Consider the following 57,671-nt stretch of genomic DNA (forward strand, 5'->3'; position numbering starts at 1 on the left):
ATAAAAATCATGCTATGTTTGTTCATGCTAGCCTCCAAATTGATTTAGTATTGAACAAACTAATTATGGCTTTGGCTCAAAAGTTAACCCACGAAAATGCGGAGGCTAGCATTTCACAGGGAGTCATTGTGTCTATACGCTCTTATATTATGAACTTTATTTGGCCTACTAAACTCACTAGTCCCCATGTTGATTTAGGTATTCCTATTTCAAATGGCGTCAATATTCTCTCAGAAGTAGGAACTACTGATCTAGTAGAAAATTCAAAAGAAAGGCAGTATAAAGTAACCTCTTCCAATTTAGGTTTGGCGGTTTACGAAACCAATGGAATCGTGTCGAGTGTCTGGTATGACGACCCATTAGGCAGAATTTGGTCAAAGGGGAAAGTTCTTAAGGTAAATCTTTATCTGTCTCGCTACGGCAAGCTAGAGGACTGGGAGCCACGTTTAAATAACGGATGGATGCAGTTTTATTTTAACGACACCATTGGGATTAACATGGCTTATGGTTTACACAAAGATGTCATCAGATTTAATAGGCAAAGCGTATAACAAACGTTTAAAGTCGCCAGCTGTCGCTGGCTGGGACACAAACACATGGGCTGCTTCGCATTATAGCCCATGTATTTGTGCCCCTTAAACGGAAGTTAGGTGCTACGGTGAAAAGCCATAAATCGTCATTCTTTTTAGTACCATTTTTATTGTTAGCAGCTCCTTTTGCTTTTGCTGCTAAGTTTTTCGAAAATCGAATCGAACTGTCACAGAGCGAAGTGGGGAATATCCTTGATAGAATGCTTAGAAATGAGCCTGATGAACATCTTTGGGATGACTTTTTAAGTGTTCCAATTAAAGATAGAACATTGGATATGATTCGTGAAAAAGTTGAGGTCTTGTGGGCTTACGATGTGTACCTAACCCAAAACGCAAGTGGTCAGTATATACTTAATCAGAAAGGCCTCGACGAATTAGCAAATATAATTAAGGAGCTACGTTTTGGTCGCACCTAACAAAAAAATTAAGTCGTGCACCAAGGCGCACTGGGACGCTAACACGCAGGGCCGCTTCGCTATTATGCCCTACGCGTTATCGCCCCTTATTCAAAAGTTAGATGCCTAGTGAACCCTGTACGTTTTTTTGCTAAAGAATTTACTAAGGTTAAATACAAATACCTGAATAAATCTATTATCGAAAATGTCGACACAGATTTGTTCAATGAAATACTTGAACAGTTTCTCGATAACGGTTGGGAAAAAATTTATGAGTACGACGCATTCGATGCATGGATAGATTTTGGTAAGGTAAAAATTGGAAAAGGTAAAACGGTTCTTTTCTTCGAGTGGGACAACTATATGGAAGGCGTTATCAAAGGGGATAAAAATGAAATTGAAAAAGTTGCTAAACAGTATTGTCTCCAATCGAGCAGCGTTCCTAGCTACATCAATGAAAGCACCTAACAAAAAAATTAAGTCACTCACTTCGTTCGCTGGGACGCATACACGCGGGGCGGCTTCGCCATTATGCCCCACATGCCTGCGCCCCTTATTTAGAAGTTAGCCATCAAATGGAGTTGTCGATAGAATGAATGAAAAAGTTCTAGCTTTGGGTCAAAAATGTTTACGATTAGTGACATCAAACAAAATCACATCGAGCTTTCTTGGTGGTAAGCCACTAGTTGGAGGCCAGTTTGACTGGCCACGGAAAAATGACAAACCTCTTGGCTTTATCGGACAACTAGACTTAAAAGAAATCAATCCAGAAAAGGAAATAGATTGGCTACCTCAAATAGGTAGGCTTTTATTTTTCTATGATCTCGCAGAGTGGCCTTGGGGGTTTGACCCCAAAGATACTGGTGGTTGGGCAACAGTTTACGAAAATGGTAATTCTGACTTATACCCGTATGTATTGCCATCAGATCTTGATATGGAACACTTATCACCGTCAATCAAATACGTTAAGTCTGAAAGCTTTATTAGCTATCCCGACGGTCAAAGAGTGGACTTTGAATCTATTGGAATTTCAGAGGATGATGACGAAGAGTATTACGACTTCATCGATGAACATTTTGGCGATGAACCTCGTCACCAAATTGGTGGTTTTCCAAGTCCCATTCAAGGAGACTCAATGGAAGAAGACTGTCAGTTAGCTAGCGGAGGTGTTTATTGTGGTAACTCTGATGGCTACAACTCCAAGGAAGCTGAAAAGCTAAGAAGTGAATTACTCGATTGGAAGTTGCTTTTACAATTTGATTCTGATGATGAAATAGAAGCAATGTGGGGAGATATGGGGATGCTGTATTTTTGGGTAAGAGAAAGCGAAGCTAAGAATTGTGATTTCTCCAAGCCATGGTTGATTTTACAGTGTAGCTAAAATGGCTAACAAGCTGTTTAACAAGGACAAAATACAGTTGGCTTTTGCTCCTTCGTCGCTAAATTTTAGCCAACACTATTTTGCCTGTTAACAGGGCGTTATAAACCTTAAAAGGACGTATCGTGCAAAAATTAATAAAACTAACAATTGTCATTTTGATCCTCAGCTTTTTAGGTGGATGCGCTTCGACTTTAAAGCCAACTGAGCTGCAATCAGTCAAAACTGTTGGCATCATCAATCAATTTCCTGACACACCTAACTTTGTAACTATCGGAACCACAATATTTAATAATGAGTATGCTCAAGTAAATGAACCAAGTTTTTCTAAGCTTTTAACTGATTCTGTTATCAACAGGCTAAAAAATAAAGGATTCCTAGCTCAACTGATTGACGAGGCTCAACGGAAAAAGTATGACATGATCATTGAGCTTATTCCCCGTGATGTTTACGCAACTCCCGGTACGTATGGCTATGGAGTCAATCAGCGGTCGGCTTTTGGAAATGCGATGCAAGCAAACACTTATGTAGCATTGAATATTGCGCCTTATATTCACGGTAAGAAAAAATGTAGTGCTTGTTATCTACAAAAATTGATGCCTATTAACATTGAAAAATTACCAGCAACTTGGGATGAGCTATCAGACACTGATAAACAACATGTTTCTGAGGTACTAAGCAAGAACATAGAATCATCTATAAACGAAATATTAATGCAAGCAGGTTTATAACAAGGCCATTAAGTAACGGACACATAACAGTTGGCTGTGCTCGTTCCTCGCAATTTTAGCCAACTGTTATTTAGCCGCTTATGGCGACGTTAGGTGCCATCTTGGAAACAAGTTTAGATATTCACAATTATCAGAGTTGGTATTTGGAAAACCTTCAATATCAAGACAGGCTCTTGACTCTTACGCTAGGTGAGAGCTCTGGGGTTTCTGAAAAGCATATGGAACCTAGGAAGTTTCTTGTCGTTTTTTCAGACACGATTCAATATCAAGTTTACGATGAATGTGATCATTCAAAAGATTTTCACGCTAACAGGGAAAGCGGCGTAGTTGGAGAATATCAAAGCTCCAGCCTTATAGAATATTTAAAGTCGGAAACAATAATCTATGACACTACGCCTGGTGAACTAAGACATTTTTCAGTTATGACTGGCAATGAGTTCATCCATGTAATAACAAGACAAGAGCCGGTAGTTTTGAATGTCACCTAACAAAAAAATCAAGTCACTCACTTCGTTCGCTGGGACGCAGACATGTGGGCTGCTTCGCCATTATGCCCCACATGTCTGCGCCCCTTATTTAAAAGTTAGCCGCTCCTAGGAATTTCATGGAAATAGAGAATTGGTTGTCGTTTTGTTCTATCGCTTCTCTAGCTACGGCTACGCCTGGACCAGCTGCACTTCTCGTTTCAAGCCATAGTCTTTCTTTTGGCTTTAAAGCCTCGCTAGCCACGATTTTAGGTAATATCACTGCTCTGTTCATTATGTCAGCTGTTTCAATTCTTGGCCTTACTGCATTGGTTATGTATTCAGCTTTTGGCTTTACATTGTTTAAAATTATGGGGGCTGCATACTTAATTTATATCGGGGTAAAACTCTGGAGATCAGGTGTAAAAACTATCAAGCCACAGGCAAGCGCAGAATTAAATAGCTCCGCAGTTAATCTTTACGGTCAGGGTTTGTTGATCGCTTTAACTAATCCTAAAGCTATTGTCTTTACAACCGCCTTGTTTCCTCAATTTATCTCCGTCGAACAAGCACTAATTCCCCAATTTTCATTATTGGTAAGTACATTTATGGCTTTGTCTTTCATCTGTCTATCGTCGTATTCTTTGCTAGCTCACAAAGCAAAAAGCAAAATTAAAAATCAGGTTTCAGGTAAGCTACTAAGTAAAGTATTCGGAGGCACATTTGTTGGTGCGGGTTGTTATTTGGTTTCGACAAGTGAGTGAGCCGAGGTATCAAGACGAGCGGCTAACAAAACGCTTAATTCGCTCACTGCGTTCGCTGGGACGCCTATACGCGGGGCGGCTTCGCCATTATGCCCCACGTATCAGCGCCCCTTAGCTTAAAGTTAAATGCCACAAGGAATCAGCATGTTTAAACTTTTATGGTCTTTCATTTTAATTATTCCTCTATCGTGCGTATCAGCACAAAGTAGTGAAACATCAGTCGATTTGCATGAAAACACTGTAGTTTATCGCGGTGAGTTATCACCGTCAGCAAACCAGAAACTTCTTTCCTTTCTGAAAAATGGTGAGAATAAAGTTGAATGGCTGTCTATAACTTCTAAAGGTGGCGAAATTAATCATGGTATGGAACTTGGTGATCTTGTTTATGACTATGATTTGAAGGTTGAGGTAAATGATTATTGTCTTTCATCATGCGCCAACTACGTTTTTTCTGCAGCAAACCACCACAGGATATCGAATCATGCAGTCATCGGTTTCCATGGCGGTACTACCGGAATGGAGAAAGAAATAACTTCGTTTATTAAGGGTCTACCTGAAGAGGAGCAGGAGTCAACGAAGCAGAACCTTGAAAAATATATGAAGTCAGCCATTGTTCGTGAGCGAAAGTTCTTCGAAAAAATTGGTGTGGACCAACAGATAACAACACTTGGACAATCTCCCAAATACGATGAGTTTGTTGAGAAAGAAGACTTTGTCGGCTGGTACTACTCGCTTGAAGGGCTTGCTGCACTTGGGGTATCTAACGTTGATGTTGTTAATCCTCCTTGGGTATATCAACACTTAAGTGAAAAAACTAAGTTTTTCGAAGTTAAAGTAGGCGGCATTTAACAATCACATTAAGTCGGTCGCAAGCTCCCAGGGGCAATAACACGTGGGCTCTGTCGCTTCGCTCGGATTTTAACCCACGTGTTACTGCCCTTTATGTGGGTGTTAGATGTTCTTCTGGGATGTTTTAGAATAAGGATATAGAGATGTACCAAAAGTTTTTTTGTTTATTGTTTTTATTGTCAAGCAACCTCTGCGCCGAAGACCTAGTTGTTGAAGTTCCTGCCAACCCAGAAAAAGGTTTTTTCTTTCCTTTCTTTTTGAAAGTGCCTGAATTAACTGAAACAAATTATTTGATCGTTGAAACGAACAACACCGGAAAAGTTTCGGACGACTTCGACATACACCTAAATAGTGCTCGTAAAGCTATTCTCGGAAATTCTATAGGTCCGTGGGTTTCTAAAAAACTAAAAGCGCCGATTCTTGTCCCTGCTTTTCCTCGGTCAGAAAAACATTGGGAAACATATACGCATGCATTTGATAGCGACACTATGCTAGTAGACTCGGGTAAACTGAAGAGAATTGACCTTCAATTGCTAGCGATGATCAACGAAGCAAAATCTATATTGAGAACCCATTCTGTAATCGTAAACGAAAGGATCGTTATGACTGGGTTTTCTGCATCAGGTACGTTTGCAAATAGATTTTCTCTTCTGCACCCCGAATCTCTTAAAGTTGTTGTAGCAGGCGGATTAAATGGAATTTTAATGCTACCTGTAAACTCTTTAAACGAAGTTAAACTCGACTATCCATTAGGACTCAATAACTTTGAGCAGGTTACTGGTAAAGCTTTTGCAAAAGAGAAATGGAAGGCGTTGCCCCAATTTTTGTTCATGGGCGAAAACGACACAAACGATTCAACGAAATTCGGTGATGCATATTCGGATGAAGAAAAAGCTACTATTTATTCATCGCTAGGAGAGAGCATGCAACCGAACCGTTGGGAGAATTGCCAAAATAAATATTTGAAACATGGTGCGAATGCAGTATTGAAAACCTACGAAAATATTGGTCACGGTACAGACCTAAGGATACACAATGATATTTTGGCGTTTATAAGTGAGAACATCTAACAAGCCACTCAAGGCACTCTCCTGGGACGCTAACACATGGGCTGCGTCACTTCGTTCCTAATTTTAGCCCATATGTTATCGCCCCTTAGTGGGAAGTTAGGGGCTTTTGCAGAATTCACAGGACGTTTATGAGACCACTATTCATCTTCGTATTTTTATTTGGCTTGGCTGGGTGTATGAACCCAGCTGCAACTGGACCGAAGTTCTCGGGTGTAATGTCATCCAATAAAGATGAGGCGCAAGTTTATTTTTATCGTCCGTTAGAACATGACGGAGGTACAGTTTGCTTAAAAGTTTTACTAAATGACATCGAAAAAGGCTGTCTAGGCACAAAGGGGTTTCTTGGCTTTTATGGTAAGCCGGGTAACTATCAAATTAAGATTAAACCCGATGCCTTTCCCGTCCATACGCTTTTAGAATTTGATGTAAATATCGCGCGTAACGATAAGCGTATGTTTAAAATCTCTATCGCAAACTCCATAGATGTGCCAGAAGTTAATTTGGTTACAAGATATACAGCAGGTGGAACCTGGTTTATAAAAGAAATGCCTTTTAGTTCTGCTCAACAGGAACTCTATAAATTAAATGAGTCAATTGGCCCCTAACAAACACATCATATTCATTCGCTTCTCTCATTGGGACGCATACTCGCTGGCTGGCGCTTCGCGCAAGTATAGCCAGCAAGCCTGCGCCCCATATGTGAAGCGTTATGCGCATATGAAAAATTTAGCTCTTTTTATTCTTATCTCTTTTTCTGCCTCAGCGGAAGAGGTCGAGTTCAGCTCTATTTTTGGTAATAACGACTACCTCAATAAGCAAATCGAATTGGTGGGTTTCTTGTCTGCTGCCCCGACTCAAGCCTCAATTAATTCAAACGAGACTTCTATGCTCCCAATCGCGTATTTTCACGCGTCAGAAGAAGCGCTTGCAAGCGGAGATAAAAAGGTACTATTTTTTGATTGGCCTTCTGAACTGTGTCATAAAAACAACTGCGCCAACTATTTGGACAAAACACTGAAAGTTAAATGTGAAATTAGATACTTATCACAACCTGTAAACTTCCATTCAGTGACTAACATTGTCAATATTGAGGTTTTAAATGACTAAGCAAGCGTATAACAAACGCTCAAGTCGCAACCCGCTGCGCGGGTCGCTGGGACAAAAACACAATGCGGCTTCGCCATTTTCGCATTGTGCTTTTGCCCCTTAGCTTAGTGTTATACCTCAAGGAGGAGCATATGAGAAAACTGGTAAGTTCGGGCTCTCCTTTGGAAGAGCCGATTGGGTTTTCCAGAGCATGTAGAGTTGGAAACATGATTTCTGTCTCCGGCACGGCACCCATAGAGAATGGCGAAACTACCTGCGTTGGGGATGTTTATGGGCAGACCAAGTACTGCCTCGAACTCTCTATTCGGGCTATTGAGAAGGCTGGAGGAAAACCGGCAGATATAATCAGAACTCGCATCATGCTTACTGACATTTCTCGTTGGGAGGAAGCCGCCAAAGCACATGGTGAGCTATTTTCTGCAATAAAGCCCGCGTGTACGTTTGTTGAAGTAAGTCGCTTCATCATTCCGGACTGGCTCGTTGAAACGGAGATCGATTGTGTCTTGGGGCAGGTATAACAAAGCCATTAAGTCTGTTCCGGCCCGATGGCCCTCCACCGGATGTCCCTGTCGGGCCGCCCCTTATTTAAAAGTTAGGCATACGGGATTATCATGCACAGCTCATTGTCACTTTCACAATATGTTAAGAAACGAAATGGCGTTCCTCTGGGTGCAAGTCACTCCTTGAGAAATATGCTTTCTCGTTCTTTCGGTGCCAAATCTTTTCCCGTATTTTGGCACTATTGGAACCCTATATGGGGCTATTATTTATCTCGTAATGTCATGCGACCGCTAGCCACTTTTTTACCCATTCCCATAGCGACTCTCATCACATTCTTAGTCAGTGGCGCACTTCACGATGTGGCAGTATCAATTGTAAAGTGGAAAACCGTTGTATTTTTTACGCCGTGGTTTGGATTAATGGGATTAATGGTTATATTTTCAAAGAGCGCAGGAATAACATACGGTAATTTTGCTTGGCCTGTTCAGGCATCAATCAATACATCTTCTCGCTAGGGGCAACGTACTTCGTGGAGAGCATGTATGCCTAACAAGCGCATAAACACTCGCTTCGCTTGTTATTTTAGCCCATGTATTTGTGCCCCAAAGTTGGGTGTTAGGTACTTTTGAGTAAAAATTAGCCCATCCAACACTTTAACGCTATAATGTTTTAACGTTACTTAAGTGGGACTTATTCATGAGTACTTTATCAAAACGATCAACCGTCTATTTCGAGCCAGCAATTCATAATGCTCTGAAACTGCGGGCTGCAACATCAGATACCTCAATATCAGAATTGATTGATGAAGCAGTGAGACTTCTTATGAAAGAAGATCAAGAAGACTTGGCTGCGGTAAGACTACGGGCCAAAGAGCCCGAAATTTCCTATGAGGACTTGCTAAACAGTTTGGAAGCTGATGGAAAAATATAGCGTCACTTTCAAGAAATCAGTAGCAAAAGATTTTATGGCAATTCCCAAATCGGACGTTAAGAAGATCCTCGCCAAAATTGACTTATTAGCTGAAAACCCTCGAAGAGATGGAGCAATTAAGCTTAGTGGACAAGACTTGTATCGTATCCGGCAAGGCCTTTATAGAATCATTTATGAAATCCGAGAAAACGAGCTTGTGGTACAGGTGATAAAAGTCGGGCATCGCTCTGATGTTTATAAACGTACCTAACAACTCAATAAACACACTCACTACGTTCGCCTTCTCAGGGCGACGTTTATTGCTGGCGTTATATTCAAGGAGTTTAAAATGAGCGACTGGAGCCTCCCGTACACCTTTCAATATAACGGGCGGGAAGTAAAGTACGGAATTAAAGGTGAGGGAGAGCCTATAATTTTGGTACACGGCACGCCGTGGTCGTCTTTCAACTTAAGGCATTTGATTGATGACTTAGCCTGTCATTATAAGGTTTACTACTTTGATCTACTTGGATATGGAGAATCGGATAAAAGTGAAGCCGATGTTTCTCTTGGAATACAAAATAAATTATTGAATGCTTTAGTTAAACATTGGGAATTGGAGTCGCCTTTTATTGTCGGTCATGACTTCGGTGGTACGACAGTGTTGAGAAATCACATTTTAGATAAAGGTAGCTATAGAAAGATTGTTGTCATTGATCCTGTCGCATTATCTCCTTGGGGATCACCATTCTTTAAGCATATCGAAAAACATGAAAGCGCTTTTTCTGGGCTACCAGATTATATTCATTCAGCAATAGTCGAAGCGTATATACAAACAGCTGCACACCAAAATCTTGCACAAGAAACAATTGATGGAATATTAACGCCATGGAGTGGTGAGCAGGGAAAGCAAGCTTTTTATCGACAGATTGCTCAAGCCGATTCAGTTTTTACTGATGAATTTCAAGATAAGTTTAACGAGGTAAACGCACCTGTTCTCATATTGTGGGGGGAAGAGGATGAGTGGATACCTTGCGAACAAGCTTATGCACTTCAAAGTAAAATAAAGGGTTCCAAGCTTGTGACCGTGCCAGATACGGGGCATCTTGTGATTGAAGAGGCTCCTGCTTTGCTATCTGCTGAGATTAGAGCGTTCTTCGAGAGTTGAATTTAACAAACGCGTCAATTAGGACGCTCCCAAGCTTGCGCCGTTTATGGCGACGTTAGCACTTCAGGTAGAAAACATGGACTTCGACAAGCTTACCGATGAACAAATACTAAATATAGCAAATCCATTAATGGACAACCTCATGGAGGGCTCTACCGAAAGGAATCATCAAAAGCATACTCGCGACTTTACTGATCGCCTTAAAGCAATAGTCACCGAAGACAATCTTCTGGAACAATGGAAGAAAAATAAGATAGGCGAATTTTCGAAAAGGGAATTTCTATCAATTATCCACAAAAGCGACTCTATATTTATATTATGGAAACAGTGGTTTACTAATAGCCATGAAGAATTTTTAGCTGAAATATGCATCATCAAACAAGCTGGTAAGCTTTTAGTAGACCATGTTTGGATAAGGTAACGTGCTACAAAACGCTCAAGCCTCTTCCTTCGGTCGCTGGGACGCCTATACGCAATACGGCTTAGCGTTATATGCGCATGGAAGATTAATGAGATTTATTGTTGTTTTAATTTTTGCTTGTTTTATGTCTGGATGCGCCAGCGGTTATTTGGATCTGTACGGTCAAGATGGCAAAAAGGTAGATGAATGTACCGCGGGTTTCGATTGGCATCCTATTGGTGTCAAACATTCCGTAGATTGGGTGCTTAATTATTGCTACGAATTAGCTATGTTGGAAGGCAATATTGTAAAGAGCGTATCCAATTCGTCTGTCATAGAAAAGGACTACACATATCCTACTCAACCATCGGGAATGCCTTGGAACAAAAAGCGTGCATGGTTATCATTCTGGTCAGATGAAATAGATAAGAAGCAATATGGTTATATCGTTGCGGACCTAGAAAATGAGTACCACCTTGAAACAACACGAATAGAAGCGCAGTTTCTATCTGGTGAAATAACAGAAAACCAATACAAAGCTCTTGTAGAAAAAGCAAAATATGCGTTTTATGGCAAGTAGGGCATATAACAAAACGCTTAACATATTCACAATTCGGTCACTGGGACACGAATACATTAACTCCCTTCGCTTCGCAACGAATTTTAATCTACGGTACTTTTGCCTGTTATGCTGGGTGTCATGTGCTTAAAGGAATTCTTTGTGGTGGAATTACATCTATATCTGTTTTTCTGCGTTGCGTTAAACAATGGAAGTTGCAAGTTAAGCATAACATGCACCTGCATTCATGCTCGCTGAGGTAATTATGAGTTTTGAAAAACCAACAATTTGGGGGAATGGTTCATACAAGCCTTCGGCTAAGTGTCCTAAATGCGCGTTGATAATGCATCTCAACAACCAATGCCCACACTGCCATCATTGGTTAACCGAATTTGAAAAGGGGAAGCAGCAGTATTTTTGGAAACAACAAAAGAAATCTTCAATTCTAAAAGGTATTGTACTATTTCCTGTATTTCTCTTATTGTTGTACGTAGTTTTTACGTTATTTCTATACTGAGATAACTATTTTGCATATTCACACAAGGATGCTTCATGAATATTAATGTAAGTTTCATTTATATCGTTTTAATAGTTTTCGCCATCGCACCAACAATCCTGTCTGTTTTTCTAGCTCGAAAACAAAAGCGCTCAATGTGGATTGCGGGTCTGGTCACTTTTTTTCTTGGCCTGTTCACATGGATAGGTAGTTGGATTTATCTTGGTGTTATGAATCTCATGCCTCCCAAACATGCAGCTAGTGAGTAGCCGTATAGCATCGCGCTCAACGCTTTACATGACCACATGAGCAAACCATTTGAGCACACGTCAATACGCCTTACACTTCGGCGTCTATCGGGCTAAAAAAGAGTGATAATTTTGCTTAGGTGAGTTATTGAAATATAGAAAGGATTAGAATGGTTACCCTGAGAGACTTCAATCAAAACGATATTGATAGGTTAGTGCACATCTTAAATGATGAGGCGGTCACCAAGTTTCTTTCTACTAAAATCCCTAATCCTTATACAAAGGAGGATGCGGCTTGGTGGGTTAATGAGGGCAGTCAATCTGGCATCATTAAAGCCATTTCTTACGACGATGTTTTAGTTGGTTGCATTGGCGTTAATCGAGGGCAGTTTGAATACGAGCGTTCTGGTGAGGTTGGCTATTGGCTTGATAAGCGCTATTGGCGTAAGGGCATAACAGCCGAGGCTATTCGGCAAATATCAGACTTTGTGTTTACCCATACCAATATCGTGAGACTGTTTGGCGCTGTGTTTGCGGGTAACCACGCCTCTATGCAGTTGCTTTTGAAATCAGGCTTTAGCGAAGAAGCTATACTGAGAAAAGCCATTTATAAAAATGGACGCTTTTACGACAAGCATCTTTTCGCGAAATTGAACTAGATTTATTACTGACTTTTTAACGCTTTGTATAGTTAAAGAGCGCTTCTCAGACAAAACCATAAAAGCTGTAGGGAAATAACACACGTCTTTTAACACATACCTAGCGAACATATATCTCAGCCTTCGTTCAAGTAACAATATGATAACAACATGGGCTAATCAGGCGTAGTGATGGTATAAATAGAAGTATTGTCGCTGTGGGCCCTGTGTGCTCACAAATAACTGAAAAAATTAAGGTACTAGAATGGATTTTTTACTCAATATTTTACTGTCAGTTGGTTTCGTTATTTTTATCATTTTTATCGTCGGACTGATGGCGGCAAAGAAGCTAAATTCGAAACAAGATTAACGGAGGCTCCCTCCCCCGTTATTACTGCTACTTATTGATAGATACCGCACTTAAAAAGGCGCAAATTTATCTTGCGGTTGAGATGGTACTGTCCACCTTTCACGGGCATCAACATCAACGCTTTTCACACCTTGTGGTGGCATTTGCCCGCGATCCCCATACAACCAAAGTACAAAGTTACTTCTTTCGCCACTGGTGATAGGTTGTGCCGCATGCGGTACGTTTCCACGGTGGAGCATAGCGCTACCAGGCGTAAACGTTAATGGGTTTACTTTCCCTGCTTTTACATCATAAAAATCGACTGTCGAACCCGTAAATGTTTCACCCGGAACGTTTAGATTAATATTTAACGTTACTGCTGACGCGTCGGTATGCGGTCTTATCGAGGTATCGGTATTTGGCTGATAGTGAATAGAAAAGCCAAAGGTTTGTGTGTCGTACCCCATAATTTCCGGAAACAGTAAACGAGCAATTGGGCGCATGTAAGTGTCTAGCATCATGCGATAAAACGCTTGGAAACTTGGCGCAGCCAAATAGCCTTCTGAACGCTTATCTAGCATGGCACCACGACGGTTTAACACAATGCCGTAGGGCGGTCTTAGCGCTATTTCTGCATCCCATACTTTTTCTAAATAGGCGCGTAACTCAACCAAACGTTCAGGGTCAAAGAATTGGAATTGATACACATCGGGTGATACCTCTTCCAATAGCGCTTTTACCTCTGTTTCTTTTTCAGGATTTTCCCACGCTTGCATGACTGCGCTGCGTAATTTGGCATCTAGTAAAGCATCATCAAGGGTGAATAGGTTGTCTTTTTCACTGCCTTCCCACTCGCTCCACGCGTTGCTAAGCAACTCGTTATTTGTACTCCAAAACTGTTGCACAGATGGCGCACGATGAAGCATAGCCTCGCGGCTTGGTAAATCTAAAGCACGTGCTTGCTGTAATTGAGTAAATGTCATAATAAATTATCTCCAATGGCAAAATGGGGGACAGGCGTTGTATTTCAAACCGGGCCCCAAACCTATGCCTATAATCTATTACACCTGATTTAGTTAATAAATGCGGCTATTCTGGAAACAGAATTAAGATTTAGAAGATAATCAAAAATGGATATTCACTGCGATGATTTGCGATTTTCGCTTCAGTACCTCAGTATTGTTTCCACCAGCGGTGTTAGTAAACTACACAGAATAGTTTTGTAAAAGGGGCGTACCAATGAAGTTTCTTATTTTTTTAGGCACGGTACGGGATAGCACACCACCTAGACCAGCTCGTCTTGGGGAGCGCGTGGCAAAGGCGGTAATGGCCTGTTTGCAGCTTCGTTACGACGAGCATGACGTAGAATTGATAGACCCATTAGATTACCCCTTAGACGCTATCTTTAAGCCCCATTTTGCCTATGCCAAAGGTAAGGCGCCTTCAGAACTAAATGCATTGGCAGAGAAAATTGCCAATTGCGATGCTTATGTCATGGTTAGCCCCGAGTACAATCACTCTATGAGCCCTGCCCTTGCTAATTTGCTTAATCACTTCGGTAGCTCGTTATTTGCTTACAAGCCTAGTGCTATTATCACTTATTCAGCTGGGCAATGGGGTGGTATGCGGGCAGCGGTAGGCATGCGTACTTTTTTGTCTGAGTTGGGCTGCTTACCGGTGTCGGCTATGATTCATATACCCAAGGCCCAACAAGTATTCGAAGAGAATGGTGAGATGTGTTCAGGGGAAGACCAGTCATCGTGGTTTGACTACTTTTCTCGTACTTTGAATCAATTGATGTGGTGGGCAAAAGCAGCCAAGCGCCATGGTGAAGACGTTAACCCTCATGAGGTGATTAAAAACTTTAATACCGCACCGTCAGAACGCAATTCGCCCTAAGGTAAAGCGCGCAACGCCCCTTAAATTAAAAAAGGCAATCGGGGCTAATTACCCAACCGTTACGTTGACCTGCTTTTAATTTGATTTACTGCCTCAAAGTATGGCGAAACCTATCTACATCGCTTTAGCTTTGCTGTATAACAAGCTTCTTCTTACCTTGTCGAGCGCACAGGAAACAAAATGAAAATATTAATACGTAATTTAGACAGACAAACTACACAAGAAGAGCTTGCTAGTTTATTTGAAACCTTCGGTTCTGTGCAGTCTTGTACAATTGTGGTTGATGAAAAGAGCGGTGCCTCTAAAGGCTTTGGATTTGTAGAAATGCCCAAGCCAGGCGAAGCTAAAGCGGCCGTTAAGTCGTTGAACAATCATGCTTTAGGCGATGCGAATATCCGTGTAAAAAAAGCAGAAGATAAACCCGATACAAAGTAAGCCCGATACAAAGAAAACAGTGGTAGTGTAAAATCCACCAGCATTGTCTCTCATTATAAGTGGAACGTATATCAAGCTGGGGTCATATAAAGAAGTGAAGGTATGTATGAATATAGAAATCATAAAAGCAGATTATTTTGACGACGCTCATAAGCAAGCTATTCCTTATTTGCTAAACGAATATGCGAAAGATCCTATGGGCGGCGCTGAGGCACTTTCTAAACATACCTACGACAACTTAGTCGATAAGCTCTCTACACTACCCCATGCCTTTAGTATTCTTGCTTATGTTGATGGCAAACCCGCTGGGCTAATCAATTGCTTTGAAGCATTTTCTACTTTTGCCTGCAAACCCCTTATTAATACTCACGATATCGCTGTATTGCCAGAGTTCCGTGGTTTAGGACTTAGCCAAAAAATGTTAGATAAAGTAGAGGGAATAGCGCTAGAGAAAGGCTGCTGCAAGATTACCTTAGAAGTATTAAGTAATAACACGGTGGCAAAATCGGCCTATGAAAAGTTTGGTTTTACCAGCTATGAACTGGCGGAAGGTGAAGGCCACGCGCTTTTTTGGCAAAAAAAATTAGGCTAACATTTAAAGTAGATTAAACGCTTTTAGTTATTGCTTGTTAAGACAACTTGCCTCATTCCCACGATGGCGCTTTTCTTAAGCGCCACAGATTAAATTATTAGCCCCATTTCCACCAAACAAACAGTAGTAAAAAGCCAAATAAATATACTAAGCCTACGTAGCTAAGTAGTGTTACCCACCAGCTGGCTTTTGCATCTTTATGTAGCGAAGCGCTTTTTACCAAACGATGATTCAGCCATGCAAACATTGGCGTGGTAACAAAGGCGAGAGTCATAGCAAAGCCTAACATGGCCAGCAGCGCAGATTTGAAAAACAGTACGAGACTAAAACTGATGGCAGCCATAGCCAGTAATACGGGAACGAATACCGCATCACGCGCCATTTTATGTGGCGATACCAATGAAATGGCTTCGGCAATCACGCGGGCGTAGCCATCGTAAACTGTTAACGCCGAACCAAATATGCAAAGAAAGGCAACAATGGCTATAAGCCAGTGCGCCCAATCACCAATCGTGTTGGCATATAAGCTGACCAATTGCTGCGAAAAGCCTATGCCACCCGTTGCGAGTGTTTCGCCACTTCCATGTAATACTAAGGCGCCTAAGCCTAAAAAAAGCAGGGCTAAAATGGTGGTAACGGCATAGCCTAAGTTAAAGTCGAACAACGCATTTTTTGGAGTAACAGCGTGGGTTTTACATTGGCGCTTTAACCATAACGATGTAATGCTAGATATTTCTATTGGTGCAGGCATCCACCCCATAGTGACCACTAAAAATCCTACGGTAGCAAGCGTCCACGGTGATGGTGACTCAAAGCTGGCTGGCCTTGGCTCTATATTTATTACCGCTGCACAAAAAGCTGCGATAGTTGCTAAAACCAATACCCCCATAATGGCTTTTGCTACGCCTTCGAGGGCTTCAAAATGCCCTGCCAGTAAGATAAATAAGATGGCGCCGAGAATAGCCGCAGAGGTGATAGCAATAGAGATGTTGAAGGGCAGAAAGTAAGAAAGCAGGCTTGCAGCAAAGAGCAGGAGTGCGGCTGCGTTCACTACTGACGCCAACGCATTTAAGCACAGCGCCACAATCAAATAGCCTTTGCCCATTTGGTGGTAGCCGTATTGCAAGGTTTGCTTCGTACTGATGGTATAGCTGACACCGGCTCGGAAAAAAGGGTACTTGAGCACGTTAACCGCAAGAATAAGCACAACTAACTGCCAACCGAATTTCGCACCTGCTTGCGTTGAAGCAACAAGGTGGCTTCCGCCAACGGCGGCAGTGGCCATTAGAACGCCTGGACCAAGTAACTGCACCATGCGCATGAAGCGGTGATATTGTGTAAGTGAAATACTGAGGCTCAATCCTTTTCCTTTAATCGCAAACTGCTAGAAGCGGTTACGGAGTATACCTATTCCCGCCACAAAATTGCGAGCTTCCAGCAGTATTAGATTAAAACGAGTAAGAATTAGCACTTATTTAGAACTTGTATAACGCGCCGGTAAATACAAACTGGCTATCATCAGGGTAATCCCCACGCTCAAACCCATCACCTTTCAGCAGATAAGCCGCACCAATGGCAACCCTCAGCGAGGGTAATATCTGCCAGCGCCACCTTGCTTCCAACTGTTGCCCGATAAAGTTATCAACAGAATCAGGGGCTTTTTGGTACCACATGGCCTTGTAGCTAACCATAATATTATGTTCTTTAGAAGGTTTAGTCACACTTCTCGCGCCAACTGTGTATAAGTTTCTTCGAGGCATAGCCTGATAAACATCCGTTGGACCAAAATCGAAACGCCTTACCCCATAAAGGCTATCAAAGTTAGAAATGGTATTATCTGAGCTATCATTATCACCGCTAATCGCGTCTATTTCGCCGCGTAAGAACGTATGTTCGGTGATTTTCTTGCCTACGTTTGCGTGAAGTAACCAGCTCTCCACGTCTAGCTCCGTGGTGTCACTTGCACTGGAGGTTTGATGTGACGTGCCGGTTTGCCCAATCACTTCAATATTAGCTTTCCAAGTCTCTGCAAACGGCTTGGTGTAATCAACGGAAAGTGTGTATAAGTCACGATTTTTCGTGGCAAGTTTTTCAGAGTCTTCCTCTTTTAACCAGTAACTGTGAACCTTCACGTTTTTATCTGGTGAGGTTATATACAAACCAAAGAACTCACGTTCACTGTAGCTTTTATCAAAAGCACGTTCTGCATCGGCAACCGCCCCACTGTCGCTGGGTAATCGGCTGACCGGCAGCAAATAAAAACCACGGATGTCCCAATCATTAATTTGGTAATCTACCAGCACCCCATCGAATGCATTTTTTGTATTGCGGTACACGCCTTGACCTATCAGCCTGCGACTACCGTGATCGAAGGTAACTCGTCCCGCCGTAATCCCTTTTAAATATTGGCTATCTTGGGGCGTATACCGAGCGAAAAACTGTAGGGGTTCTAACGTATTTACCTGAGATGATTTCAACGTAGGATCGTTGTCGTCTAACCATACACGGGAATCGGCCAACTCAAGGGTGACATTGAATACATCCCAATTGGCTTCAGTTTTAAGTAGCACACGCGACGATACACGACGATTTACTTGGTCCCTGTCTTCGCTTGAGGAAGGAAATATGGGGTTATTTAAATGTTCGTAACGAAGACGCCATGAACCGCTAACGTCGAAACTGAGTTCGCTAGCAAACGACGGAACCGATAACGTTAGAAACACACCTAATATGACTATAAACTTCATAAGAGCTCTCCCCACAAAAACACTATTTCGATTTTTAAATAACCTAATTTCATTTCTATACCTCAATCGTTTTACAACTTCGACTGCTCTTAAGGCGTGAAGTATAGACGGTTAAATTAAAATCACATTACCTCTTTTGTCTACATGGTCTTGCTGTATATCTAACTAAAAATGTATTTGAAAGTCTAAGTGCAAACTTAGAATTCCTGGACTAACCTTTGCCTACGTGATTTGTAGATTAGTGCGTTATTACTAGCTAGGAAGTAAAGGCCATGCTGAACTTTGATAATTTATCTGTCAGGCAAAAATTTGCCGTTCCATTGAGTTTTGTTGCAATTTTAGTTCTGATTGTGAGTACAATAAGTATCAATAACAGTCGATATCTGGCACACAATACAGAGACACTATCTACGGTGTATACCCAATCCATCAGCATTGCCCTAAATGCCGACCGAGATTTATATCAAGCCCATTCGGCGCTGTTAGAACTCATGCTCAACCGCTCAATGAACTCAACAGCTGGCAGTGATCACCTTGCAGATTACGAAGAAAATGCTGATCAAGCTAAAGCTCGGATGATGGAGGTTAAAAGCCTGATTAAAGATTACCCGGAAATGCTCAGTGTTACGCGAGATTTCACCCAAGATTATCAAAACTGGATAGCTTTAAACCAAACCGTCATTGAGCAAATTGAGAATGGGAATATCTCTGCGGCAGCACAGCTATATCGCACCGAGGGGATGGAGTTGTTCGAAACCTTGCGAGGGAATTACGATCGTATCGGTGAGGCTGTTAAAACGCAATCTGATGAAGTTACTCAACAAAGCCTAGATTCAAATGCAGTGCAAACGTGGTTTCTCATCATTGCCATTGTACTAGCTGTGCTGGCTTGTATTGGTAGTATTATTGTTGGCCCCCGACTTGTCACCCGTCGCATTCATATTCTGAAAAACATGCTGGTTTCTATAAGCGAAGGCGAAGGTGATTTAACTCAACGCTTAAACACGGATGGGAACGATGAAATTACCGCAGTGGCAGTAGAATTCAATAATTTCATGAACAACCTACAACGACTTATCACTATGGTGAAAGCCGATGCTGAATCGCTCGCTGACGCACAGTATTCATTAATTAGTGCAGCCGATGCTACAAACACTATTTCGGGGCAGCAGAGCGAAAATTTAGATCAAATTGCGACTGCGGTTACCGAATTAAGTCATGCACTACGTGAGGTAGCAAATAGTACGCAAGGGTCATTGGCCGAAACTCAACTAGCGAACGATGAAGCACTTGCGTCCCAAGAGGCGGTATCACAATCGACCGAGAGTATTTCACTGATGTCAGGAACCATCAGCCAAGCAAGAGACGTTATTGAGGAATTAGCCAAGGAAACATCAAAAATTTCATCCTTGCTAGGGGTAATTCGCGATATTGCTGACCAAACCAATTTGCTAGCGCTAAACGCGGCTATTGAAGCGGCAAGAGCGGGCGAGCAAGGCAGAGGATTTGCTGTTGTCGCAGATGAAGTACGTTCTTTAGCAAACAGAACGCAACAAGCTACAGGCGATATTAACACTATGCTCGTTAATCTTAATAAAGGGGTAGATGAGGCAGTAAACTCAATAAACAGTGGTGCATCACAGGTTACCGATGTGGTGGGTTTATCTTCGGCACTTTCTGAACGATTGCAAAAAGTAGTAGAGGCAGTGAGTGGCGCTAACGACGGCATCTATCAAATAGCCTCTGCCACTGAACAGCAGAGTCAGGTAGTTGATAGCGTAAATGAAAACATTTCTTCACTGAATACGCTAACTCAAAAAGCAGTACACACTGTTACTAGGTCAAGCGAAGCCAGCGAGAACGTTAATAAGGTGTCGAATAGCTTAGGTCAGAATGTAGGGCGCTTTACTGTATAAACGCAGCAAAACTGAAATAAAAAAGGAGAGCGCGCTCTCCTTTTTAATGCCTCATTTCCGGCATAACCTTCATCGGTTAGCGCAACGGTTTAACCGTTAGCGCCTGTCGAAGTTAACCGGCTTTTTAGGATCTTGGTAAAAACCGTCTTTTAACAACCGTTTAAAGCGAGTTAGTTTCCCTTCTAATGTTAGTTCTTCTAAGCCTTTGTTGAAAAGCTCAATAAGAAGCCTGTCGTCATTTCTCCCCTTTGCTACCAGTAAATGCGTGGTGACGGTAGAGATAAACGGGTCGATAGTCATTACCGCTTGGCGCTGCTCGTTAGTGAAGTCGCGTTGAAGTAAATACCAACCAGTTAAATCATCGATGGGAAACAAATCAATTTCCCCACTCACTAAGGCTTCAAGGTTCTCTTTATCTGTAGCGTAGGTGGTTACCGAAGGGGTATTTTCAATATAAGCGGCCAACTCGTTATTGTACAAATAGCCTTCTGTCACCCCCATTTTTTTGTCTTTAAGTTCGTCAAAACTCGACCATGACGCTATATCAGACTTAGCATTTACATAAAAGACTAAGCTTTCGGCAGTGATAGGGTCGCTGTGCCAGAATTTCTCGCCTCTAGCGCGCACAAAATTACCGTACGACAGTGCATCAAATTCGCCATTCAATGTGGCTTCTACCGCTTCATCCCACGGCATTGAGACAAATTCAACCACCACTCCGGTTTCTAAAAAAGCCTGTGAAATAATGTGGTTAATATAGCCGTTGTGCTCCATCTCTGAAGAGGTGTAAGGTGCATATTCAGTGGTAGCAATTTTAATTTTTAGCCAGGCATGCCCCCAGCTTTGCAGTGGGACTAACGCCAAAAGTAGTGTGAAAATAGCTAATAAACGCATAATCTTCCCTTAGAAATAGATACCTAAATTAATATTCAATCTGTGTGTTGTTTCTTGTCGACCACCTAGGTCTAAGCCCACGCCTGGACCGCCAGAAAACCACATATTTTTCCCTTGAATACTATCTACATAAACAAACAATTTGTCCCAGCCAAAACTACAGCCATTTATCCATTGCGATGAATCTCGGCCTGACGCTTCGTCACCCTGCGCCACACTGTACTCGGTATAACACGTAAGTGAGTTAATACGGGTGAATTTATAAGGTACGGAATACACCAAATTCGCCGAATACGTTGACCCATCGGCAGCCGCTAAGAATGGAAAGGTAAATGCAGAAAGCGAAATTCTATCTGTGGCTTGTCCCTCAGGCGCAGCTAAATCGTATTCGTAATCAATGTATTGTAGCTCTACTTTAAAATCACCTTGCTGATGACGAACGTGAACGGCGTAAGCTGTCATGTCGCCATCTTCTAGCGTATCTAAGTTTAAGATATCGCCATATTGGTAAGACACTCCAATGTCGGTGGTACTCCTAGGCAGCAGCTTCGCGGTATAGTTTGCACGTAAGTTGTATTGGCCATCTTCTTGGTTACGAAACTCACCATCGTCGGCCACATCGAATGAGTAGCGGCCAAATTCAGCGGCATCGTTATATTCATCATTCATGAAGTAAGCGGCTTGAAAGTCCCAATTACCGTAATCATGATTTATCTTAATGCCGGCTTCGTAGTCATCTTCAAAGCCTAAGTAGTAATTTACCGAAAACCAGAAGTTGTTTGAACCAAAGGGCTGCAAGCCGAAAGGAGTTTGGGTGATACCCGCGGTAATGTCGGTCGATTCGTCCCAATGGTAGGTAAGTTCGGCAAAGCGAATAGTGTCGAAATCGGTATTTTCATACCATCGGTATTCTGCTTTATAGCTAAACTGATCTGACTCGCCAGCGACACCTAACTTAATAGATTCAAATTCAAATCCATCTCTTATCTCAGGTAGTTGCCAATCTTGGTGCCCATAATTAACTCGCACATGGCCACTAAGCGTAAAAGGGAGCTCATCTGCCTGCACTGCTAAGGAATTGCTGCCTAGTAGCGCGGCTAAGGAAAGTAGTGGAAGTTGTCTGTTCATTCCTTGTCCTAATGTCAATTTGCTCACAATCTGGACCACCCCATTTTTGGAAGCCCTCGTTGTGATATATATTCCTTCAGTACAAATTATATAGAGTGAACCTTACAAAAAGATCATTGTCGTACACGAAATATGTAAAGTAAGTTTGTCGATGAAGCACATTTCATTTGCGTTAAATAGTGGGTAAAATTTCACAAAATTTACGTAAAACAAGATTCTATGCAGCATCACATTTCAGCTATTACCTTCCTTGTAGACAATTACGACAGCGCTATTGCCTATTTCACCCAAACCCTTAATTTTTCACTTACCGAAGACAGAGATAAAGGGGAAGGATCGCGCTTTGTATTAGTAACACCGAAAGGCAGCGCAACGTCACTCTTGTTAGCTAAAGCTAACTCGTACGAAGATAAAGCGATGATTGGAAAGCAAGCTGGGGGTAAAGTGTTTATGATTTTATATACCGATGACTTTTGGCGCGATCATCAATCAATGTGCGATAAAGGCGTTGAGTTTTTAGAAGCGCCGCGAGAAGAAGCTTACGGTACAGTAGCTATTTTTAAAGATTGTTTTGGCAATAAGTGGGATTTACTTCAACCCGCGCCTGCCGACCTTAATTAGGTGTAACGACACCCTCTGGAGATTTGTTTTGTCCCCCATGAAGCGTTCAATCATTACCGATATTGTGGCTATATTAGCCATTGCGATACTCATTGCAACGGCGTTTTATGGGCTTGAAGCCAGAAAAGAAGTTATCTATTTATGTGATAACTTTACGCCAGGGGTATCGAAAAATAGTGTTGAACGACAATTAAATACCACCAATTTACTGGTATGGGATACCGAGTTTTTAGCGGTTGGTAGCCGCATAGTGGCCTATAGCCCGCTAAATTTCGGCTACATGCACTGCCGGGTTGAGTTCAACAGGCAAGACATTGTGGTGTTTTCAGTAGTGGAATAGCCCGCTTTTCGCTCAGAAACGGTGCAATGTTTACAAGTCAGCAACTTACCGTTTACTCTGCGGTTAAAAGTCGTAAAGCTGTGCGTACCAATAGATTTTAAGCTAAGCATGTTATCTAACCACAGCCCTGTATACCCCATCAGCGTAAACGTATAATTACAGCGTGTCTTATCAACTAAGAATCGCCACTTATGCAAAACTCCAATCACAGTGTTATCGAAGATATCTTTGCATTAGTTAGTGCCGGGTTATTCGTGGCATTTGGTGTATTTCTATTCCAGTCTCAAGATTTGATGGTGGGTGGCGCTGCGGGTATCGCATTGCTGGGGACTTACGCAATTGATATGGACTTTGGTGTTCTATTTTTCCTAATTAACTTGCCCTTTTATACCCTTGCTTGGACTCGCATCAGCAAGCGCTTCACATTGAATACGTTTATTTCTGTGACCACGGTATCGGTCTTAACTGAGCAGATCCCAGCCTTCGTCGACATTTCTAGCATTGATCCTATTTTTGCTGCCATTTTTGGTGGCTTGCTTATAGGCGTGGGCATGCTGATTATGTTCAGACATAGCTCTAGTTTAGGTGGTTTGGGTATTTTAGCGTTTTACCTGCAGTCTCGATTTAATGTGCGCGCAGGTACATTTCAACTTACGGTAGATAGCGTTATTCTGCTTTGCGGGCTTTTCTTTATTCCATGGCATTTAGTGCTTATTTCGATTCTTGCCGCGTTCTGCTTAAATATGGTCATTTCGTTAAACCATCGCCCAGAACGTTATATACCTGCGAATAAAGAGAGTGAAAAGTCACCTGAAAAAAAGGGGCCTAGCGTGCAGTCGTGTGCAACAGTAAACACTAATCTACACGCTCAAAACAACTAGTCTGTTAATTTTTCGCCTGCGCTAAACGTAAAAAACCCGGCCATATCAATGCCGGGTTTTTATATTATTCCTAACGTAACGCTTTGTATCCTTGTCGCTACCCTACTGCTTTTTTCTGCACAGGCTTAAACGGTCGACTTACTAGTCCTCGATTCACCCTAGGGCGAGAAAACGAAGTACGCATACAAACCTCACTTACGTGATATACCCACAACAGTCGAAGATGAAATATTCATCTCAATACTGAAAGTGGGACGTTAGTATAGGCACAAGCGAGTGAAAAACACCCCATTGTTTCGGTGAATGGTCATTCATCAGCGCATTTACAAGAATGTAAACTACTGTAAGTACTAGCGATATTTCACTATGCGAGGTACACGGGCTGATACTCGGGTTAACAATTCGTAATCTATGCTACCGGCAGCTTCTGCCACCTCGTTAATAGGTACATTCTCACCCCAAAGTTCTACCCTATCGCCAATGTTAACGTTCGAAATATGGGTAACGTCGATGGTGACCATGTCCATAGACACACGCCCGGCTAGGCCAGCGCGCTCGCCGTTTACTACAACAGGCGTGCCGTTCGGGCAATGTCTTGGGTAACCGTCAGCATAGCCAATACCGACCGTAGCAATGCGGCTATCTTTTTGCGCCACCCAGTTTTGACCGTAACCAACCGACTCGCCTTTTGGCACATCGCGAAGGGCAATAATACTAGAACGTAACGTCATGGTAGGGGCTAATGCCACATTGGCCGTATTTGGCTGGCCGCCGTAAACAGCAATGCCTAGGCGGTTCCAATCGCCACGGCTTTGTGGCCATTCAATGGTGGCCGGAGAATTAGCAATACTGACAGGAAGCGCTAACTGTGTCGCTATTTGTAAAAACGCACTAAGTTGTTTCTGCGTGAAGTCGTTACTGGTGTCGTCTGCACAGGCTAAATGAGTAACTAGCACGGTATCTTGCGTAATAAGCGACGCATATTGCTTAACAATACTCGGTAGCGTGTTCAGCGCGAAACCCAACCGATGCATACCGCTGTCGGCTTTTAGCCAAATAGTAGGCCGCCGGTCTTCAGGGCAGGCTAACATCCATTCTAATTGCGCTTGATTGTGCATTACTAGAATACAGCCATGTGATGCAGCCATAGCGCACTCTTTAGCTTGGTGTGCACCTTCTAACACTACGATAGGCGCTGTTATCCCTGCCTCTCTAAGTGCAATAGCTTCTTCAATAATTGCCACTGCAAACCGAGGGGATACATGTTGTAGAATACGTGAAACGTTAACTGCACCATGCCCATAAGCATCTGCTTTTACCACCGCCATAGAACGGCTTGTAGGGGCTAATTCTGCTAATCGTTTAAAGTTACTTAAAATAGCATCAGCGTGAATAATGGCTTGGGTTTGACGGCTCACAGTAAACAGATAATCCTTTGTATTTGCATAGGGGCAGAGTGTATCACGAGTTGAATGAAATCGAATTCTCGGTACACAAATTTATGAACGCACGTACGAACTATGCTTCTGTTATCTTTTGCCCTATGGAGCACGCCTTGTTGGTTTGCGCCTCTCTGGTTTACGCTACAGGTTCGCCACATTATAATGCGTTGTAAATATGGTTAATTTGCTCTTACACATATATGCAAATTCAGTATGCTAGCCAAGACATCCAGCATGAATGTATAGCAAATTAACTCCCTTTGTCTTTCGTAAGGTATCACCATGCAGCCCACCGACTCATCACGTAGTATTCACCACCTCGCTAAAGATTTAGAACGGGTAGTGTCTGAAGGGCGAAACCCCAATACTGTAGATATTGATACCCTTTCCACAGAAGGAATGCTGGCGCGAATTAATCATGAAGACGCCAAAGTTGCCCCAAGTGTGGCAACCGAAATTCCTGCCATCGCAAAAGTGGTAAACGCCGCTGCACAAAGCATCGCAAAAGGCGGGCGGCTCATTTATATAGGCGCGGGCACCAGTGGCAGGCTAGGTATTTTAGATGCAGCTGAATGTAGACCCACCTTCAGTGTGCCAGATGGGGTTGTAATCGGCATTATTGCTGGCGGCGAACGAGCGGTTTTACACGCAGTTGAAGGGGCAGAAGATAATCGAGAAGCCGGCAAACAAGATGTTATTAATATTACGCTTAGTCAACACGACACTCTGGTTGGGTTGTCGGCAAGTGGGCGCACGCCTTATGTTTCAGGCGCCCTTGCGTATGCGCAATCTATAGGCGCGACTACAGCGGCTATAGCCTGTAGCCCAAACTCGGCCATATTTGAACATGCCGATATTGCCATTTGCCCAGTGGTGGGCCCCGAGGCACTTACCGGTTCAACAAGAATGAAATCTGGCACTGCGCAAAAGCTGGTACTTAACATGATAAGTACCGCCACCATGATCAAGCTGGGCAAAACCTTTGAAAACTTAATGGTGGATGTCAACGCAACTAACGAAAAGCTAAAAGCCCGCGCCCTACGCATTGTGATGCAAGCCACTGAATGTAATGAACACGACGCCGCTACCGCGCTAAAAGCATCGAACAACAATGCAAAGCTGGCTATCTTAATGGTGCTAACGGGGGCTAATGCCGACGACGCGGCTAAACAATTGGTCGCCAGCAATGGCTATTTGCGTCACGCTGTAAAACAACCGCTTTAAAAGGCCACCTTCATAAATGCCTATTAAGTCGCTACTTACATTCGTTTTGCTATTAAGCGCTGCTATTACTTTTAGCATGCCAGGCTATGCCCAAGCTGCTACAAATACCAAAGCCACTGTAAATACCAAAGCCCATGAGAGGGCTGACGTTGCTGAGCGTAGGTTACAAGTAGGCGCGGCGCAATTTGATGAATATTTGCCTTTACTTGAAGGCAAACGAGTTACTCTGGTGGTTAACCAAAGCTCGATTATAGAAGGCTCGGGGGTAAAAAGCTCGGTTTCATCAAAAAGTTCTTCGGAGCCAACCCACTTAGTCGACGCGCTGCTAAGTCGTGATATCAATGTGGTGAGTATTATGTCGCCCGAACATGGCTTTCGCGGCAAGGCGGGAGCGGGTGAAAAAATAGATAACGATGTTGATGCTAAAACGGGTCTTCCTATTCACTCCCTTTACGGTAAAACGAAAAAGCCGACGGACGACATGTTAGCCAATACCGATATTCTGGTGTTCGACATTCAAGATGTAGGGGTGCGTTTTTATACGTATTTAAGCACCTTACATTACGTACTAGAGGCCGCTGCTCAGGCGCACATTCCTGTCGTAGTATTAGACAGACCCAATCCTAATGGCGCCTTTACTGATGGCCCTATTTTACAGCCGGATTATACATCGTTTGTAGGCATGCACGCCATTCCTGTATTGCACGGTATGACGTTAGGCGAGCTCGCATTATTGATAGTGGGTGAACAGTGGATTGCGACCGATGCCATTGATGCGAAACAGCCAGCGCAGCAGCATCAATCTAAGTCGCTGGCGCATCAAACCAAGCAGCAGGCGCTGTTAACGGTTATTCCCGTGGCAAATTATCATAAACAAATGCCTTACTCTCTGCCTGTTGCCCCCAGCCCGAATCTACCTACTGATGCTGCCATTGCCTTATACCCCACCCTTTGCTTTTTTGAAGGCACGGACGTAAGTGTAGGAAGAGGTACACCGCTTCCTTTTCAACTTATCGGCCACCCTGTGGTAGCGCTTGGCGATGAAAGTATAGACGTAGCTGCTAACCAAGCAGCCCCATCCCCTAAACACAATAACACTGCCCTGAAGACTTCGTTATTCGTAGATGCCCCCTTTTCAGGAATAGATGTTGAGATCCTACTTAGCGCTTATGCTCAGTTTAAAGAAGAAGGCATTACCTTTTTCACTCGCCCAGATTTTTTCGATAAGTTAGCCGGAACGGATTCACTCCGACAGGCCATTATCGCGGGGAAAACCAGCAACCAAATACAAGCAAGCTGGGCTGAAGGCTTGGCTACATTTAAACAGCTTCGCGCTCCCTATTTACTTTACCCGTTTACGGCTTCTGAATTACCTAGCGAAGGAAAAGGCAGCGTTGTAAACCGTAAATTTCAAAGCGATGACGCCCAATGAATAGCCGCAATACGCCGGAAAAAGCTCAAACAGAGATGGTAGTGAATAATGTGGCAAGCACACCTGCTGATGATATTAACTTTCATGCCTTTTTAAAGGGCATTAGTGAATGGTTAGCGCCCGATAATATTATTAACGATAAACCTAGGCTAATTGCCCTTGCTACCGACGCCAGCTTTTACACCAAAATTCCTAAGTTAGTAATAAAAGTGCCTAGTATTCACGTTATGTGCCGCGTATTAGCAATGGCTAATCGCTTAAATATCGCCCTGACATTTCGTGCGGCGGGCACCAGTTTATCTGGTCAAGCAATTACAGACTCGGTATTGGTCATGCTAACCCCAGATTGGCAACAGTTTGAGGTAATAGATAACGGTGAGGCCATATCATTAGCGCCGGGTATTATTGGCGCAAAAGCGAATCGAATATTGGCAGGTTATGGCCGAAAAATTGGGCCAGATCCGGCTTCTATTAACGCCTGTAAAGTGGGCGGGATTGCAGCGAATAATGCGTCGGGCATGTGCTGTGGGGTGAAAAACAACTCGTATCACACTCTGCGTCACATTCACGTATTGTTGCCCGACGGCAGTGAAGTCAATACCGCTGATGCACAAAGCGTTGCAGCGTTTGAGCAAAGCCATAGTGTGTTGTTAGCCTCTCTTGCTGAGCTTCGCAGCACGCTCTTGGCGAATACAGCACTGACTGAAAAAGTGCGTTACCAATATCGCCTTAAAAATACTATGGGGTATGGCCTCAACGCCTTACTTGATTATGAAAACCCGCTAGATATTTTTACACACCTAATGATTGGTTCAGAAGGCACATTGGGCTTCATTGCCAACATTACCTACAACACCGTGCCTTTGCCTAGTGCGCGAGAAACCGGGTTATACTTATTTGAAGATTTTGAAGCCGCTTGTGCCGTTATCCCTGCGCTAAAAGCCTGTGATGTAGATGCTGTAGAGTTGATGGACGCCAGAGCATTGCGCGCAGTTGCGCCGTTGCTAGACGAGGTGGTAGTTAGCAAACGCAATATTAGCAACCCAGATGCTGTTGCTCTACTTATTGATGTAGGTGCCCCTTCACAGGCTGAACTTGATTGTACGCTTAAAACGGTACGCGACATTTTAAGCCAGCCAGCACTGGGTTTAAGTAAAGAACATGAGCACCCAGCTAAGCAAGAGCAGAAGCAAGGCCAGCCTCTGCAAGATTTCACCGCAGAGCCTAGCATCATCGAGAAATTGTGGAACATTCGAAAAGGGCTATTTCCCGCAGTTGGCGCAGTAAGGCCGACTGGCACCACGGTCATTATTGAAGATGTGGCCTTCCCGCTTGAAAATTTAGCCGATGGGTTAAATGCGCTAGTCGCCTTATTCGAAAAGCACGATTACCACGACGGCATTATTTTTGGTCATGCACTCGATGGCAATGTGCACTTTGTTTTTAGCCAAGGGTTCAATTCCGCAAAAGAAGTCAGCCGCTATCAGGCCTTTATGGCCGATATAAGCGTGCTAGTGACACAGCGCTTTGCGGGGAGTTTAAAGGCCGAGCATGGCACGGGGCGTAATATGGCACCGTTTCTTACTGCACAGTGGGGTGAAGAAGGCGTGGCGTTAATGCGCGCTCTCAAAGATATTATCGATCCTAAAGGTATTCTAAACCCAGGGGTTATTTTAAATGACGATCCTAAAGCACATATTACTCACTTAAAGCCGATGCCGGCAGTACAAGACACGGTAGATGCCTGTATTGAGTGCGGCTTTTGTGAACCTCAGTGCCCTTCGCTTAATTATACCTTGTCGCCACGCCAACGCATTGCATTGAAGCGGCGACAAACGTCATTAACAGAACCTAGGGTTATCAATGAAATTAGCGACGCATTTTCACATTTAGCGGTAGATAGCTGTGCAGCAACCGGCTTATGCGCAAGCGCTTGTCCGGTAGGCATTGATACTGGGCAGTGGATAAAACAAATACGTGGCCAGCGTGTTAGAGGTCCTGCGACCAAATTAGTAAGTGACCTTGCCGCTAAACATACCGATAAGGCGTTATCAATTGCACGTTTTTCACTAAATATCGGCCATAAAGTAAAAGGGGTAATTGGCGAAAAGACATTTAATTCTATTACAGGTGCACTTCATTTACCCCAGCTTCATAATGCTGTTCCCCAAGCTTCGAAATATAATAAAAATACTTCGCAGTATAAAAACGGGACAGATTTTAACGCTACTACTCTCGCTAATGAAACATCATCTGAAGCACATAAAGCGACTGAAAAAGACGCTGAGTACATCGCAGAATTACCTACCCATTTAGGGCAGCAAAACTGCTCTGAAAATACAGCTGGGAAAGCGCTTTCTCAGGCGACTTCAAAAGTAGTTTACATGGTTAGTTGCCCAAGCAAAGTTTTCGGTGGCAACGCTAATGAAAAAAGTGTTATTCAGGCTGTGGTTTCTTTGTGTGAAAAGGCCAACGTGGAAGTGGTGTTCTCTAGCGCAAAAGACCTTTGTTGTGGCCAACCTTGGGATAGTGAAGGTGAAACAAGCACTGCGAGAGACAAACTCGCGGCATGGACACAAGAAGCTTATACACTTTCTGAGCAAGGACGCTGGCCTGTCATCACTGACAACAGCGCTTGTGCTTACAACGTAACTTCAAAAAACGCCAAAGATTTAAATACCAATAAAAGAAAAGCCTTTGAAGTAAGCGAGTATTTACTTCACCATATAGCACCTCGTTTAAAGGTAGTTAAAACAGATGCCCCTATTATGCTCCACATTGGGTGTTCAAGTACTAAGCTAGATTCAGGGGTTGCTATCAACGCGTTGACGAACCTTTGCACTTCAAACGTTATTATCCCTTCTGATATTACTTGTTGCGGCTTTGCGGGAACTAAGGGCTTCACTACCCCAGGGCTGAATAAAAGTGCACTGGCACCGCTTGCCAGTCAGGTGCCTGAAAATTGTTATAGAGGGGTATCTAATAGCGCTACATGCTCTATTGGGTTAAGCCGGCACAGTGGGGTGGTTTATTCACACATCGCGGTGCTGCTCGACGAGGTCAGCCAGCCGCTTTTCTAACGTCGCTTTGTGTGTTTTTAATTGTTCTTTTTCATCACCCTCTGCGGTTTCAAGTTGTAGACTGATAGCCGCAATTTGTTCGGCTAAACCTTCTCGATTTTTCTCATGCTGCTCAGCCTCTTCCGCTTTATCAAAAATGATTGCTTCGGGATTACCCTCTTCTTCATCCTGAGGCGCCGCTATCTCTTTCGATGTGCCAGATTGCTGAGGAATCATTTGCAGCCCCTCAGGTTGGGGCCGCTGATTCATAAAAGTGGGCGATACGATTTCAATCCCAGTATTGTGCAATGCATCAAGCACCGACTTGTGCAATCGAGAACGCGCACTTAGCATGCTTTTCACTTCTTTAAGCAGGCCAGCAACTCGGTAGCTTACTGAAAAATCGCCTAGAGAAATCACTTGGACAAAAGGCTCTTCTAACCCCGCATTGGCTGCTGCAGTTAGTAAGTGCTTCTCAACCTCTGAGTGATGAATATCATAACCTAGGCTTAAATCAACCGAGATAATCGCCCCTGAGGCACGAGTCACTCTCACCGGAGTGTTCACCATTAGGGTATTAGAAAAAGCAATTAACTCACGGGTTTCGGTTTGAATTTCCGTATCTAGCAAGCCCATTTCAGCCACCCTCCCGCTGTAGTCTTCCACGCGAATAAAGTCTCCCACTTTAAACGGTTTATTTACCCGCAATACCAAGCCAGCCATCAGATTACCCACCATGGTAGTAGATGAAAATGCAATGACACCAGATAACAAAACACCAATTAGCGCGATCACTTGATTGCGTGTACTTTCGTTCACCGGAAGTGCCATGGAGATGGCGACCAAACCTACAATAGTAAGTACTAACAAAGTAACTTGGCGCGGCAACTTTTGCTCACTGGTTAGGTGAGATTGTCGCGCAAGTAGCACGTAATGAAGTGTGCCCAACCCCACCACTACCAAAATAATCGCTAAGACTAGCGGAATAAAGGGAATGAGAAAAGCCACCATCGTATCCACACTGAAACTCCATTTTTTCTTATTTCCAAGTTACATTTAACTTAGGTTTTCGCCGTATAGCGTTGAATTTTAAATTTTGTTTTTTGCTTCAGCCCATTAGCAACACTAGCGCTGGCTGAAAGTTTTTAATTAAATTCTCAGCCTCAATTGCTTACATACATAGCCTAGTCATTCATCGGCTGTCTGGACGACGCTATGACTTTAACACTACTCAGAGTCGCGATTCCACTGAACAGGTAAGTAATCGTTGGGTCTGTTCAAGCCTAGTAAGGTTTCTACTAAAGCATCGAAGATTGGGCTGTATATTTGACTATCCACGTTGTAACTGAATGTAGCAATAGCAATATCGGTGTGTGGCTGCATTTCTTTTGCTATATAGGGCATGCGAAGCGGCACTAGAACCGTGGTAAGCCCTTGTTTTTTCGCTTTTTCCAAGGCTGATTTAGTATATCTATGTACATCAACCAGCGACGCCCGTGAAGTCATCGCGTCTTCGCTATCGAAGCCTTTCATTTCATAAACGGCATGTTGTGGTGAAATATCTCCCACCATCAATAGGTCGGCTTGCTTCAATGCGTAATCGAAGGTGGCTTTGTTTGGAAGCTTGGTAAGCGGCAGGCAAGCCATTCCTACCTTGGGCGCAATCGTAGATAGGCTTTTTTCAAGCGCTAAACACCTAAGCGCATCGGGCATTAATGCCAGCCAGGTTTTCTGAGTAACGGGTAGTTTTTCGGCGCCAAAAAGTGATGTGATCGCCGCCCTGGAAAGCGCTTTCTCAATTTGAATATTTCTTGTTTTTTTAGCGTTATTATTTACATCAGAGACCCACCAAGAAAGCGCTTTCCCAGCGTAGCTATTCAGGCTGAATTTAGCTTTAAGTAACGCAATGCGTTGTAAGGAAGTTGCAAGCTGTGTTGAGGGGACTTCCCCACTGCTTATCCGCTTACTTACCTTGCCCATTAATGCAGCAAACATTTTAATATCTTGTGGCGTTCTAATGGTAAACGGCATTAGGGCGATGTCGGCACCAGCTTGATAGGCTTTTATCATGGCATCTTCAGGTGAGAAGTATTTAGCAATACCCGCCATATCTAGTGCATCGGTAACAACCACTCCTTGGTAACCCAACTCGCTTCGCAATACATCATGGAGTATTTTACGAGACAACGTTGCAGGGATTGTCATCACCCTTCCCTGTTTGTCTTTTACTGTAGTGCTATCTAATGATGGGTATTGGATATGTGCACTCATCAACATACCAGGCGGATTACCACCGCTGATAATTCGGCTAAAAGGCAATAGGTCTCCTTTTAGCGCTTGAGGTTTTGAATGTTTAACCTTAGGCAGGCCCGTATGGCTGTCTGTTTGCGTATCGCCATGACCAGGAAAGTGTTTAATAGCACTTATCACGCCCGTTGAATGCAACCCGTTTACAAACGATTGTCCTAGCACGGCAACATCGCTAGGTGATTCGCCAAAACTACGTACATTAATAACCGGGTTTTTTGGCTCGCTGTTAATGTCTACCGACGGGGCAAAATTCGTATTTATCCCTAATGAACTCAAACTACTGCCAATACCTTTCGCTACATTTTCAGCAAATGCTGTGCTGTGCTGATAATAGCTTGCCCCTATAGCCAAATTTCCGGGAAAAGGCGTGAGCATAGAAGAGGGTAAACGAGCCACTCTTCCCCCTTCTTGGTCTACAGCAATAAATAGCGGTGGCAAATTCGCTTTTGCCATTGACTGTTGCATGGCGTAATTCAGCTCTATTAGTTGCTTATTGGTTTTAATATTTTCAGAAAATAAGATAACGCCACCAATGTTGTGGGTGACGAGTAACTCTTTTAGTGCATCTGGTAGCCTGGTTACCGGCTTTTTGCACGCTTTCGAGCTAGTGCCATCATCGCAGTAGAATCGAAAATCGAGAATGACTTTTTGACCAATAGCGCTTTGTTCCTCAGAGCTTTGTTTAACAGAGCTTTGTCCAAAAGACTGGTTTATCTGTTCGTATTGGCTTGACTGATTCGCATAAACGCTCGGTTGCATGACTATGCATAGACTAAACAGGAAGCTGTAAGGTAATAAGTTGGCTAGTAATGGGAGAAGGCGCAAATAGGATCCTAGTTTTTTATAATGGATTGAACAATGGTTTTGCCAGAAGTTGTGTTAGTTATTTCGGCAATCGCTGCAACAACCACTGTTATTTTGTTGTCGTTAACGTGATAAGCATAACGATAAGTTACGCTTTGATACGCATATTAATTGCCATGGTATCAAAAACCAATGCATACAGAATAAATACGTGTCATTCTGTGGAATTAACCGTGTGCTCTGCGTTACGCTAGTCGCTATTGCACATAATCATGCATATGAATTGCTGTTCAATGTGCAAATGTATAGCTAACCGCCCGTTTCGCATTCACGAACAGCGTCGTGTAGATTTAGTATCAACGTACAAGCTCAGATATTCGCTCTATAAGCGAATGGCAGTATTTCACAATAATAAAGTATGGAAAGTAGTATGGATTGGGTATCAATTATCCCCCCATTGGTTGCGATCATTGTCGTATTCTGGAAAAAAGAAGTTATCTTGGCATTGCTACTCGCGGTGCTGTGCTCTGAAGCACTTATTTTGTTAACTGCAAGCCCCGCCACCAGCTTTCTTGCGCCAATCAATGCTATAGAGCGCGTAGTCGATACCGCTTCAAGCCCAGGTAATACCCGAGTCATTTTATTTTCTGTTTTAGTTGGCGCCCTGCTGGCGTTCATTCGCGACTCTGGCGGTGTAACCGCTACGGTTAATTACTTAGTGGGCAAAGGGGTGGCCAAGAACAAAAAACAGGTTGGCAGCCTGACAATGTTTACCGGTATCGCAGTATTTATTGAATCGAATTTGAGTGTGTTAACGGCGGGGATCTTTGCTCGAGGTTTATTCGACCGCTTCGGCATGAGCCGCGCCCGTTTGGCGTATATAATTGATTCCACCAGCGCACCAGTATGCATACTCATTTTACTTAATGGTTGGGGAGCGTTCATATTGAGCTTGCTCGACACCTACGAGCTACCAGCATCTTCAGCCTCCATACTGTGGGGCAGCGTATTCTTTAACTTCTACGCTATTTTCACTTTGTTGATTGTGGCTTACACCATAGCCGCAGACAAAGTGCACGGGCCATTGGCTTTAGAAGAGAAAACCCTATCGAAAACAGACATTCCCCAACAAACTGAAACCGCCACTAAAGCGCGTTACATGTTAGTGCCATTGCTAACCATGGTATTCAGCATGGTGGGTTTTATGTTTTGGACCGGCAACGGCACCTTGTCTGAAGGCAGTGGCAGTAAATCTGTGCTTTATGCAACGGCTCTTGCCACAGCAATCGCTTATGGCCTTTTACTTTGGCACAAACGATTCACTCACAAAGAAGCCGTTGAGATTGGCTTTAAGGGTATGGGCGAATTACTACCACTCGTCACCATTGTGTTGCTGTCTCTTACCTTGGGCAATAGCTTAAAAGACTTAGGCACAGGTGTATTTGTGGCAGGCGTGGTGGGTGAATACCTCCCCCTTGTTTTCATCGTACCTATGTTGTTTATTGCAGGGGCGGTGATGTCCTTTACTACCGGAACCTCGTGGGGCACCTTTGCCATTCTTATTCCTATCGGCGTGCCATTAATTCAAACCCTTGGATTACCCCCTTCGTTGGTTGTTGCAGCCATTTTAGGTGGTGGTATTTTTGGTGACCATTGTTCACCTATTTCCGATACCACTGCCGTGTCGTCATTAGCCGCAGGCTGTGATGTATTAACCCATGTAAAAACCCAGTTTCCTTACGCGCTTGTGGCGGGCGGGTTAACCTTGGTGGGTTATCTTATTGCTAGCATTATTATGATTGGCTAGCGCGAGTTACGACAAGCTTGTGCTAGGTCTATTTTTCACAATTCTGATAATAAGTTTTATCTAAGTTTCTCAATTTTAAGGAGTTAGGCAGTGTTGAAGAAAACGTTTTTTCTATTCTCATTTGTATTTCTGACAGCATGTAGTCAAACAGGCGGTGATTCAACGCCAACTCAGCAAGAAGCCGTAGCGATGCCCGATACCTTTAGTGCCGACGCCGCTTATGCGATACTAGAAGAGGGGGGTAATGCGATAGACGCTGCCATTACTGCACAGTTTGTGCTGGCAGTAACCCTACCTGAAGCGGGTAATGTGGGCGGTGGTGGCTTTATGACCATTGCGTTTGAGGGCAACACTGATTTTCTCGATTACCGCGAAATGGCACCATCTGAGGCACATCGAGATATGTACTTAGATGACGAAGGAGAGGTAAAACCCTACGAGTCACTTTTTGGCGCGAAAGCATCAGGTATTCCAGGCACGGTGGCCGGTATGTGGGCTGCCCATCAAAAATACGGCAGTTTACCGTGGAGTCGCTTAGTAGCACCTGCGGTTGAGCTAGCTGAAAATGGCTTCTTGGTACCAGAAAAGCTTGCCAATAATATAACTCGCTACTTAGCTCGTACCCGCGAGCAAGGCTTAAACAGCAACTTTGCAGATTACTTTGAACAAGCCAAAGCCAATACGGTATTCAAGCAACCTGAACTAGCAACTACCTTAAAAGCGATTCAACAGCACGGCCAAGACGGTTTTTACCAAGGCGAGGTTGCAAAGAAAATTGTTTCCTTTATGCATGAAAACGGTGGGCTAATTAACCACAGCGACCTTGCGGCTTATAAAGCCGTATGGCGTAAACCGCTAGAACTTAATTGGCAAGGGTTCACACTAGTTACAGCACCGCCACCAAGTTCAGGCGGCGTGGCTGTAGCCCAGTGGATTGGCATGCTTGAAAGCTATGGTAGCAATCATACACTGCCAGATCATAACAGCGCCGAATACCTGCATGTGATGTCTGAAATTGGTAAACGTGTATTTGCAGATAGAGCAGAATACTTAGGCGATCCTGATTTTGTTGAAGTCCCTGTAGCTAAGCTTGTTGCCCCTGATTATATCAAAGGCCGCGCAGCCCTTATTCAACCCAATAGTATTTCAGACACGCCAAGTGTTAAACCTGGCTTAAAAGAAAGTGAAGATACCACCCACTTTTCTATTATGGATAAATGGGGCAATGCTATTGCTAACACCACCACCATTAACCTTACCTTTGGTAGTGGCGTGGTAGTAACGGGTGCAGGGTTCTTGCTTAATGATGAGATGGATGATTTTAGTGCCAAGCCTGGCGTACCTAATTTCTTTGGTGCTGTCGGCGGTGAAGCGAATGCTATTTCACCTTACAAACGCATGCTATCTTCAATGACACCTACTCTAGTAAAACAGGGCGGTGATGTGGTTTTAGCAACCGGTTCGCCTGGTGGCACTACGATTATTTCGTCGGTAGCACAGTCGTTATTAAACGCATTATTGTTTAATTTTGATGCCACAAAATCTGCTAACGCTCCTCGTTTTCACCACCAATTACTGCCTAAAGATACCATTCGTGTTCACCCAGGGTTTGATGAGTCAACATTGGCTGAATTAACTGACATGGGCTACACCATAGATGCCCGCCGCTTTGGAGATGTGCATTTAATTAAGCGCACAGCGCAAGGTGTAGAGGCCGCTTCTGAAGCAAGCGGACGCGGTAAAAGCATAGTGTCTGCACGCTAAATCGTGCTGTTGTTGTAGCGCTTTCGCCTTTGAAAGCGCTCACGGTTCAATACAGGCTAATCAGTCGCAAATAACTGTTCAATAGAGGCAAATGCTTTGAACTCCAGTGCATTACCGCAATAGTCCATAAAGAACATGGTAGCTTGTTCTCCTGACTGGCCTTTAAATCGAATGTAAGGCTCAATAACAAACTCAATATCGGCAGCGCTTACTTTGTCAGCCAACGCCTGCCATTGAGACATTTCAAGCACGACGCCAAAATGAGGGACGGGTACGGCATGACTATCTACCCCATTATGGGAAGGGGGTGACGGCATTGCCTCAACGCAATGAGTGACTAGTTGATGACCGAAGAAGTTCCAATCAATCCATTGGCTATCACTGCGCCCTTTTTCACAGCCTAATAGTTCGCCGTAAAAGGCCTCTGCATTGGTAAGGTTACTGACAGGTATTGCTAAATGAAACGGCTGCGCCATGCGTTATGTCCTATAAAAATTTCTTCAATAACGATAGTTTGAATTTAGAAAATGGCGCATAACGTACGGGGGCATCTAAAGCGAAGGCCCGCTTCATTACGGTTTTGACATGACTAAAGGTATCAAACCCAGCTTGGCCATGGTAACTACCCATGCCGCTGTTACCCACGCCGCCAAAAGGTAGCTCTGGGTTAGTCATGAAAATCATCGTGTCGTTGGTGCACACACTGCCCGAGCTCGTTTTTTCAATGATATTATTAAGTACTTTATCGTCATCACTGAACGCATACAGCGCCAAAGGTTTAGGTCTGTCGTTGATAAACCCGATGGCTTCGTCGATAGAGGCGACGGGCACTATAGGTAAAATAGGACCGAAAATCTCTTCTTGCATGATTACGCTGTCTTTCGCAGGGTCGAGTACCAATGTAGGCGTCATGGCAGGCCGCGCTTCATTTATATCTCCGCCGTAAACTACGTTAACCCCATCTAAGTACCCTTGAAGGCGATGCAAATGGCGGGTATTGATAATATTACCGTAATCTTTCGATGAAAAAGGGTTTTTACCAAACTGGGATTTAAGCTCTTTCTTAATGGCGTCTATTAGCTTTTGTTCAAAGCCTTTCACCACTAGCACGTAGTCGGGCGCAATACAGGTTTGCCCCGCATTCATCCACTTGCCCCAAACAATTCGACGCGCGGTAATTTTCAAGTTGGTGCTACTATCAACAATACAGGGGCTTTTACCGCCCAGTTCCAGCGTAACAGGGGTTAAATGCCTAGCGGCTGCAGACATGACAATTTTGCCAACCGCTTCGCCGCCAGTGTAGAAAATATGATCCCATTTACACGCAAGTAATGCCGACGATTCTTCCTTTCCGCCCTCAATCACTTCTACACATGAAGTATCCATGTACTGGGGAATGAGTTTCGCCATAATCGCTGAGGTTTCAACGGCCAGCTCAGATGGTTTCAACACCGCGCAGTTACCTGCTGCTAATGCGGCAATGTAAGGCGCCAGCAACAACTGAAGTGGGTAGTTCCACGCGCCTATGATAAGCACTGTTCCCAAAGGTTCTGGTTGCTGAAAGCTTTTGCCCGGCCACGCAATAAGTGGGGTGGATACTTTTCGGGGCTGCATCCATTTATTTAAATGCTTTTGGGTATGCTTAATATCCGATAGCAAAAAGCCATGTTCGGCCACGTAGGCTTCACTTTCGCTTTTACCTAAGTCTTGATGAAGTGCGTGCAATATCTCTTTTTCGTTTTCAATCAGCAGGCGCTTTAGGGCGTCTAATTGACTCTTACGCCATTCTAAAGAACGGGTTTTGCCAGACTTAAAACTTGTTTGAAGCGAAGCTACCGTATCGAGAAAGCAAAAACCGGGTTCTACGGCATGAAGCGTTGGTTGATTAGACATAATACATTCCACCTGCATGTGAAGACTGTTGACCTGCTGGGTTTTAAATTCAGGTTCAGGCACAACCGAATAAGCCAATATTCATTTTATAGTAATGAGGGCAATAAACCACAACCCAATTATTTTGTTAATTAATGTTTAATTATTACCTGAATATCAGTTGACTGCCTACACGAAAAAGCCCGGTACTTAAAAATAAGTACCGGGCTTTTAAATGGCCTAACTAGACGGGGCTAGTTTACGCGTCGTATGGGTTGCGTAAAACAATCGTCTCGTTACGATCAGGGCCAGTAGAAACGATATCTACTGGAACACCGGTAAGGTGCTCTAGGCGCTGAATGTAGCTTTTCGCAGCTTGTGGTAAGCCTTCAAACGTCGTTACACCGTACGTGTTGTCGCTCCAGCCTGGCATTTCTTCATACACTGGGGTGACTTTATCGTAACCGTCAGCCGCCATAGGAGGAACATCTTTCACGTTACCGTCTGCATCTTTATAACCGATACAAATTTGTAGTGACTCTAAGCCGTCAAGCACATCTAATTTGGTTAAGCAGAAACCGGTAATCGAGTTAATTTGAACTGCACGCTTCATTGCTACAGCATCAAACCAACCAGTACGGCGCTTACGACCTGTAGTTGCACCAAACTCGTGGCCTTTAACGCCTAAATGATTACCCACTTCGCAATCGAGCTCGGTAGGGAATGGGCCAGAACCTACACGAGTTGTGTACGCCTTAACAATACCCAATACATAATCTAACTTTAACGGCCCAAAACCAGCGCCAGTGGCTACGCCGCCAACAGTGGTATTAGAAGACGTTACATAAGGATACGTACCGTGATCGATATCAAGCAATGTACCTTGCGCACCTTCGAACATGATTGGCAGACCCGCTTTATGGGCTTTATCTAGTTCGTCGGTTACATCAACAACCATTGCTTTAAGAATGTCAGCAACGGCCATGGCACCTTTTAAGGTTTCATCGAAATCGACTGCTTCTTCACCATAGTATTTAGTCAATGTGAAGTTGTGTACATCAAGTACTTCTTTGAGCTTAGCTGCAAAATCTTCTGCATTGAACAAATCGCCCACGCGTAAACCACGGCGAGCCACTTTATCTTCGTACGCTGGTCCAATACCGCGACCAGTAGTACCAATAGCTTTAGCGCCACGGGCTTTTTCGCGCGCTACATCTAAAGCAATGTGATAAGGAAGAATAAGGGGGCATGCTTCACTGATTTTCAAACGCTCACGTACCGGAACACCACGCTTTTCAAGCATCGTCATTTCCGTCATGAGTGCATCAGGGCTAAGTACTACGCCGTTACCAATAATGCAGGTAACGTTGTCACGCAGAATGCCTGATGGAATTAAGTGAAGAACGGTTTTTTCACCGTCGATTACTAGAGTATGACCTGCATTGTGACCGCCTTGATAGCGAACCACATATTTTGCTCGATCAGTAAGTAGATCTACTACTTTGCCTTTACCCTCGTCACCCCATTGAGTGCCGAGTACCACAACGTTCTTTGCCATGAATCATATTGTGTAAGAAAATTAGGCGGGGATTCTACCAAAAATTCATACCCTTTATCATCTGTTTTATGCGCAAAAATACGCCAGTTATTGAAGATTCATAGTCTTTATCAGTCTAATCCTTGCTAACCAACTGTATATTAGACCAATTTTTAGTAATAAATTTAAACTTATTGTGACAAGTAAAAAAGACAAACCACGCCTATCACAACTAAAACACCGCCGGTTTGACGTAGTTGATTGGTTGGCATTTGACTTATTTGTAATAAATACAAGCGCCAGCGCGTAGGAAATAACAAAGGGCCAATGCCCTCTACAATAAGCACTATTGCTAGCGCGGGCCAAAGCCAATCCATTTAAAACCCCGTTGTTTTATTTAAATTCATTTACACAAACCGCGTAAACTTCCATAAAGCTTGGTAGCAGCTAGCAGCGCCTAAGGTAATCACTTAAGCATAGAAATGACTCAATAGGGATAAACACTCGCACACACATCCCATTTTGCTAACCTGATGGTTATTCGAATATTTTATATTCAACCTACTGAAATTTTTCATTTTTAAAACGCTAAATAGTGCAAAAATTCTATCATCTGCTATACGTAGAGTATTGCACTTAATCACACGGAAACAAATTCATGCGTTTTCCCAAATATGGAAATTATACGTTAGATATCTCTGGGAATGTATTGGAAGTGTTTGCAACGGGTGCGTGGAATTTTAAAACCGCAGAAGCCTTTACTGAAGAAATACATGATTTAGTAGTTAGATTCGATGATAAACCATGGGGAGCACTTCTAGATGGCCGCAGATGGGTATTGTCTACACCAGATACACAACAAGTCGTCATTGACGCTATAAAATATAGCATTACTAAAGGGCTACGACGCTCTGCCTATGTATTAGACACAGGTATGGTAAAGCGCGCGCAGTTAGAATATACCCACCCTGCTAAAGAAAGAGATTTTAATCTTCTAGGCTATGAAAGGAACTACTTTCAACATTACTTTGCAGCGCTTAATTGGCTAGACAAAGAAGGCTTTTCACCTATAACTAAAAAGTAAGGGCACATCATGGCCCTTACTTTCAATGCTAATAAAGCAAGCTGTAGACCTTGCGTCTATATTCAGATTTCAGCGCATCGCCGTCGGTTAATGCATTAATCATATCCAGCATAATTTTACGTGCATCTCCAAAACCAAGCTCTTTTTTCAGTACGGTAAGCAACAAGGATAACGCTTCTTCAGATTTATTGGCTTGGTGTAATTGCACGGCCAAATCCACTTTAAGTTGTAAGTCATCAGGATTGGCTGCTACCGACGCCTGTAATTGGCGAATTTCAGGTGTATCGGCGGCCTGTTCAGCAAGTTCTATTTTACCGTTAAGGGTATTATAACGCGCATCCTGATCGACTAACTTAATCTCGTCCAACAAGGCTTTAGCCTGTGTTATCGACCCTGTCTCAATGTAGCAATCAATCACCATGTACTTGGCATTGATGTTGTCAGGGCTCATCTCTAAAACTTGTTTCGCATTCGATAAGCCTTCTACATAGTCGCCCCGTTGAATAGCTTGTCCTGCCGCGGCAAGAAAATCGTCTTCAGGGTTGGGCAGATATTTAGCTAGCATTTCACGAATTTGCGCTTCTGGTTGAACACCCGCAAAGCCATCTACAGGTTGACCATTTTGCACCACCATCACAGTAGGCAAGCTACGAATACCAAATTGACCTGCAACTTCTTGCTGCGTTTCACAATCCACTTTGGCAAGAATAAGGTGCTCGGCATACTCCCCTGCAATCTTTTCTAAGATAGGCAGTAGATCTTTACATGGTTCGCACCAGTCTGCCCAAAAATCAATAAGCACCAGCTTTTCTTGTGATGCTTCTAAGATAACTTGCTGAAAATTCTCAACAGTAATATCAACGATAGTTGCCGCATTGTTCGCAACAAGATTGTCCATAAAGTGGGCCTTTTAAACATTTATTTTCTGACAATGAATATGGGGTAACTGATAGCAAAAAACAACCGCTACAAAAAATCGGCAACAATGTCGTATTCGCGACATACTTACCTAGGTTGACGTGTTAATTTGTTGTTAACTTACGCGTAACGACACTCACTGGAGGGCTACGCCATGGCTACCGAGTCAAACGTTCACAATCAATTTCAATCTTTTAGCGAGTTCTATCCTTATTACCTTGCGGAACATGCCAATTTAACTTGTAGAAAATTACACTTTATTGGTTCGTGGTTAGTGTTAGGTGTCATCGCCAGTAGCATAGTTACAGGTAACTTAGCATTATTGTGGCTGATTCCGGTAGTTGGCTATGGCTTTGCTTGGGTGGGACATTTCTTTTATGAAAAAAATAAACCTGCGACTTTTCGCCACCCGCTCTATAGCTTGTTGGGCGACTGGGTGATGTTTAAGGACATCTTAATAGGTAAAGTCAGCCTTAGGGCTTAACAATTGCTAAAAACTTAATGGGTGCAAAAAAATAAAAACCAGACGCACCCAGTGCGCTGGCTTTTTAAGTTTTTACCGCAGTGCCTCGCTTTTAATCTACACACTAGAAATAGCGCTGCACTGACCGTTTACTTGGCGGGGGTGAGTTTTAACACTTTGCCGTTGGTAGCATCGGTTAGCAGATAGATAGCACCGTTAGGCCCAACTTCTACATCACGAATACGGGCTTGGTTATCACGCACATATTCATGTTGCTCACCAGGCTTACCGCCATCCATCTCGATTCGTCGTAAATGCGTGAACTTTAACGAGCCTACCAACAAATCTCCGTTCCACTCTGGAAACAAATCACCTTGGTAGAACGCCATACCGCTTGGTGCGATAGAGGGGTCCCAGTAAAGTATTGGTTGTTCCATACCGTCCATATGGGTTTTGTCACTGATAATGTCACCGCTGTAATCAATACCATAGGTAATGACAGGCCAACCGTAGTTAGCACCTTTTGACAACACATTAACTTCATCACCGCCTTTTGGCCCATGTTCCATGGCCCATACATCCCCGGTTTCTGGGTGAATGGTAATACCTTGAACATTTCGGTGGCCGAAGCTATAAATTTCAGGGGCTTTCCCGTCAATAAAAGGGTTATCACTAGGCACGCTGCCATCGCGGTTAACACGCACAATGGTACCGAAATGGTTATCGGTATTTTGCGCTTCCTTCATATATTTATAACGGTCGCCCAAGGTGATAAAAAGCTGCTTGTTGGCATCAAACGCTAAGCGACAACCAAAATGAAAGCCGTTATCAATAAGTGGAGCGGCACTAAAGATAGTTTCAACATTTGCTAGCGCGTTGCCGCTAAGCGTTGCTTTGGCAACGCTACTGCTGCTTCCACCTTCACCAGGTTGGCTGAAACAAAAGTATACCGAATTGTTAGTTTCAAACTCGGGATCGATGGCAATGTCTAACATCCCCCCCTGATTGTTCGCTTCAACCTCAGGCACATTTGATAAGCGCGGCGATAGTTCACCCGATTGGCTGAGGCGTCTGATGCCGCCCTCGCGCTCGGTAATCAGCATGTCGCCATTAGGTAGGAAGGTCATCCCCCAAGGGTGAACTAACCCTTGTGCTAATTCAGTAACCACTAGATTTTTATTTGTCTGTGTTTTAGCGTCTGCTTGTTGCGAAAACGCTGGCTGAGTTGCCCCAGCCAGCGTTAATGTACAAACAGACAGCACGTTTATCATAGTGCGTGTCATAATTTATCCGCCGTAAAGAGTATTTCGGCTTATTTTGCCAACATTGCGCGAAGCATCCAAGCAGACTTTTCGTGAACGCGCATACGATCACCAATCAGTGCAGCAGAAGACTCGTCATCTGCGTCTTGCGCTAACTTAAGTGAATCACGCGATGTTTTAACCACTTGCTCGTGACCATGGGTAAGTAATGCCACCATTTCTGATGCTTCAGGTACGCCTTCCACTTCATCAATTGCGCTTAATTCAGCGAATGACTTGTAGGTACCTGGCGCTGAAACACCTAGTGTGCGAATACGTTCAGCAATTTCATCAACTGCCTCTGCAAGCTCTGTGTATTGTTCTTCAAACATCAGGTGTAGTTGTCTAAATTGTGGACCTTCTACATTCCAATGGAAGTTATGGGTTTGTAGGTAAAGCGTGTAAGAATCTGCTAATAGTTTTTTAAGGCCTTCAGCCACTGCATTACGATCTTCTTCTGAAATGCCGATATCAATCTTGCTCATATGTCTCTCCTTGGGTTAGCAACTAATTCACTAATTTAGAATTGAAAATACCATTCAAATGTTACCTTAATGATACTCTAAGAATATTGATTTGGATTATAATTATAGCGATTGTGCACATCTACTTTGTCGATTCACTTCAATGATGATGCTGATGGCTCGCTTCTTTATCCATTCCTATAATCGGTAAATCTACGGTGTAATCTGGGGCAGCGTCAAAAGACAGGGTAAGTGACACACTATTGCCTTCAACTAGCCCTTTTTCTAACCCCAACAACATCACGTGATACCCGCCCGGCGCAAAGGAAAGCGATTCACTTGGCGCAATGACTATTCCCTCTTTTACTTCTCGCATACGCATCATGTCATTATTCATTTCGGTGGTATGAATTTGCGCGTCGCTGGCAATATCATTGCTTACGTTTACACCTGTTAATTTAACCGGTGTTTCGCTTTTATTACGCAGCGTAAAGTAAAGGGCGGCAGATTGTGCCATTGGAAATGTAGCGCGGGCGAAGCCGTCACTAACAGAAACAGGGTGCGTAGCTTGAACACTGCACGCCGTCAGTGCAAACATAAACACTGAAAGTAACTTAAAGGATAGTGAATGAGTATTGGGTGTCATACCGCCGCTTCCAAAATAAAAAGTTGGCCAATAGTGTACGGTAGGTTTATTCAATAAAGAAGAAAATATAGAGATTCTGAAAATGTATCCCGAAAGGGAAAGCTATAGCGAGGAAGTTAACCTAGAAAGGACTAGATAAAAACGCGATGTGAAAGAATGGTGCCGACTGCCGGAATCGAACTGGCGACCTACTGATTACAAGTCAGTTGCTCTACCAACTGAGCTAAGTCGGCACACTTTTCACACCCACTGGGTTAACAGCGGATGCGTATAATAGCCACAATTAAAAGGTTGTCAACCTTTTAAACGTTTTGCCTCGCCAATCAGTTTCGGAAAGTACTCTAACGGCAAATATTGGCTCAAATCGTGTAATTTTTCGCCCAATTTTTGGTAGCTGTCAGTGGTAACATTGATATGACCCATCTTGCGTTTTTCACGCACCGATTTTCCATACCAATGTAAATGACTGCCATCAATACTCAATAGCTCTCTTGAAAAACTACTGCAGCCAATAATATTTATCATTGCGCTTAGCCCAATAGCCGATGTGTCACCCAAAGGTAAGCCACAAATTGCACGAAGGTGATTTTCAAATTGACTGGTTACTGCACCTGATTGACTCCAATGGCCAGAATTGTGAACTCTTGGCGCAAGTTCATTAACCAAGAGTTCATCACCACATTGAAACAATTCAACCGCTAACACGCCGACATAGTCCATACCTTCAGCCAGTTTCACAAAAATATCGTGAGCTTTGGCCTGAAGCGCTTCATTAACATGAGTAGCAGGGGCAACCGACACATGTAGTTGGCCTTGATAATGTAAATTTTCAGCGAGCGGGTAAGTGCGCACATCGCCTTGCTTGTTGCGCACGCCAATTAATGAAAGCTCACGTTCAAAGGCCACCATCTTCTCTACCACAAGAGGTACTTTTTCTAAATTTAAGGTGGCTAAAGCCCGTTTAAGTTCAGGCAGCTCATCTTTATTGGCTAATCGCCATTGCCCATAGCCATCATAACCATCACGACTGGATTTTAGAATCAGCTTCTCGCCCAATGCTTCAACACATTCATCAAGCTGATCTAAGTGAGTAACAATACGGTGCGCACTGTTAGCGACTTTCATGCCCTCAAGTAATGCTTTTTCTCGCACTCTATCAGCGCCAACCAAAATGCTTTCAATACTGGGCATTAACTTGCCCGTTTTGGTCGCTTCTTCAAGCAAGCGCTCTGGCACATGTTCAAATTCTACCGTGAGTGCATCAGCACCTTCTAAGGCTTGATCTAAGGTGGTATCAAGGGGGGTTTTACTTACTGGGTGCACGACAGTATCGTTGTTTACGTCGACAGCCTGCACGTCAATGCCGAGCGGACTGCCCGCCAAATACATCATTTGCGCCAATTGGCCTGCACCGTAAACGACTACTCTCATTCGTCAAGCTCCAAGGTATTGCTTGAAGCCAATACCGTCTCGGTTTGTTGCTTTCGAAAGGCAATGACTGCATCGCGCACATTCTTATCTTGCAAAGCCACCACTTGAGCCGCTAGCAGACCCGCATTGGCTGCACCTGCTTCGCCGATGGCTAATGTGCCAACCGCTACGCCCTTAGGCATTTGTACAATTGATAACAGGGAATCAAGACCGCTTAATGCTTTAGATTTTACCGGACAACCAAATACTGGCAAGTGCGTGTGCGCAGCAATCATACCCGGTAAGTGTGCTGCACCACCAGCGCCAGCAATAATGGCACTAAAGCCTTCATCTGCTGCACCTTCTGCAAATTCAACCAACAAGTTTGGCGTTCTGTGTGCTGATACCACTTTTGCGTCGAATTCAACACCAAACGACTTCAGCATTTTCGCTGCTTGTTGCATGGTAGGCCAGTCTGAGGTTGAGCCCATAACTATTGCGACTTTCGCCATCTAGAAATCCTCTGAGATAGGTAAATTGGATAACCGGAAAAGCCCGCGATTGTAGCCTAAATCGCCAACAAATCCCACATATTAGCCGTAAGTGATCTAGCCGAGCCCTCATTTTCGTAAAACACTTATATAATTACAAATGGTTAATACTTCCAGTGCCACTTGGTAATCTTTACGACTACCTCTTTTTTCTCGACTGGTTGTAAGCCTTTATTTGGCTAAGGTAAACGGAGGTATCAATAATGTCGAAAGAGCATCAAACAGGCGTAATTGATGAAGTTATTGAAGAAGTGCAGGACGTAGTATCAGATTTTCTTAATAGAGAAGCCGCGCCTGGCATTTTACTGATGATTGCTACTGTTCTGGCGCTTATCATTGCTAACTCTCCTCTTGATCACCTATACGACCAATTAATTAGCCTACCGGTGCAAATTTCAGCAGGCACGTGGGCGATTGATAAGCCCTTACTTTTATGGATTAACGATGGCTTTATGGCCGTTTTCTTCTTTCATGTTGGGTTGGAGCTCAAACGTGAAATATGTGAAGGTGAACTATCAAACCCCAAAGATATTGTTTTACCTGCCACCGGTGCCATAGGCGGCATGCTATTACCGGCCTTAATTTACGTTGGAATTAACTGGGACAACCCTGTAGCAATTGCCGGGTGGGCGATTCCAGCGGCAACCGATATTGCCTTTGCATTGGGTATTTTGGCGTTATTAGGAAGCCGTGTGCCCACTAGCCTTAAGATTTTTTTAGTCACCTTGGCCATTATTGACGATATTGGCGCTATTGTGATTATTGCGCTTTTCTATACCAACCACATCACTATGGGTGCGCTGTTGGTGGCAGCGGCTTGCTTACTGCTGTTATGGCACATGAACAGACGCAATGTAGTGGATATTCCTGCTTATATGATGGTAGGCATTATCTTATGGGTGGCGATGCTCAAATCTGGAGTACATGCCACGCTAGCCGGTGTTATTTTGGCGGCCTTTATACCCATGCGTGACAGTAAGGATGAAACCTACTCGCCGGTAACCCGCTTAGAACGTAGCTTAAATAGCACAGTGAGTTTTGCCATTTTACCCCTCTTTGCTTTCGCTAATGCAGGGATAAGCTTCGGTAATATAAGCCCAGAGGGCATTTTTCACCCCGTTACTTTTGGCATATTTTTGGGCCTAGTGATAGGCAAGCAAGTTGGGGTATTCGGCTTTTGCTATTTAATGATTAAGCTCAAGCTGGCAACCTTGCCTGATGACCTCAACTTAAAACATATTTACGGTTGTGCCCTGCTGTGTGGCGTGGGCTTTACCATGAGCTTGTTTATTGGTGGTTTAGCCTTTGAAGAAACAGGTATTAATCAGATTTTCGACGAGCGAGTGGGTATTTTGGCCGGCTCAATTGTATCGGCAACCTTGGGCTACATTGTATTGTATATGGTAGGCAATAAACCTGTTAACAATAGAGGAAAAGTAGCGTCAAACGCGAGCAAGTTCACGGGCAATACTGTCGATTAACACCTGTTTTCTAATCGGCTTGCTTAAATGTGCATTCATACCGGCGGCTATACACGCCGCCTTATCATCGGCATAAGCATTTGCCGTTAATGCAATAATGATCACGCTATCTTTGTTCAGCGCATGCTGACGAATCTGTTTCGATGCAGTAAGGCCGTCCATTACAGGCATTTGGTAATCCATTAAAATAACATCAAACGTATGACGTTTCGCAGCCTCTATCGCTTCAATACCATTTTTAGCCCTGATGCGTTTAACGCCAACAGAGCCAAGCATATCCATGACAATATCAGCGTTTACATCGTTATCTTCAGCAAGTAATACTCGTAGTGTGCTTGGTAAAGAATGCGCTTTTACATTGGATGTAGCTTCTTGCGTTTCGCCTTTTTCACACGGAAAACTAAAATAAAAAGTGGTTCCTGTGCCTTCAGTACTTTCAACTGTAATACTGCCACCAAGGAGCTCTACAAGCCCTTTCGTAATGGCCAACCCCAATCCAGTCCCCCCATAATCACGGGTTATAGAGGCATCAGCCTGTTCAAACTGATCGAATATGCTATCAATCTTTTCTGGTGGTATGCCAATGCCTGAATCTGTAACCGAACAATAGAGCTCGCCTTGGGTGTAGCTATAATTGGCTTCAACCAAAATGGTGCCTTGATGGGTAAACTTAATCGCATTGCTTACCAAGTTATTAATGATTTGGCTAAGCTTGCCTCCATCGGTAATCACCACTTGTGGAACATTTTCATCAATACTCACGTCAATCGAAATGCCTTTCTTGCTTGCACTTCGCTCGTACAGCACACTGCACGCATCGATGGTTTGTGCAACGGAAACACTTCGCTTATCCAGTAGCATTTTACCTGACTCAATTTTTGACCAATCTAAGATGCTGTCGAGGATCATTAAAAGGTGGCTGGCAGAAGTCGATATCGTTTCCGTTCTATGGCGTGCCCCGTCAGGTAAGGGTAACTCCATCATTAATTCGCACGATCCAATAATGCCATTCATTGGGGTACGAATTTCATGGCTCATATTGGCTAAAAATTGGGTTTTAGCCACGCTCGCCGCTTTTGCTTCTTCAAGCGCCGTGGCCAAGTGTCGCGTTTTCTCTTCAATCTTATTTTCTAAACTATGGTTAAACTCAGCGAGTTCAACATTTAGCGCTTGTTCTTTGGCGCGGGCGAATTCAAGGGCTTTAAAAGCATCAAATAAGCGCCCTTCTAAGCTACTAAACTCATCATTAAGAGAAGCAAGTTCTTGTATGTGCAACGTACTCCCCGCTAACGTTGCCTCTCTACGTACTTCTGAAGGCGTAAAATTGGCTATATAGCGTATTAGCCTGCGAATGGGAGACTCAATCATTCGTGCCACCACAGAGCCCATGAACGTACCAAACACTGACAAGGCGAGGAGCAATAATAAGTCAATCAACAAATACTCGCTCATTGCCGACAAAAAACGTCGATAATCGTAGTAATAGCTAACCTGCCAATCTGCGGTAGGCAGCTGACCTTCCAGCCTCAACCATTGCTTGTTAAGCGGCCCATCTTCAATTTTGATATCGCACTCACCATCGCATGAATACGCAGGCGCCTTGTTCAGTGGCTTTAAGCCTAACGCGTCTGACGCGTAAATAACCTCACCTTTAGCATCTTCGAGTAAAAGCGAAAAACCATCAAGATTAAGTGCATCTACTGTCGAGAAGCTTCGAAGGGATAATGAGCCTTCTACAATACCAATAGGTGCGCCATTGTCATTTAGAATAGGCGAGGACATGGCAACAATGGCATCGTTTCCAAACCCTTGCCCTTGGAAAACATTAGAAAGATACGGCCCGCCCGTTTCCATTGCCTGAGAAAAATAAGGTCGGTAAGCCACATTGCCAGCACCGACTGCCTGTGCTTTGTTCAATAGTCCAGGTGGGTAGGAGTGGGTTATATTTCCACTTTCATCGGCCACTAAAAAAGTGATGAATTCAGGGTAATGCGCAGCTAAAACTGAAAGCTGATTGCTGCTAGCCTCTTCTAACTTTTCAATTGCATAGGGCGTAGATAGTGATTGCGAAGCAACAGCGATCGCTTTTTGATGTTGCCCTATAAAATCGGATAATTGTTGCTCTAATACCGCAACACGTTGTTGCATGTACCGAATGATTTGTGCTTCTTGATCATCTTGATATAGCGCGACAGATAAATACACCACCGCCATGGAGGCTGCAAAAAAACAACCTGAAAAGAAATAACTGAACAGAAAATGCAGTGAGACTTTTTCTTGCGACCCCGTCTTGGTGTGTTTAAGCCCTTTATTCGCTAGAAACACAAAGTGCCCAGAGATAAGCCCAAACACACCGCTTACCCAGGTGACAAGCACCCCCGAAAACATCATTGTTGGCTGGTCGGCTTCGTAAAGCGCATGTTCTAACAATAATATGGGTAGGAAAATAAGCGACCAAAAGCCAGCGCCTACTTTAATTACTCGGCTCAGGGATTTTTTGTACCCGAATAAGCTTACTACGATTGGGAGTAAAGACAGGCTTTCTTTACCCACAATACTGCCGTGAGTTAGCCATAAAGGAACGCAGATAACTAACGCAATCGGTATTGCGATTACAGGAGGGAACCGAAGTGCGGCATATACGCCAACCCCAACCCCGAAAACAGCGATACCGCTGCTATCAAATGGCGCAGGCACTGCGTTTAAAGCAATACCCACAACCACTACAAGTAACAGGTGTAATACCAGAGTTAACGACCACTGATGTTTATCGTACAACAACGCCCCCCTCTGGCATCACCATGATTAATGTTGCGCCATGTAATCTAACGTAAAGTTAGTCAGTAATTTCACACCTAGTTTCATACCCGAATCGTCTACATAAAACTCAGGGGTATGGTGAGCAGGGCTATCTTGCTCGGAAACATCCAGCGGCTTCCCACCAACCCAAACATACAAGCCTGGCACTTCCTCTTGGAAAAAAGAAAAATCTTCCGCTCCCGTGACAGGTTTAGACACGATGGCATTTTCAGCCCCTGCAGTACGTTGCATGGTTGGCACCATGGCTTGCGTAAGTTCGGGGTCGTTATAGGTAATGGGATAGTAGTAATCTAAAGGAAGCGTTAGTTCTGCTTGAGCACCCATACTCTCAGCGATAGCGTTCACTTTACGCGGAAGCGATTCGTAAATATGTTCACGTGCTGCTTTATTTAACGTGCGAATGGTGCCTACCATTTCGACTTCGTTGGGAATAATGTTTGAACGGTTTCCGCCATGAATTGAACCGATAGAAACCACTGCAGCATCATCAATGAGCTTAAGTTCACGACTAACAATGGTTTGAATAGACATGATCATTTGCGCCGCAGTGACCACTGGGTCGACACTTTTCCACGGGTACGCGCCATGGGCTTGCTTACCGTGAATAACAATTTTGAACGGGTCTACCGCAGCCATGGTGCCGCCAGAGTTGTAGCGCACTGTGCCTACATCGGTGTTTGAACTAATATGTAACCCGAAAATAACATCGACATCAGGGTTTTTAAGTACCCCTTCTTTTACCATGACTTCAGCACCACCCGTCTCACCAGAAGGTGCACCTTCTTCAGCAGGTTGAAAGATGAACTTCACTTTACCTTTAAGTTCACCTTTAATATTAGTCAGTATTTTTGCCGCCCCCATTAGCATGGCCATGTGAGTATCGTGTCCACAAGCATGCATAACTGGCACGTCTTGGCCGTTATATTCGCCCATTTGCGTAGAGCGGTAGGATAAATCACCCTGCTCTTTAACCGGTAAACCGTCCATATCAGCTCGCAGCGCGACAACAGGGCCGGGTTTGCCGCTATCGAGTATCGCAACTACACCTGTGCTAGCTACGCCGGTTTCAACTTCCAGGCCAAGCGATGTAAGGTAGTTTGCTACGTATTTCGCGGTGTTAAATTCACGATTAGACAGTTCTGGGAATTCGTGAAAGTGGTGGCGCCATTCAATAACGTCTGCTTCTACTTCCGTGGCCAATGCGTCAACATCGACTTGTGCAAAGGCAAAAGTGGCACAGCTTGCCATAGCGAGAGAGATTAACTTTCGATACATAACATCTATTCCGTTGTAGAGTAAAACGCCAGAATAAACTATCTGGTAGCTAAAAAATACGAGTACCAATTGCGGTGTGACTTCTGAAAGTAACCTATTCAATGGCCAGTGAACATTAGACAGAAGTCTAATAAGAATTGTTTCTATTAAGTGGGAAGTAAGATTCGGGCACAAAAAAAGCGCCCTTAGGCGCTTTTTCTATAAAAACGGGTTAGCTCTTTTGACGCTTCATGGCGTTGAAGAACTCATCGTTAGTCTTAGTCATAGCGAGCTTATTGATAAGGAACTCTATGGCATCAATCTCTGACATCTCGTGCACAATTTTACGTAAGATCCACATTTTCTGTAGTTCTTCTTGCGACGTTAATAGCTCTTCGCGACGAGTACCTGAACGATTGAAGTCAATAGCTGGGAAAACACGCTTTTCAGCAATCTTACGATTTAAGTGTAATTCCATGTTACCGGTACCTTTAAACTCTTCATAGATAACTTCATCCATTTTAGAGCCAGTATCGATAAGCGCTGTAGCGATAATCGTTAAACTACCGCCTTCTTCAACGTTTCGAGCAGCACCAAAGAAGCGCTTAGGCTTATGTAGTGCATTGGCATCAACACCACCGGTAAGTACTTTACCTGATGATGGGATTACCGTGTTGTAAGCACGTGCTAAACGAGTAATTGAATCAAGTAAGATAACGACATCTTTCTTGTGCTCAACTAAGCGCTTCGCTTTTTCGATAACCATTTCAGCTACCTGAACGTGACGGCTTGCAGGTTCATCGAACGTTGAAGCAACCACTTCACCTTGTACAAGGCGATGCATTTCTGTTACTTCTTCTGGACGTTCGTCGATAAGCAATACCATCAATTCAGCTTCAGGGTGATTCGCTGCAATAGATTGCGCGATGTTCTGAAGTAAAAGGGTTTTACCGGCTTTAGGTGGTGCAACGATAAGACCACGTTGCCCTTTACCAATTGGTGAGGCTAGGTCTAATACACGCGCCGTAATATCTTCTGTTGAACCATTACCACGTTCCATGCGCATGCGAGATGCAGCATGTAGAGGAGTAAGGTTTTCGAAGAGGATTTTATTACGGGAGTTTTCAGGCTTGTCGAAGTTTACTTCGCGAATTTTTAACAGGGCAAAATATCGCTCACTGTCTTTAGGCGGGCGTATTTTACCAGAAATGGTATCGCCCGTTCGCAAGTTAAATCGACGAATTTGGCTTGGTGATACGTAAATATCATCAGGCCCTGCTAAATACGAAGAGTCTGCTGACCGCAAGAAACCAAAACCGTCCTGTAAAATTTCCAGAACCCCGTCACCGAAAATATCTTCGCCGCCTTTCGCATGCGATTTCAGTATCGAGAATATGATGTCTTGTTTTCTAGCGCGAGCCATGTTTTCCAGGCCCATTTCTTCGGACATGGCGACTAATTCGCTAATCGGTTTGTTCTTTAATTCTGTTAAATTCATACTGGTGGGTCTTTGTGCTTGGGGTTTGCTTACAGGACTGGTAGTCACTCTGTTCTAATTTTTGATTTGATTATGCCTGAATAGAGGCTAAGCAGAATGCTGCTCGGGTGAGCGCTAAGGAAAAGTTAGCACTAAAATTAATCAACGTCCAGCGTTTTACTCGTCAATTGTTAAATAACTTGTATTCACACTGTTGCAGGCGTTGTAACTGCTTATTTATCATGTGTAAATAAAAAACCGGCAGCTAAGCCACCGGTTTTTTCTGAATTACTATTTTACTAAAGGTTTTCGTTTAAGAACTCAGCAAGTTGCGTTTTAGATAACGCGCCTACTTTGGTTGCCGCTACGTTGCCGTTTTTGAAAAGTAGTAATGTAGGAATGCCACGAATACCATATTTAGGTGGAGTTTCGTTATTTTCATCGACATTCAACTTGCCAACTGTTAACTTGCCTTCAAACTCGTTCGCAACTTCTTCTAAGATTGGCGCGATCATTTTACAGGGGCCACACCATTCGGCCCAAAAGTCAACCAGTACAGGACCTTCAGCATTGATAACATCTGCTTCGAATTTATCGTCAGATAACTGGATAATTTTGTCGCTCATTCTTTTCTCCATTTTTGGTCGGTCGCTGATTTGTTTCAGCTCTACCATAAGTGTTATATAGAAACCGTTTTTAATGCAAGCACTGATAAGCTATAAGCTATGCCTACTCACTTAACTGATACTCATTTTTCCGACCTGCCGATTAATAGCAAGGTTGTTGACGCCTTAACGGCGGCAAATTTCAATAATTGTACACCAATACAGGCGTTATCTCTGCCTCCATTACTGGAAGGCTTAGATATTGCCGGACAAGCTCAAACGGGTACAGGTAAAACTATTGCCTTCTTGGTTGCTACTTTTCATTATTTGCTAAGCAAAGCAGATAATGACGAGAACAGCAAATCAAAAGGCCCTAGAGCCATCATAATGGCGCCAACCAGAGAGTTAGCCGTCCAGATTTTCAACGATGCCAAATTGCTCAGTGAGCATACCGGTTTGTCGCTTGGATTGATTTATGGGGGCGAAGGTTACCAAAGTCAACGTGAAACCCTTGAAGAAGGGGTAGATATCATTATTGGTACGACAGGACGCATTCTGGATTATTACAAACAGAACGTGTTTACCTTGAATAACATTCAAGTTGCCGTACTTGATGAGGCCGATCGTATGTTCGATTTAGGCTTTATTAAAGATATCCGCTTTTTGTTCCGACGCTTACCGCCTGCAACTGAACGCCTAAGTATGCTGTTTTCAGCTACACTTAGTTATCGCGTTCAAGAACTCGCTTACGAGCACATGAACAACCCAACTCACGTTCAAGTGGCACCAGAGCAAACGACAGCAACACGGGTATCGCAAGAGCTGTTCTACCCCTCTGATGATGATAAAATGTTGCTGCTTCTTACGCTATTTGAAGAAGAGTGGCCAGATAAAGCCATTGTGTTTGCTAACACCAAATACAGCTGTGAGCGCGTAACCGACTGGCTTACTGCCGACGGTCATCGTGTTGGCTTGTTGAGCGGTGACGTACCACAGAAAAAGCGCTTGGGTATTTTAGAAGACTTTACCAAAGGTAAGCTAGACATTTTAGTGGCCACGGATGTTGCCGCACGTGGCTTACATATTGATTCGGTCACTCATGTGTTTAACTATGATTTACCTGACGATGCAGAAGACTATGTTCACCGAATTGGCCGAACCGGTCGTGCGGGTCAAAGCGGTATCGCCATCAGTTTCGCCTGTGAAAAATACGCATTGAACTTGCCAGATATTGAAAAATATATTCAGCATGCTATTCCTGTTACCGATTACGATGCGAGTGCCTTGCTTGATGATGTAAATGCGCCTAAACCAAGACGCAGACGCACACCAAACACGAGAAACTCGTCTCGACGTGGCAATGGTAAAGGTCGTGGTAACAGCGGTGGAAATAGAGGTAAACCGTCTAATCGCGGAAACAGTAACTAACATTCGAGACAATATGCAGGCAGAACTTCAGCACGACTCTGAAAGCTATGGCGAATATTACGCCGCAGTAGACTTAGGCTCTAATAGCTTTCACATGGTCATTGTTCATGTCGTTAATGGTAGCGTTCAGATCATTGGCAAGGTGAAACAGAAAGTACGTTTAGCGGCAGGGTTGAATGACGACTTTGCACTAGATGAAATGAGCATGGAGCGTGGTTGGCAATGCCTGCAAACCTTTTCCGAACGGTTACAAGATATTCCCCCCTCAAATATTAAGGTAGTGGCTACCGCTACCTTACGTCTTGCGACTAATGCCCAAGTGTTTATTGGGAAAGCCGAGCAAATTCTCAAGCATAAACTCAACGTGATAAGCGGCGAGGAAGAAGCACGCCAGATTTATCTTGGCGTAGCCTATACCTCGGCAAATCAAGGTAATAGCTTAGTGATAG

At 43.7% G+C, this 57,671-nt stretch carries 59 protein-coding genes and 1 tRNA gene (1 of these 60 running past the window's edge); 37 read left to right on the forward strand and 23 right to left on the reverse strand.

Annotation, left to right across the window (positions count from 1 at the left end; all coding sequences use genetic code 11):
- The 20 genes from JKP82_RS18050 to JKP82_RS18145 all read left to right on the forward strand — a co-directional run.
- Positions 1–551: hypothetical protein (locus tag JKP82_RS18050; RefSeq protein ID WP_258544432.1), on the forward strand; the 551-nt coding region annotated here is incomplete at its 5' end.
- Positions 552–658: 107 nt separating this feature from the next.
- Positions 659–1,006 (forward strand): hypothetical protein, encoded by a 348-nt coding sequence (locus JKP82_RS18055; protein WP_218398127.1) that lies wholly within the window; start codon positions 659–661, stop codon positions 1,004–1,006.
- A 108-nt stretch (positions 1,007–1,114) separates the two neighbouring features.
- The gene (locus JKP82_RS18060; RefSeq protein ID WP_218398130.1) at positions 1,115–1,453 is read left to right on the forward strand and encodes a hypothetical protein; all 339 of its coding nucleotides are present in this window, start codon (positions 1,115–1,117) and stop codon (positions 1,451–1,453) included.
- A 124-nt stretch (positions 1,454–1,577) separates the two neighbouring features.
- A complete protein-coding gene (locus JKP82_RS18065; protein WP_218398132.1) occupies positions 1,578–2,366 on the forward strand; it encodes a YwqG family protein in 789 nt (262 codons plus the stop codon).
- A gap of 122 nt (positions 2,367–2,488) precedes the next feature.
- Positions 2,489–3,094, forward strand: a complete 606-nt coding sequence (locus JKP82_RS18070) for a hypothetical protein (RefSeq protein ID WP_218398134.1) — start codon at positions 2,489–2,491, stop codon at positions 3,092–3,094.
- A 101-nt stretch (positions 3,095–3,195) separates the two neighbouring features.
- Entirely contained in the window at positions 3,196–3,582 is a 387-nt protein-coding gene (locus tag JKP82_RS18075) for a hypothetical protein (protein ID WP_141152176.1), read from the forward strand.
- Between the two features lie 116 nt (positions 3,583–3,698).
- Positions 3,699–4,322: a LysE family translocator gene (locus tag JKP82_RS18080; protein WP_218398136.1), complete on the forward strand. Its 624-nt coding sequence runs from the start codon at positions 3,699–3,701 to the stop codon at positions 4,320–4,322.
- Positions 4,323–4,466: 144 nt separating this feature from the next.
- On the forward strand, positions 4,467–5,171 hold the full coding sequence (locus JKP82_RS18085; RefSeq protein WP_218398138.1) for a hypothetical protein: 705 nt from the start codon (positions 4,467–4,469) through the stop codon (positions 5,169–5,171).
- A gap of 143 nt (positions 5,172–5,314) precedes the next feature.
- On the forward strand, positions 5,315–6,241 hold the full coding sequence (locus JKP82_RS18090) for a hypothetical protein (protein ID WP_258544433.1): 927 nt from the start codon (positions 5,315–5,317) through the stop codon (positions 6,239–6,241).
- Positions 6,242–6,369: 128 nt separating this feature from the next.
- On the forward strand, positions 6,370–6,846 hold the full coding sequence (locus JKP82_RS18095) for a hypothetical protein (RefSeq protein WP_218398140.1): 477 nt from the start codon (positions 6,370–6,372) through the stop codon (positions 6,844–6,846).
- A gap of 112 nt (positions 6,847–6,958) precedes the next feature.
- Positions 6,959–7,348 carry a hypothetical protein gene (locus JKP82_RS18100; RefSeq protein WP_218398141.1) on the forward strand — a complete coding sequence of 130 codons (390 nt, stop codon included), beginning with the start codon at positions 6,959–6,961 and terminating at the stop codon, positions 7,346–7,348.
- 131 nt (positions 7,349–7,479) lie between these two features.
- The gene (locus JKP82_RS18105) at positions 7,480–7,866 is read left to right on the forward strand and encodes a RidA family protein (protein ID WP_159528481.1); all 387 of its coding nucleotides are present in this window, start codon (positions 7,480–7,482) and stop codon (positions 7,864–7,866) included.
- A gap of 93 nt (positions 7,867–7,959) precedes the next feature.
- On the forward strand, positions 7,960–8,364 hold the full coding sequence (locus tag JKP82_RS18110) for an acyltransferase (RefSeq protein ID WP_218398143.1): 405 nt from the start codon (positions 7,960–7,962) through the stop codon (positions 8,362–8,364).
- A 181-nt stretch (positions 8,365–8,545) separates the two neighbouring features.
- On the forward strand, positions 8,546–8,779 hold the full coding sequence (locus JKP82_RS18115; protein ID WP_159528477.1) for an RH3 domain-containing protein: 234 nt from the start codon (positions 8,546–8,548) through the stop codon (positions 8,777–8,779).
- Entirely contained in the window at positions 8,766–9,029 is a 264-nt protein-coding gene (locus JKP82_RS18120; protein WP_159528475.1) for a type II toxin-antitoxin system RelE family toxin, read from the forward strand. The genes JKP82_RS18115 and JKP82_RS18120 overlap by 14 nt, the downstream gene beginning before the upstream one ends.
- Before the next feature lie 78 nt (positions 9,030–9,107).
- Entirely contained in the window at positions 9,108–9,926 is an 819-nt protein-coding gene (locus tag JKP82_RS18125) for an alpha/beta fold hydrolase (RefSeq protein ID WP_159528473.1), read from the forward strand.
- A 46-nt stretch (positions 9,927–9,972) separates the two neighbouring features.
- Positions 9,973–10,347 (forward strand): hypothetical protein, encoded by a 375-nt coding sequence (locus JKP82_RS18130; protein WP_218398145.1) that lies wholly within the window; start codon positions 9,973–9,975, stop codon positions 10,345–10,347.
- A gap of 1 nt (position 10,348) precedes the next feature.
- Complete coding sequence (locus JKP82_RS18135) at positions 10,349–10,906, forward strand: hypothetical protein (protein ID WP_218398147.1); 558 nt, start codon at positions 10,349–10,351, stop codon at positions 10,904–10,906.
- Positions 10,907–11,437: 531 nt separating this feature from the next.
- Positions 11,438–11,650, forward strand: a complete 213-nt coding sequence (locus JKP82_RS18140) for a hypothetical protein (RefSeq protein ID WP_159528467.1) — start codon at positions 11,438–11,440, stop codon at positions 11,648–11,650.
- A 149-nt stretch (positions 11,651–11,799) separates the two neighbouring features.
- Entirely contained in the window at positions 11,800–12,288 is a 489-nt protein-coding gene (locus JKP82_RS18145) for a GNAT family N-acetyltransferase (RefSeq protein WP_218398149.1), read from the forward strand.
- Positions 12,289–12,687: 399 nt separating this feature from the next.
- On the opposite strand, the gene JKP82_RS18150 is transcribed toward JKP82_RS18145, so the two are convergent.
- Positions 12,688–13,599: a 2OG-Fe(II) oxygenase family protein gene (locus tag JKP82_RS18150; protein ID WP_218398151.1), complete on the reverse strand. Its 912-nt coding sequence runs from the start codon at positions 13,597–13,599 to the stop codon at positions 12,688–12,690.
- 256 nt (positions 13,600–13,855) lie between these two features.
- Here JKP82_RS18150 and JKP82_RS18155 point away from each other — a divergent pair, with 256 nt between their 5' ends.
- From JKP82_RS18155 to JKP82_RS18165, 3 genes are all read left to right on the forward strand, one after another.
- Positions 13,856–14,515: an NADPH-dependent FMN reductase gene (locus tag JKP82_RS18155; protein ID WP_218398153.1), complete on the forward strand. Its 660-nt coding sequence runs from the start codon at positions 13,856–13,858 to the stop codon at positions 14,513–14,515.
- Positions 14,516–14,695: 180 nt separating this feature from the next.
- Positions 14,696–14,950 (forward strand): RNA recognition motif domain-containing protein, encoded by a 255-nt coding sequence (locus JKP82_RS18160; protein WP_218398156.1) that lies wholly within the window; start codon positions 14,696–14,698, stop codon positions 14,948–14,950.
- Between the two features lie 106 nt (positions 14,951–15,056).
- Positions 15,057–15,542, forward strand: coding sequence for a GNAT family N-acetyltransferase (locus JKP82_RS18165; RefSeq protein WP_218398158.1), 486 nt, complete (start codon positions 15,057–15,059; stop codon positions 15,540–15,542).
- A gap of 97 nt (positions 15,543–15,639) precedes the next feature.
- Here the strand turns inward: JKP82_RS18165 and JKP82_RS18170 are convergent, their stop codons facing one another.
- Positions 15,640–16,902, reverse strand: a complete 1,263-nt coding sequence (locus tag JKP82_RS18170; protein WP_373996608.1) for an NRAMP family divalent metal transporter — start codon at positions 16,900–16,902, stop codon at positions 15,640–15,642.
- 115 nt (positions 16,903–17,017) lie between these two features.
- Positions 17,018–18,289 (reverse strand): alginate export family protein, encoded by a 1,272-nt coding sequence (locus JKP82_RS18175; RefSeq protein WP_159528453.1) that lies wholly within the window; start codon positions 18,287–18,289, stop codon positions 17,018–17,020.
- Between the two features lie 272 nt (positions 18,290–18,561).
- Between JKP82_RS18175 and JKP82_RS18180 the strand changes: the two genes are divergently transcribed.
- Entirely contained in the window at positions 18,562–20,205 is a 1,644-nt protein-coding gene (locus tag JKP82_RS18180; protein WP_159528451.1) for a methyl-accepting chemotaxis protein, read from the forward strand.
- A 96-nt stretch (positions 20,206–20,301) separates the two neighbouring features.
- Here the strand turns inward: JKP82_RS18180 and JKP82_RS18185 are convergent, their stop codons facing one another.
- Positions 20,302–21,099 carry a substrate-binding periplasmic protein gene (locus tag JKP82_RS18185; RefSeq protein WP_159528449.1) on the reverse strand — a complete coding sequence of 266 codons (798 nt, stop codon included), beginning with the start codon at positions 21,097–21,099 and terminating at the stop codon, positions 20,302–20,304.
- A 9-nt stretch (positions 21,100–21,108) separates the two neighbouring features.
- A complete protein-coding gene (locus tag JKP82_RS18190) occupies positions 21,109–22,227 on the reverse strand; it encodes a TonB-dependent receptor (protein WP_159528447.1) in 1,119 nt (372 codons plus the stop codon).
- A gap of 219 nt (positions 22,228–22,446) precedes the next feature.
- Between JKP82_RS18190 and JKP82_RS18195 the strand changes: the two genes are divergently transcribed.
- The 3 genes from JKP82_RS18195 (at position 22,447) to JKP82_RS18205 (ending at position 24,069) form a co-directional block, all read left to right on the forward strand.
- Complete coding sequence (locus tag JKP82_RS18195; protein ID WP_159528445.1) at positions 22,447–22,848, forward strand: VOC family protein; 402 nt, start codon at positions 22,447–22,449, stop codon at positions 22,846–22,848.
- Between the two features lie 37 nt (positions 22,849–22,885).
- Positions 22,886–23,188 (forward strand): hypothetical protein, encoded by a 303-nt coding sequence (locus JKP82_RS18200; RefSeq protein ID WP_013785580.1) that lies wholly within the window; start codon positions 22,886–22,888, stop codon positions 23,186–23,188.
- Positions 23,189–23,379: 191 nt separating this feature from the next.
- The gene (locus JKP82_RS18205; protein WP_126872893.1) at positions 23,380–24,069 is read left to right on the forward strand and encodes a YitT family protein; all 690 of its coding nucleotides are present in this window, start codon (positions 23,380–23,382) and stop codon (positions 24,067–24,069) included.
- A 350-nt stretch (positions 24,070–24,419) separates the two neighbouring features.
- Here the strand turns inward: JKP82_RS18205 and alr are convergent, their stop codons facing one another.
- Positions 24,420–25,487, reverse strand: coding sequence for an alanine racemase (gene alr, locus JKP82_RS18210; protein WP_218398160.1), 1,068 nt, complete (start codon positions 25,485–25,487; stop codon positions 24,420–24,422).
- Between the two features lie 306 nt (positions 25,488–25,793).
- Between alr and murQ the strand changes: the two genes are divergently transcribed.
- From murQ to JKP82_RS18225, 3 genes are read left to right on the forward strand one after another with little or no spacing between them, the layout of a single operon-like run.
- A complete protein-coding gene (murQ, locus tag JKP82_RS18215; RefSeq protein WP_159528441.1) occupies positions 25,794–26,735 on the forward strand; it encodes an N-acetylmuramic acid 6-phosphate etherase in 942 nt (313 codons plus the stop codon).
- 16 nt (positions 26,736–26,751) lie between these two features.
- A complete protein-coding gene (locus tag JKP82_RS18220) occupies positions 26,752–28,167 on the forward strand; it encodes an exo-beta-N-acetylmuramidase NamZ family protein (protein WP_218398162.1) in 1,416 nt (471 codons plus the stop codon).
- Entirely contained in the window at positions 28,164–31,247 is a 3,084-nt protein-coding gene (locus JKP82_RS18225; RefSeq protein WP_218398163.1) for an FAD-binding and (Fe-S)-binding domain-containing protein, read from the forward strand. Before JKP82_RS18220 ends, JKP82_RS18225 begins: the two co-directional genes overlap by 4 nt.
- Here the strand turns inward: JKP82_RS18225 and JKP82_RS18230 are convergent.
- Together JKP82_RS18230 and JKP82_RS18235 are read right to left on the reverse strand one after the other, a co-directional pair.
- Positions 31,200–32,237, reverse strand: a complete 1,038-nt coding sequence (locus tag JKP82_RS18230; RefSeq protein ID WP_218398199.1) for a mechanosensitive ion channel family protein — start codon at positions 32,235–32,237, stop codon at positions 31,200–31,202. The two genes, JKP82_RS18225 and JKP82_RS18230, sit on opposite strands and share 48 nt — an antisense overlap.
- Positions 32,238–32,453: 216 nt before the next feature.
- Positions 32,454–34,295 (reverse strand): glycoside hydrolase family 3 N-terminal domain-containing protein, encoded by a 1,842-nt coding sequence (locus JKP82_RS18235; protein WP_258544434.1) that lies wholly within the window; start codon positions 34,293–34,295, stop codon positions 32,454–32,456.
- Between the two features lie 475 nt (positions 34,296–34,770).
- On the opposite strand from JKP82_RS18235, the gene JKP82_RS18240 reads away from it, so the two are divergent.
- Both JKP82_RS18240 and ggt read left to right on the forward strand, forming a co-directional pair.
- Positions 34,771–36,147, forward strand: a complete 1,377-nt coding sequence (locus tag JKP82_RS18240) for a Na+/H+ antiporter NhaC family protein (protein ID WP_126872899.1) — start codon at positions 34,771–34,773, stop codon at positions 36,145–36,147.
- Between the two features lie 129 nt (positions 36,148–36,276).
- The gene (ggt, locus tag JKP82_RS18245; RefSeq protein ID WP_258544435.1) at positions 36,277–37,911 is read left to right on the forward strand and encodes a gamma-glutamyltransferase; all 1,635 of its coding nucleotides are present in this window, start codon (positions 36,277–36,279) and stop codon (positions 37,909–37,911) included.
- A 56-nt stretch (positions 37,912–37,967) separates the two neighbouring features.
- On the opposite strand, the gene JKP82_RS18250 is transcribed toward ggt, so the two are convergent.
- From JKP82_RS18250 to JKP82_RS18265, 4 genes are all read right to left on the reverse strand, one after another.
- Positions 37,968–38,387, reverse strand: coding sequence for a VOC family protein (locus JKP82_RS18250; protein ID WP_218398169.1), 420 nt, complete (start codon positions 38,385–38,387; stop codon positions 37,968–37,970).
- Positions 38,388–38,397: 10 nt separating this feature from the next.
- Positions 38,398–39,804: an aldehyde dehydrogenase family protein gene (locus JKP82_RS18255; protein WP_159528430.1), complete on the reverse strand. Its 1,407-nt coding sequence runs from the start codon at positions 39,802–39,804 to the stop codon at positions 38,398–38,400.
- A gap of 238 nt (positions 39,805–40,042) precedes the next feature.
- Entirely contained in the window at positions 40,043–41,341 is a 1,299-nt protein-coding gene (locus JKP82_RS18260; RefSeq protein WP_218398171.1) for an adenylosuccinate synthase, read from the reverse strand.
- Between the two features lie 170 nt (positions 41,342–41,511).
- The gene (locus JKP82_RS18265) at positions 41,512–41,697 is read right to left on the reverse strand and encodes a DUF2065 domain-containing protein (RefSeq protein ID WP_159528427.1); all 186 of its coding nucleotides are present in this window, start codon (positions 41,695–41,697) and stop codon (positions 41,512–41,514) included.
- 281 nt (positions 41,698–41,978) lie between these two features.
- Between JKP82_RS18265 and JKP82_RS18270 the strand changes: the two genes are divergently transcribed.
- On the forward strand, positions 41,979–42,404 hold the full coding sequence (locus tag JKP82_RS18270; protein ID WP_159528425.1) for a hypothetical protein: 426 nt from the start codon (positions 41,979–41,981) through the stop codon (positions 42,402–42,404).
- A gap of 28 nt (positions 42,405–42,432) precedes the next feature.
- On the opposite strand, the gene trxA (JKP82_RS18275) is transcribed toward JKP82_RS18270, so the two are convergent.
- Positions 42,433–43,302, reverse strand: coding sequence for a thioredoxin (gene trxA / locus JKP82_RS18275; protein WP_159528423.1), 870 nt, complete (start codon positions 43,300–43,302; stop codon positions 42,433–42,435).
- 174 nt (positions 43,303–43,476) lie between these two features.
- Here trxA (JKP82_RS18275) and JKP82_RS18280 point away from each other — a divergent pair, with 174 nt between their 5' ends.
- The gene (locus JKP82_RS18280; RefSeq protein WP_159528421.1) at positions 43,477–43,806 is read left to right on the forward strand and encodes an Mpo1-like protein; all 330 of its coding nucleotides are present in this window, start codon (positions 43,477–43,479) and stop codon (positions 43,804–43,806) included.
- Positions 43,807–43,934: 128 nt separating this feature from the next.
- On the opposite strand, the gene JKP82_RS18285 is transcribed toward JKP82_RS18280, so the two are convergent.
- From JKP82_RS18285 to purE, 6 genes are all read right to left on the reverse strand, one after another.
- A complete protein-coding gene (locus tag JKP82_RS18285) occupies positions 43,935–45,068 on the reverse strand; it encodes a PQQ-dependent sugar dehydrogenase (RefSeq protein ID WP_159528419.1) in 1,134 nt (377 codons plus the stop codon).
- A 29-nt stretch (positions 45,069–45,097) separates the two neighbouring features.
- Positions 45,098–45,571 carry a Dps family protein gene (locus JKP82_RS18290; RefSeq protein WP_013785598.1) on the reverse strand — a complete coding sequence of 158 codons (474 nt, stop codon included), beginning with the start codon at positions 45,569–45,571 and terminating at the stop codon, positions 45,098–45,100.
- A gap of 139 nt (positions 45,572–45,710) precedes the next feature.
- The gene (locus JKP82_RS18295; RefSeq protein WP_159528417.1) at positions 45,711–46,196 is read right to left on the reverse strand and encodes a copper chaperone PCu(A)C; all 486 of its coding nucleotides are present in this window, start codon (positions 46,194–46,196) and stop codon (positions 45,711–45,713) included.
- Positions 46,197–46,353: 157 nt separating this feature from the next.
- A tRNA-Thr gene (locus tag JKP82_RS18300) sits at positions 46,354–46,429 on the reverse strand.
- A 61-nt stretch (positions 46,430–46,490) separates the two neighbouring features.
- Positions 46,491–47,627, reverse strand: coding sequence for a 5-(carboxyamino)imidazole ribonucleotide synthase (locus JKP82_RS18305; protein WP_218398174.1), 1,137 nt, complete (start codon positions 47,625–47,627; stop codon positions 46,491–46,493).
- Positions 47,624–48,118 (reverse strand): 5-(carboxyamino)imidazole ribonucleotide mutase, encoded by a 495-nt coding sequence (gene purE, locus JKP82_RS18310; protein WP_159528413.1) that lies wholly within the window; start codon positions 48,116–48,118, stop codon positions 47,624–47,626. Before purE ends, JKP82_RS18305 begins: the two co-directional genes overlap by 4 nt.
- 242 nt (positions 48,119–48,360) lie before the next feature.
- On the opposite strand from purE, the gene nhaA reads away from it, so the two are divergent.
- Positions 48,361–49,638 (forward strand): Na+/H+ antiporter NhaA, encoded by a 1,278-nt coding sequence (gene nhaA, locus JKP82_RS18315; RefSeq protein ID WP_159528411.1) that lies wholly within the window; start codon positions 48,361–48,363, stop codon positions 49,636–49,638.
- On the opposite strand, the gene JKP82_RS18320 is transcribed toward nhaA, so the two are convergent.
- The 4 genes from JKP82_RS18320 to trxA (JKP82_RS18335) all read right to left on the reverse strand — a co-directional run bounded on the left by JKP82_RS18320 (position 49,600) and on the right by trxA (JKP82_RS18335) (position 55,815).
- Positions 49,600–52,416: an ATP-binding protein gene (locus JKP82_RS18320; RefSeq protein WP_218398176.1), complete on the reverse strand. Its 2,817-nt coding sequence runs from the start codon at positions 52,414–52,416 to the stop codon at positions 49,600–49,602. The genes nhaA and JKP82_RS18320 overlap by 39 nt on opposite strands.
- Before the next feature lie 27 nt (positions 52,417–52,443).
- Positions 52,444–53,733: an amidohydrolase gene (locus JKP82_RS18325; RefSeq protein WP_218398178.1), complete on the reverse strand. Its 1,290-nt coding sequence runs from the start codon at positions 53,731–53,733 to the stop codon at positions 52,444–52,446.
- 211 nt (positions 53,734–53,944) lie between these two features.
- Positions 53,945–55,210: a transcription termination factor Rho gene (gene rho, locus JKP82_RS18330; protein ID WP_057794263.1), complete on the reverse strand. Its 1,266-nt coding sequence runs from the start codon at positions 55,208–55,210 to the stop codon at positions 53,945–53,947.
- 278 nt (positions 55,211–55,488) lie between these two features.
- Complete coding sequence (gene trxA, locus JKP82_RS18335; RefSeq protein ID WP_013785606.1) at positions 55,489–55,815, reverse strand: thioredoxin TrxA; 327 nt, start codon at positions 55,813–55,815, stop codon at positions 55,489–55,491.
- Between the two features lie 99 nt (positions 55,816–55,914).
- On the opposite strand from trxA (JKP82_RS18335), the gene rhlB reads away from it, so the two are divergent.
- Complete coding sequence (gene rhlB, locus JKP82_RS18340; protein WP_218398180.1) at positions 55,915–57,222, forward strand: ATP-dependent RNA helicase RhlB; 1,308 nt, start codon at positions 55,915–55,917, stop codon at positions 57,220–57,222.
- A gap of 13 nt (positions 57,223–57,235) precedes the next feature.
- A protein-coding gene (locus JKP82_RS18345) for a Ppx/GppA phosphatase family protein (RefSeq protein ID WP_159534339.1) crosses the window boundary here: on the forward strand, positions 57,236–57,671 show its 5' portion. The gene runs 1,076 nt beyond the window's last position; only the first 436 of its 1,512 coding nucleotides appear in the window; the start codon lies at positions 57,236–57,238; its stop codon lies off the right edge, out of view.

The organism is Alteromonas lipotrueae (genome assembly GCF_019249215.1).
Taxonomy (GTDB): domain Bacteria; phylum Pseudomonadota; class Gammaproteobacteria; order Enterobacterales; family Alteromonadaceae; genus Alteromonas; species Alteromonas lipotrueae.

What these genes read in the sequence shown, in the direction of transcription:
- JKP82_RS18185 (WP_159528449.1), bottom strand. Translation starts at nt 21,099, where the DNA reads ATGCGTTTATTAGCTATTTTCACACTACTTTTGGCGTTAGTCCCACTG.
- JKP82_RS18110 (WP_218398143.1), top strand. Translation starts at nt 7,960, where the DNA reads ATGCACAGCTCATTGTCACTTTCACAATATGTTAAGAAACGAAATGGC.
- JKP82_RS18260 (WP_218398171.1), bottom strand. Translation starts at nt 41,341, where the DNA reads ATGGCAAAGAACGTTGTGGTACTCGGCACTCAATGGGGTGACGAGGGT.
- JKP82_RS18120 (WP_159528475.1), top strand. Translation starts at nt 8,766, where the DNA reads ATGGAAAAATATAGCGTCACTTTCAAGAAATCAGTAGCAAAAGATTTT.
- JKP82_RS18085 (WP_218398138.1), top strand. Translation starts at nt 4,467, where the DNA reads ATGTTTAAACTTTTATGGTCTTTCATTTTAATTATTCCTCTATCGTGC.
- rho (WP_057794263.1), bottom strand. Translation starts at nt 55,210, where the DNA reads ATGAATTTAACAGAATTAAAGAACAAACCGATTAGCGAATTAGTCGCC.
- JKP82_RS18095 (WP_218398140.1), top strand. Translation starts at nt 6,370, where the DNA reads ATGAGACCACTATTCATCTTCGTATTTTTATTTGGCTTGGCTGGGTGT.
- JKP82_RS18230 (WP_218398199.1), bottom strand. Translation starts at nt 32,237, where the DNA reads ATGGTGGCTTTTCTCATTCCCTTTATTCCGCTAGTCTTAGCGATTATT.
- JKP82_RS18235 (WP_258544434.1), bottom strand. Translation starts at nt 34,295, where the DNA reads ATGCAACCGAGCGTTTATGCGAATCAGTCAAGCCAATACGAACAGATA.
- JKP82_RS18130 (WP_218398145.1), top strand. Translation starts at nt 9,973, where the DNA reads ATGGCGACGTTAGCACTTCAGGTAGAAAACATGGACTTCGACAAGCTT.
- JKP82_RS18175 (WP_159528453.1), bottom strand. Translation starts at nt 18,289, where the DNA reads ATGAAGTTTATAGTCATATTAGGTGTGTTTCTAACGTTATCGGTTCCG.
- JKP82_RS18285 (WP_159528419.1), bottom strand. Translation starts at nt 45,068, where the DNA reads ATGACACGCACTATGATAAACGTGCTGTCTGTTTGTACATTAACGCTG.
- JKP82_RS18265 (WP_159528427.1), bottom strand. Translation starts at nt 41,697, where the DNA reads ATGGATTGGCTTTGGCCCGCGCTAGCAATAGTGCTTATTGTAGAGGGC.
- JKP82_RS18100 (WP_218398141.1), top strand. Translation starts at nt 6,959, where the DNA reads ATGAAAAATTTAGCTCTTTTTATTCTTATCTCTTTTTCTGCCTCAGCG.
- JKP82_RS18090 (WP_258544433.1), top strand. Translation starts at nt 5,315, where the DNA reads ATGTACCAAAAGTTTTTTTGTTTATTGTTTTTATTGTCAAGCAACCTC.
- JKP82_RS18290 (WP_013785598.1), bottom strand. Translation starts at nt 45,571, where the DNA reads ATGAGCAAGATTGATATCGGCATTTCAGAAGAAGATCGTAATGCAGTG.
- JKP82_RS18065 (WP_218398132.1), top strand. Translation starts at nt 1,578, where the DNA reads ATGAATGAAAAAGTTCTAGCTTTGGGTCAAAAATGTTTACGATTAGTG.
- JKP82_RS18305 (WP_218398174.1), bottom strand. Translation starts at nt 47,627, where the DNA reads ATGAGAGTAGTCGTTTACGGTGCAGGCCAATTGGCGCAAATGATGTAT.
- nhaA (WP_159528411.1), top strand. Translation starts at nt 48,361, where the DNA reads ATGTCGAAAGAGCATCAAACAGGCGTAATTGATGAAGTTATTGAAGAA.
- JKP82_RS18180 (WP_159528451.1), top strand. Translation starts at nt 18,562, where the DNA reads ATGCTGAACTTTGATAATTTATCTGTCAGGCAAAAATTTGCCGTTCCA.
- JKP82_RS18205 (WP_126872893.1), top strand. Translation starts at nt 23,380, where the DNA reads ATGCAAAACTCCAATCACAGTGTTATCGAAGATATCTTTGCATTAGTT.
- JKP82_RS18080 (WP_218398136.1), top strand. Translation starts at nt 3,699, where the DNA reads ATGGAAATAGAGAATTGGTTGTCGTTTTGTTCTATCGCTTCTCTAGCT.
- JKP82_RS18115 (WP_159528477.1), top strand. Translation starts at nt 8,546, where the DNA reads ATGAGTACTTTATCAAAACGATCAACCGTCTATTTCGAGCCAGCAATT.
- JKP82_RS18225 (WP_218398163.1), top strand. Translation starts at nt 28,164, where the DNA reads ATGAATAGCCGCAATACGCCGGAAAAAGCTCAAACAGAGATGGTAGTG.
- JKP82_RS18280 (WP_159528421.1), top strand. Translation starts at nt 43,477, where the DNA reads ATGGCTACCGAGTCAAACGTTCACAATCAATTTCAATCTTTTAGCGAG.
- JKP82_RS18190 (WP_159528447.1), bottom strand. Translation starts at nt 22,227, where the DNA reads ATGAACAGACAACTTCCACTACTTTCCTTAGCCGCGCTACTAGGCAGC.
- JKP82_RS18165 (WP_218398158.1), top strand. Translation starts at nt 15,057, where the DNA reads ATGAATATAGAAATCATAAAAGCAGATTATTTTGACGACGCTCATAAG.
- JKP82_RS18255 (WP_159528430.1), bottom strand. Translation starts at nt 39,804, where the DNA reads ATGTCTAATCAACCAACGCTTCATGCCGTAGAACCCGGTTTTTGCTTT.
- JKP82_RS18295 (WP_159528417.1), bottom strand. Translation starts at nt 46,196, where the DNA reads ATGACACCCAATACTCATTCACTATCCTTTAAGTTACTTTCAGTGTTT.
- purE (WP_159528413.1), bottom strand. Translation starts at nt 48,118, where the DNA reads ATGGCGAAAGTCGCAATAGTTATGGGCTCAACCTCAGACTGGCCTACC.
- JKP82_RS18200 (WP_013785580.1), top strand. Translation starts at nt 22,886, where the DNA reads ATGAAGCGTTCAATCATTACCGATATTGTGGCTATATTAGCCATTGCG.
- JKP82_RS18250 (WP_218398169.1), bottom strand. Translation starts at nt 38,387, where the DNA reads ATGGCGCAGCCGTTTCATTTAGCAATACCTGTCAGTAACCTTACCAAT.
- JKP82_RS18150 (WP_218398151.1), bottom strand. Translation starts at nt 13,599, where the DNA reads ATGACATTTACTCAATTACAGCAAGCACGTGCTTTAGATTTACCAAGC.
- JKP82_RS18325 (WP_218398178.1), bottom strand. Translation starts at nt 53,733, where the DNA reads ATGTATCGAAAGTTAATCTCTCTCGCTATGGCAAGCTGTGCCACTTTT.
- trxA (WP_013785606.1), bottom strand. Translation starts at nt 55,815, where the DNA reads ATGAGCGACAAAATTATCCAGTTATCTGACGATAAATTCGAAGCAGAT.
- JKP82_RS18240 (WP_126872899.1), top strand. Translation starts at nt 34,771, where the DNA reads ATGGATTGGGTATCAATTATCCCCCCATTGGTTGCGATCATTGTCGTA.
- rhlB (WP_218398180.1), top strand. Translation starts at nt 55,915, where the DNA reads ATGCCTACTCACTTAACTGATACTCATTTTTCCGACCTGCCGATTAAT.
- JKP82_RS18145 (WP_218398149.1), top strand. Translation starts at nt 11,800, where the DNA reads ATGGTTACCCTGAGAGACTTCAATCAAAACGATATTGATAGGTTAGTG.
- JKP82_RS18155 (WP_218398153.1), top strand. Translation starts at nt 13,856, where the DNA reads ATGAAGTTTCTTATTTTTTTAGGCACGGTACGGGATAGCACACCACCT.
- JKP82_RS18270 (WP_159528425.1), top strand. Translation starts at nt 41,979, where the DNA reads ATGCGTTTTCCCAAATATGGAAATTATACGTTAGATATCTCTGGGAAT.
- JKP82_RS18160 (WP_218398156.1), top strand. Translation starts at nt 14,696, where the DNA reads ATGAAAATATTAATACGTAATTTAGACAGACAAACTACACAAGAAGAG.
- trxA (WP_159528423.1), bottom strand. Translation starts at nt 43,302, where the DNA reads ATGGACAATCTTGTTGCGAACAATGCGGCAACTATCGTTGATATTACT.
- JKP82_RS18125 (WP_159528473.1), top strand. Translation starts at nt 9,108, where the DNA reads ATGAGCGACTGGAGCCTCCCGTACACCTTTCAATATAACGGGCGGGAA.
- murQ (WP_159528441.1), top strand. Translation starts at nt 25,794, where the DNA reads ATGCAGCCCACCGACTCATCACGTAGTATTCACCACCTCGCTAAAGAT.
- JKP82_RS18220 (WP_218398162.1), top strand. Translation starts at nt 26,752, where the DNA reads ATGCCTATTAAGTCGCTACTTACATTCGTTTTGCTATTAAGCGCTGCT.
- JKP82_RS18140 (WP_159528467.1), top strand. Translation starts at nt 11,438, where the DNA reads ATGAATATTAATGTAAGTTTCATTTATATCGTTTTAATAGTTTTCGCC.
- JKP82_RS18105 (WP_159528481.1), top strand. Translation starts at nt 7,480, where the DNA reads ATGAGAAAACTGGTAAGTTCGGGCTCTCCTTTGGAAGAGCCGATTGGG.
- JKP82_RS18195 (WP_159528445.1), top strand. Translation starts at nt 22,447, where the DNA reads ATGCAGCATCACATTTCAGCTATTACCTTCCTTGTAGACAATTACGAC.